Source organism: Curtobacterium sp. MCBD17_034 (assembly GCF_003234515.1).
Classification (GTDB): Bacteria; Actinomycetota; Actinomycetes; order Actinomycetales; family Microbacteriaceae; genus Curtobacterium.
This window is the reverse complement of sequence record NZ_QKTN01000015.1, coordinates 1-43,458: the sequence shown is the minus strand read 5'-3', so window position 1 is coordinate 43,458 and position 43,458 is coordinate 1. Positions and strand designations below refer to the sequence as shown.

General features: G+C 70.9%; 45 protein-coding genes and 1 pseudogene. 28 read left to right on the top strand and 18 right to left on the bottom strand.

Going from position 1 to position 43,458, the window contains the following annotated elements; translation table 11 throughout:
* From DEI92_RS15680 to DEI92_RS15660, 4 genes are all read left to right on the top strand, one after another.
* Positions 1–116 (top strand): integrase core domain-containing protein (locus tag DEI92_RS15680; protein WP_146246045.1); only part of this gene is annotated, 116 nt, incomplete at its 5' end.
* 431 nt (positions 117–547) lie between these two features.
* Positions 548–835, top strand: coding sequence for a transposase (locus DEI92_RS15670; protein ID WP_181434995.1), 288 nt, complete (start codon positions 548–550; stop codon positions 833–835).
* A 35-nt stretch (positions 836–870) separates the two neighbouring features.
* Complete coding sequence (locus DEI92_RS15665; RefSeq protein ID WP_181434994.1) at positions 871–1,707, top strand: IS3 family transposase; 837 nt, start codon at positions 871–873, stop codon at positions 1,705–1,707.
* A 71-nt stretch (positions 1,708–1,778) separates the two neighbouring features.
* Entirely contained in the window at positions 1,779–2,951 is a 1,173-nt protein-coding gene (locus DEI92_RS15660; protein WP_146249174.1) for a hypothetical protein, read from the top strand.
* Between the two features lie 790 nt (positions 2,952–3,741).
* On the opposite strand, the gene DEI92_RS15650 is transcribed toward DEI92_RS15660, so the two are convergent.
* Together DEI92_RS15650 and DEI92_RS15645 are read right to left on the bottom strand one after the other, a co-directional pair.
* Positions 3,742–3,996, bottom strand: coding sequence for a hypothetical protein (locus DEI92_RS15650; protein ID WP_111014186.1), 255 nt, complete (start codon positions 3,994–3,996; stop codon positions 3,742–3,744).
* A 581-nt stretch (positions 3,997–4,577) separates the two neighbouring features.
* On the bottom strand, positions 4,578–4,895 hold the full coding sequence (locus DEI92_RS15645; RefSeq protein WP_146249173.1) for a hypothetical protein: 318 nt from the start codon (positions 4,893–4,895) through the stop codon (positions 4,578–4,580).
* A 138-nt stretch (positions 4,896–5,033) separates the two neighbouring features.
* On the opposite strand from DEI92_RS15645, the gene DEI92_RS15640 reads away from it, so the two are divergent.
* Positions 5,034–5,519, top strand: a complete 486-nt coding sequence (locus tag DEI92_RS15640; protein ID WP_146249172.1) for a hypothetical protein — start codon at positions 5,034–5,036, stop codon at positions 5,517–5,519.
* A 201-nt stretch (positions 5,520–5,720) separates the two neighbouring features.
* Positions 5,721–6,074, top strand: a pseudogene (locus tag DEI92_RS15635) (helix-turn-helix domain-containing protein); the annotation flags it as partial.
* A 171-nt stretch (positions 6,075–6,245) separates the two neighbouring features.
* Here DEI92_RS15635 and DEI92_RS15630 read toward each other — a convergent pair.
* A complete protein-coding gene (locus tag DEI92_RS15630; RefSeq protein WP_220037515.1) occupies positions 6,246–6,689 on the bottom strand; it encodes a MarR family winged helix-turn-helix transcriptional regulator in 444 nt (147 codons plus the stop codon).
* A gap of 117 nt (positions 6,690–6,806) precedes the next feature.
* Here DEI92_RS15630 and DEI92_RS15625 point away from each other — a divergent pair, with 117 nt between their 5' ends.
* On the top strand, positions 6,807–7,181 hold the full coding sequence (locus DEI92_RS15625; protein WP_111014182.1) for an SDR family oxidoreductase: 375 nt from the start codon (positions 6,807–6,809) through the stop codon (positions 7,179–7,181).
* Entirely contained in the window at positions 7,178–8,053 is an 876-nt protein-coding gene (locus tag DEI92_RS15620; protein ID WP_111014181.1) for an alpha/beta fold hydrolase, read from the top strand. Before DEI92_RS15625 ends, DEI92_RS15620 begins: the two co-directional genes overlap by 4 nt.
* An 83-nt stretch (positions 8,054–8,136) precedes the next feature.
* Here DEI92_RS15620 and DEI92_RS15615 read toward each other — a convergent pair whose 3' ends face one another.
* Positions 8,137–8,817, bottom strand: a complete 681-nt coding sequence (locus tag DEI92_RS15615; RefSeq protein ID WP_111014180.1) for a TetR/AcrR family transcriptional regulator — start codon at positions 8,815–8,817, stop codon at positions 8,137–8,139.
* A gap of 92 nt (positions 8,818–8,909) precedes the next feature.
* Between DEI92_RS15615 and DEI92_RS15610 the strand changes: the two genes are divergently transcribed.
* Entirely contained in the window at positions 8,910–10,064 is a 1,155-nt protein-coding gene (locus tag DEI92_RS15610) for an NAD(P)/FAD-dependent oxidoreductase (protein ID WP_111014179.1), read from the top strand.
* 31 nt (positions 10,065–10,095) lie between these two features.
* Here the strand turns inward: DEI92_RS15610 and DEI92_RS15605 are convergent, their stop codons facing one another.
* The 3 genes from DEI92_RS15605 to DEI92_RS15595 are packed head-to-tail and all read right to left on the bottom strand — an operon-like array spanning position 10,096 to position 14,362.
* Entirely contained in the window at positions 10,096–11,178 is a 1,083-nt protein-coding gene (locus DEI92_RS15605; protein ID WP_111014178.1) for a class I mannose-6-phosphate isomerase, read from the bottom strand.
* The gene (locus DEI92_RS15600; protein ID WP_111014177.1) at positions 11,171–13,261 is read right to left on the bottom strand and encodes a hypothetical protein; all 2,091 of its coding nucleotides are present in this window, start codon (positions 13,259–13,261) and stop codon (positions 11,171–11,173) included. The genes DEI92_RS15605 and DEI92_RS15600 overlap by 8 nt, the downstream gene beginning before the upstream one ends.
* Before the next feature lie 54 nt (positions 13,262–13,315).
* On the bottom strand, positions 13,316–14,362 hold the full coding sequence (locus DEI92_RS15595; RefSeq protein ID WP_111011384.1) for a LacI family DNA-binding transcriptional regulator: 1,047 nt from the start codon (positions 14,360–14,362) through the stop codon (positions 13,316–13,318).
* A gap of 330 nt (positions 14,363–14,692) precedes the next feature.
* Between DEI92_RS15595 and DEI92_RS15590 the strand changes: the two genes are divergently transcribed.
* The 4 genes from DEI92_RS15590 (at position 14,693) to DEI92_RS15575 (ending at position 18,946) form a co-directional block, all read left to right on the top strand.
* Complete coding sequence (locus DEI92_RS15590; RefSeq protein WP_111014176.1) at positions 14,693–15,730, top strand: NAD(P)-dependent alcohol dehydrogenase; 1,038 nt, start codon at positions 14,693–14,695, stop codon at positions 15,728–15,730.
* An 86-nt stretch (positions 15,731–15,816) separates the two neighbouring features.
* On the top strand, positions 15,817–17,145 hold the full coding sequence (locus tag DEI92_RS15585) for an extracellular solute-binding protein (RefSeq protein WP_111014175.1): 1,329 nt from the start codon (positions 15,817–15,819) through the stop codon (positions 17,143–17,145).
* A 2-nt stretch (positions 17,146–17,147) separates the two neighbouring features.
* Complete coding sequence (locus DEI92_RS15580; protein ID WP_111014174.1) at positions 17,148–18,047, top strand: carbohydrate ABC transporter permease; 900 nt, start codon at positions 17,148–17,150, stop codon at positions 18,045–18,047.
* Complete coding sequence (locus DEI92_RS15575) at positions 18,047–18,946, top strand: carbohydrate ABC transporter permease (protein ID WP_111014173.1); 900 nt, start codon at positions 18,047–18,049, stop codon at positions 18,944–18,946. Before DEI92_RS15580 ends, DEI92_RS15575 begins: the two co-directional genes overlap by 1 nt.
* Before the next feature lie 47 nt (positions 18,947–18,993).
* On the opposite strand, the gene DEI92_RS15570 is transcribed toward DEI92_RS15575, so the two are convergent.
* Genes DEI92_RS15570 through DEI92_RS16360 form a run of 3 tightly spaced genes read right to left on the bottom strand, consistent with a single transcriptional unit; the run spans position 18,994 to position 22,822 of the window.
* Complete coding sequence (locus tag DEI92_RS15570) at positions 18,994–19,464, bottom strand: pyridoxamine 5'-phosphate oxidase family protein (protein WP_111014172.1); 471 nt, start codon at positions 19,462–19,464, stop codon at positions 18,994–18,996.
* A complete protein-coding gene (locus tag DEI92_RS15565; RefSeq protein WP_111014171.1) occupies positions 19,461–21,989 on the bottom strand; it encodes a phosphoketolase in 2,529 nt (842 codons plus the stop codon). Before DEI92_RS15565 ends, DEI92_RS15570 begins: the two co-directional genes overlap by 4 nt.
* Positions 21,986–22,822 carry a universal stress protein gene (locus DEI92_RS16360; RefSeq protein WP_181434992.1) on the bottom strand — a complete coding sequence of 279 codons (837 nt, stop codon included), beginning with the start codon at positions 22,820–22,822 and terminating at the stop codon, positions 21,986–21,988. The genes DEI92_RS15565 and DEI92_RS16360 overlap by 4 nt, the downstream gene beginning before the upstream one ends.
* A gap of 118 nt (positions 22,823–22,940) precedes the next feature.
* Between DEI92_RS16360 and DEI92_RS15555 the strand changes: the two genes are divergently transcribed.
* The 10 genes from DEI92_RS15555 (at position 22,941) to DEI92_RS15515 (ending at position 30,606) form a co-directional block, all read left to right on the top strand.
* Positions 22,941–24,632: a GAF domain-containing protein gene (locus tag DEI92_RS15555; protein WP_258370243.1), complete on the top strand. Its 1,692-nt coding sequence runs from the start codon at positions 22,941–22,943 to the stop codon at positions 24,630–24,632.
* On the top strand, positions 24,629–25,252 hold the full coding sequence (locus tag DEI92_RS15550) for a response regulator transcription factor (RefSeq protein WP_111014169.1): 624 nt from the start codon (positions 24,629–24,631) through the stop codon (positions 25,250–25,252). Before DEI92_RS15555 ends, DEI92_RS15550 begins: the two co-directional genes overlap by 4 nt.
* Before the next feature lie 84 nt (positions 25,253–25,336).
* Entirely contained in the window at positions 25,337–25,489 is a 153-nt protein-coding gene (locus tag DEI92_RS16625; RefSeq protein ID WP_181434991.1) for a hypothetical protein, read from the top strand.
* Positions 25,486–26,067, top strand: coding sequence for a hypothetical protein (locus tag DEI92_RS15545; protein ID WP_111014168.1), 582 nt, complete (start codon positions 25,486–25,488; stop codon positions 26,065–26,067). Before DEI92_RS16625 ends, DEI92_RS15545 begins: the two co-directional genes overlap by 4 nt.
* 107 nt (positions 26,068–26,174) lie before the next feature.
* Positions 26,175–26,480 (top strand): Dabb family protein, encoded by a 306-nt coding sequence (locus DEI92_RS15540; protein ID WP_111014167.1) that lies wholly within the window; start codon positions 26,175–26,177, stop codon positions 26,478–26,480.
* 147 nt (positions 26,481–26,627) lie between these two features.
* Positions 26,628–27,827 carry a Bcr/CflA family efflux MFS transporter gene (locus tag DEI92_RS15535; protein ID WP_111014166.1) on the top strand — a complete coding sequence of 400 codons (1,200 nt, stop codon included), beginning with the start codon at positions 26,628–26,630 and terminating at the stop codon, positions 27,825–27,827.
* 78 nt (positions 27,828–27,905) lie between these two features.
* Entirely contained in the window at positions 27,906–28,502 is a 597-nt protein-coding gene (locus tag DEI92_RS15530; RefSeq protein WP_111014165.1) for a transcriptional regulator, read from the top strand.
* A 2-nt stretch (positions 28,503–28,504) separates the two neighbouring features.
* Positions 28,505–28,759 (top strand): hypothetical protein, encoded by a 255-nt coding sequence (locus tag DEI92_RS15525; RefSeq protein ID WP_111014164.1) that lies wholly within the window; start codon positions 28,505–28,507, stop codon positions 28,757–28,759.
* Between the two features lie 134 nt (positions 28,760–28,893).
* Positions 28,894–29,439 carry a YbhB/YbcL family Raf kinase inhibitor-like protein gene (locus DEI92_RS15520; RefSeq protein WP_111014163.1) on the top strand — a complete coding sequence of 182 codons (546 nt, stop codon included), beginning with the start codon at positions 28,894–28,896 and terminating at the stop codon, positions 29,437–29,439.
* A gap of 75 nt (positions 29,440–29,514) precedes the next feature.
* A complete protein-coding gene (locus DEI92_RS15515; RefSeq protein WP_111014162.1) occupies positions 29,515–30,606 on the top strand; it encodes a sensor histidine kinase KdpD in 1,092 nt (363 codons plus the stop codon).
* Here DEI92_RS15515 and DEI92_RS15510 read toward each other — a convergent pair.
* Positions 30,585–32,144 carry a hypothetical protein gene (locus tag DEI92_RS15510; protein ID WP_146249170.1) on the bottom strand — a complete coding sequence of 520 codons (1,560 nt, stop codon included), beginning with the start codon at positions 32,142–32,144 and terminating at the stop codon, positions 30,585–30,587. The two genes, DEI92_RS15515 and DEI92_RS15510, sit on opposite strands and share 22 nt — an antisense overlap.
* Positions 32,145–32,268: 124 nt before the next feature.
* Between DEI92_RS15510 and DEI92_RS15505 the strand changes: the two genes are divergently transcribed.
* On the top strand, positions 32,269–32,841 hold the full coding sequence (locus tag DEI92_RS15505; protein ID WP_111014160.1) for a DUF2127 domain-containing protein: 573 nt from the start codon (positions 32,269–32,271) through the stop codon (positions 32,839–32,841).
* A gap of 248 nt (positions 32,842–33,089) precedes the next feature.
* Here DEI92_RS15505 and DEI92_RS15500 read toward each other — a convergent pair whose 3' ends face one another.
* A complete protein-coding gene (locus DEI92_RS15500) occupies positions 33,090–33,755 on the bottom strand; it encodes a response regulator transcription factor (RefSeq protein WP_111014193.1) in 666 nt (221 codons plus the stop codon).
* Between the two features lie 22 nt (positions 33,756–33,777).
* Positions 33,778–34,404: a DedA family protein gene (locus DEI92_RS15495; RefSeq protein ID WP_111014159.1), complete on the bottom strand. Its 627-nt coding sequence runs from the start codon at positions 34,402–34,404 to the stop codon at positions 33,778–33,780.
* Between the two features lie 89 nt (positions 34,405–34,493).
* Here DEI92_RS15495 and DEI92_RS15490 point away from each other — a divergent pair, with 89 nt between their 5' ends.
* Positions 34,494–35,267, top strand: a complete 774-nt coding sequence (locus tag DEI92_RS15490; protein ID WP_258368762.1) for a hypothetical protein — start codon at positions 34,494–34,496, stop codon at positions 35,265–35,267.
* Positions 35,268–35,304: 37 nt separating this feature from the next.
* Positions 35,305–36,054: an ABC transporter permease gene (locus DEI92_RS15485; RefSeq protein WP_111014158.1), complete on the top strand. Its 750-nt coding sequence runs from the start codon at positions 35,305–35,307 to the stop codon at positions 36,052–36,054.
* Positions 36,055–36,073: 19 nt separating this feature from the next.
* Here DEI92_RS15485 and DEI92_RS15480 read toward each other — a convergent pair whose 3' ends face one another.
* Entirely contained in the window at positions 36,074–37,216 is a 1,143-nt protein-coding gene (locus DEI92_RS15480; RefSeq protein WP_111048198.1) for a YncE family protein, read from the bottom strand.
* A gap of 201 nt (positions 37,217–37,417) precedes the next feature.
* Between DEI92_RS15480 and DEI92_RS15475 the strand changes: the two genes are divergently transcribed.
* Positions 37,418–38,068 carry a LysE/ArgO family amino acid transporter gene (locus DEI92_RS15475; RefSeq protein WP_181434989.1) on the top strand — a complete coding sequence of 217 codons (651 nt, stop codon included), beginning with the start codon at positions 37,418–37,420 and terminating at the stop codon, positions 38,066–38,068.
* Between the two features lie 27 nt (positions 38,069–38,095).
* On the opposite strand, the gene DEI92_RS15470 is transcribed toward DEI92_RS15475, so the two are convergent.
* Genes DEI92_RS15470 through DEI92_RS15455 form a run of 4 tightly spaced genes read right to left on the bottom strand, consistent with a single transcriptional unit; the run spans position 38,096 to position 41,782 of the window.
* Positions 38,096–38,722: a response regulator transcription factor gene (locus DEI92_RS15470; protein ID WP_111014192.1), complete on the bottom strand. Its 627-nt coding sequence runs from the start codon at positions 38,720–38,722 to the stop codon at positions 38,096–38,098.
* A gap of 38 nt (positions 38,723–38,760) precedes the next feature.
* On the bottom strand, positions 38,761–39,981 hold the full coding sequence (locus tag DEI92_RS15465; protein ID WP_111014156.1) for a sensor histidine kinase: 1,221 nt from the start codon (positions 39,979–39,981) through the stop codon (positions 38,761–38,763).
* Between the two features lie 20 nt (positions 39,982–40,001).
* On the bottom strand, positions 40,002–40,853 hold the full coding sequence (locus tag DEI92_RS15460; protein ID WP_258370242.1) for an ABC transporter permease: 852 nt from the start codon (positions 40,851–40,853) through the stop codon (positions 40,002–40,004).
* A complete protein-coding gene (locus tag DEI92_RS15455; RefSeq protein ID WP_111014155.1) occupies positions 40,850–41,782 on the bottom strand; it encodes an ABC transporter ATP-binding protein in 933 nt (310 codons plus the stop codon). The genes DEI92_RS15460 and DEI92_RS15455 overlap by 4 nt, the downstream gene beginning before the upstream one ends.
* 244 nt (positions 41,783–42,026) lie before the next feature.
* Between DEI92_RS15455 and DEI92_RS15450 the strand changes: the two genes are divergently transcribed.
* Positions 42,027–43,382 (top strand): cytosine permease, encoded by a 1,356-nt coding sequence (locus DEI92_RS15450; protein WP_111014154.1) that lies wholly within the window; start codon positions 42,027–42,029, stop codon positions 43,380–43,382.
* Positions 43,383–43,458 lie beyond the last annotated feature (76 nt).

The following is a 43,458-nucleotide window of genomic DNA, read 5'->3' as shown; positions in this document are numbered from 1 at the left end:
GCCGGAACGCCCTCCCGGCATGGCTGCATCACTACAATCACCACCGGCCCCACACCGCCATCGGGAACCGGTCACCGATCACTCGGTTGACCAACCTCCCTGGGCAGTACACCTAGCCATGACGTAGAAGAGCGCACGCGCCGATACTGCACGATGCCGGCCATAATCATCGGTCGATTCGTACGACAGCGCCGATCAGCGCTCCTTACGATGCGGTCCTCACTCCTCAGCTGGCGCCAGCACTTCGCGCAACCGGCGAATCGCGAAGTCGCGACGCTCATCGACCGTGAGGTTCGGTTCGGCGAGGTCGTCGTGGTCGTAATTCGGCCTTTCGGATACTGGATTCATTGAACCGGGAGACGGAGGACGTCGACCTTGACGCCGGTTTCCGCACGGTCTCACCGACGCGGACCACCCGCACGGATGCGTTGCCGCCGGCCAGTGGAACGTCGCTGTCAGCCATCAGTGGATCATCACACACTGACCTGTGCCGGGTTTCCCGGACACCTGAGTTGGGGCGATGATCGTCCCGGAGAAGGAGTCCGTGATGCCTGCTGCGAAGCCTGAGGAGTTCCGTCGCCGCGCTGTGGCGCTTGCCCGGCAGGGTGGGAAACCGGTCCGTGAGATCGCGAAGGATCTCGGGATCAGCGAGTCGGGCCTGCGCCGCTGGATGAGCGAAGCGGCCGTCGAAGAGGGCCGCGCCGAAGGGATGACCCGGGACGAACGGGCCGAGCTGGTTCGGTTGCGTCGGGAGAACCGGGTGCAAGCGATGGTGATCGAGATCCTGAAGCGGGCCAGCGCATACTTCGCGCGGGAGAACGTGCTCCCAATATAGGGTTCCGGCTCGTCCGCGAGCTCGCCGATGACGGGGTGCCCGTCGCGGTGACGTGCCGGGTCCTGCAAGTCTCCCCGTCGAGCTACTACGAGTGGCGATCCCGCCGTGCCTCGGACCGCGACATAGACGACGCGTACCTGATCGACCAGATTCGGGAGATACATGTTCGCTCTCGCGGCACCTACGGGGTCCGTCGGGTGCACGCGGAGCTGGTTCTCGGGCAGCGGCGCCGGATCGGGCACGGCCGGGTCGAAAAGCTGATGCGCCTCGCCGGATTGCAGGGCGTGCACCACCGGAAGTGGCGCACCGGCGGGACGGGTCGATTGCCGGCGGTGTTCCAGGACCGGGCGAAACGCGTGTTCGTCGCGGACGCTCCCGACAAGCTCTGGGTCACCGACATCACCCAGCACCGAACTGACGAAGGGTGGGTGTACTGCGCGGCCGTGATCGACGTGTTCTCCCGCCGCTGCGTGGGATGGTCGATCGCGGATCACCTCCGCACCGAGCTCGTCGTCGACGCGATCCAAATGGCCACCTGGTGCCGCCAGCCCACGGGAACCATCGTCCACTCGGATCGTGGAGCGCAATTCACGTCATGGTTATTCGGCAGCCGGCTCCGCGAAGCCGGGCTCCTCGGCTCAATGGGACAGGTCGCGTCCCCGTATGACAACGCGCTGATGGAATCGTTCTTCGGCTCGATGCAGATCGAGCTCCTGGACCGCTGCGACTGGCCCACCCGCGCGGAACTGGCGTCGGCGATGTTCGAGTGGATCGAAGCGTTCTACAACCCCACCCGACGCCACTCCGCGCTCGCCTACTACTCGCCCATCGAATTCGAAAACCTCTACGCCGCCGCCGAAACCGCGGCATGATCAACACAAAGAGAGCGTCCGGGAAACCCGGGACAGGTCACCTGACACGAATCAGCGGTTGGCAATTCACGATGCCCTCTCACGAAGCGTGGGTGAGCTGGAATGGTGCCACCACCTGGACAAACCTCTTCCACAGCACTGCCACCCACCTCTACTGCCTGCTTGCCGGCATTTACGACCTACCCATCGTGATTCTCAAGGGTGACCCGCCGAGCACCAACCCGACAGTGTGCGCGCAAGTCATCTCCGCCCAGGTGAATCGTTCTACGGACGAGTGGGTTACGGTCGCCGGCCAGTTCGGCCTCACCAAAAGCGGCAAGTTGTGGGGCTCGGGCAACGCATCACTCCTCGGGGCCTATGCGAACGGCAGCAGCTCCTGTACGGTCAACGATTTCGTGAACCCTTATAAGATCCACGGGGTGAATGACCCCGCGCTGCACGCACAGCAGACCGGGTACGTCCTGAACGGGGACGGTTCGTTGATCACCTGGACGAATGGCAACGGGCCCGAGACGATCCCGGGAACGTGGAGAAGTTTCGATCTTGATGGCAGTACCGCGGTCGGGATCGCCGGTAGCGGCGACATTCAGGTGTGGGGTCGCAATCCAGACTTCGTCAACAGATCGTATAGCGCCGACCCGTCCTACATTCAGAGCCCGACGCCGATCAGTTCCGGCATCAACTTCACGCAGGTCGCGATAGACCAAGGCGCCATCATCGGTCTGGACAGTGACGGCAACGTCTGGCGTCGGGTGAACGACCCCGATAATCCGCCGAACGACGGCCGCTACTACCACTACACCTGGCAGCAGTACGACACGGGCGGCGTGAAGTTTGACCAGGTCGCTCAGAGCGCGGGCTACGCCTGGGGACTCACCGGGGACACTATCTGGTCCTTCGACGACGACCTCTGGGACGCGGCCGACAACGATGCGAGCGCCGACACCACTCTCGACGGCATCACGAGCCTCAGCATGGATCGCAGCATCGGCACCATCACCGCCCATCAGGGGACCCTGATGACCGCCTGGGGGGCCCCCGAGGATCTCACGGACGGAAACTCGGGATCCCTCGCTGCGCCCGACATGGCGGGTACTCGGGTGGACTTCCTGGACTTTGTCGCGACGGACGGAGACTGGTATCAGATCGACGAGAATACCGGGGCATGGGTCAATCGCGGAGCGCCGCCGACGGTCTCGCTGTCACCGGAAGACGCGTCTTACACTTGTAGGTACGCCTCATAACTGCATGGAATAACATATTAGTGAGGGTGTGCACGGCATCAAAATGCCGGGCACACCCTCACTAATTGTTAGGCGTCACGGACCGGTCACTCCAAAGGAATGCAATCCGCTTGTGACGAGCATTCCAATCGGGAAAGATAGCACCATGACTAGACCGATGCATATTGCAAGCCCATTCGCCCACTCTAGCCGTAGCCCGCGGACATATAGAATGAGCAGGAGTAACGCCGCAATTGTTCCTACTGGGACTGCTATAGCTGAAATCAAAGCCCAGTTCGTGTCGCTCAGCGGCGAATAACCAATCGGGAGAACGGCGACATCGTTCAGCGCAAAGAGTGCGGAGACTGCGAGTGCCCAAGTTGCCTTGGTGGCAGCGTGAGGGACTGGGACCGACTGGTGCGCGGAAGACTCCGCCTGAAAGTCCGCCGGATACCTTGGTCTGCGACCCGCCCAGGCTGACCCGTCCCAGTACCGCACATACCACGGGTCCGGATCGTCGTACCAGCCCGGTTCCTGGTTCATGCACGTAGCATAGAGCCACTTGCTGTGGCGACCACTACGAGGCGCCAAAGCAGCGGCGGAGGCTCGGTTAGCGTATTTTGCGGTTCGATCCGAGCGCCCGACGATTCCGAAAGAGGCCTTGTAGATCCGACCAAAAGCTCCTACCTGCCGTTCCTGCAGGTCATTGTGCAACGCGCAGCCGCCGATGTCGGTCGGTGAGCACGGCTGGGGCCACAAGCGGGCCAGCGCGGCACCGTTTCGCACCATCTGAATGCCGTACGGCCCGGTGTCACCGCTCGCGGCCCTCATCGCCGCGATCGCGGCCACGGTCGTCCTGCTGCTGCTCGCGCTGCCCGGCTGCGCGCTCCTTCGCCTCAGGAGACACGCCGGCGTCCGGGTCGACACCGGCGGCGCGTATCGTGTCGCGCTCCCACTCGGCACGCGTCCGGCCGGCCGCCTTCGTGACCTCGTTGGTGGCCGCCTTCGCCACACGACCGATCGCCCGGCCGACGTGACCGAACGCCTCTTCCCCTGCGTCGCTCATCGCGGCTCCTCGCTGTGTGACCCGCGGGCTCGCGGCAGTCGTCATGCCCTGCTTTGCGGCGCGAACGTCAGCGGCTGCCTGCGAGGCCCGCTGGGCCTCGCGCTGCCGGTCCTCTACCGTGGCCGGTGGCCGCGTCGTCAGCTTCGCGGCCTTCCCCGTAGCCGTGACCCGGGCGGCGAGCTGCCGATCTTCTGCTCACGGATGGCTGCGGGGATCGCCTGGGTCTCGGCCGCGTCCACGCGGTACCGAGCCCGGAAGGTGTTCACCTCCGCAGCGAGACGGGTCCACTCGCCGCGGCGCTCGACGTCGGCGGGGGCGTCCCCGAGCTGCCGTGCGTCAGACAGCAACAAGGACGACCCAAGCTGGGTCGCCGCAACGTCACTCGAAGAGGAACGTCTCGTTCCTGACGAAGCGAGACATGCCGCTGATCGGATACGCATCGGCTCAGTTCACCATGCACCGCCTCGATCCGTTAGGCGTCCCGGTAGCCGATCGGCTAACGGACGTAGGAGCGACGCTTGCGGAGCGCGACCCAGCCGGTATCCGCTCGGCCGCTGCGCGTCGGGACCCCGTCAGAGACGTCACTTCATCAGCGACTGCACGGCGTTCCACAGATCAAACTGTTTGCCAGCGGCGAACAGCGCCCCGGCCTTTTTGAACTGGTAGTTCGTGGCACCGGGCATGCCCGCGCCGAGCAGACGAACATGACCGACCGTCCGGCCATCATCCGCGCTCGTCACGCTCCAATCGGATGGAGAGCCGACAGGTGGGCCCTTGCAGATGACGATGTACCGGTGACCCGTGTCAGTCTCGACTTCGAAGTGCTGCACGTGATCGAGGTCCGCGTCCCGGGATTGGGTCTGGCCCTGCACCGTCACTGTCCGGATGTTCGCTTGCACGCTCTCAAGCCTTCTCGTGCTAACCACCCCCTTGTCCGGCGGGGATCACTACCGGTCGCACTCTCGAGCGCGAGTTAGCGTCAGGCTGCTGCGCGGTAGTCGATACTTTGCCGTACGCCCTCGTACGCTGTCCCGGTGTTGAGCGCGATCATCCTCGTCATGGCCGAGTACATGGTCGACGATTCCCCCTTGTGGTACCGCGGATCGCGGTCGAGTGAACACTTCGGCGTCGCCCAGGCCACAGACCTCGGACTGAGCACGTCCCTCCGGCTCGACCTGCAGGCGTGGAACGCCGTCTTCGAGCAGGCGTCGAACGCCGTCTTCGATGACCGTGACGAGTCTCACCCCGTCCCGTCGCCTTCGGTGTCCCCTGGGGTGTTGGCCGCTCACAGGGTCGAGGCATTCACCCTCGCGAGCCGCGTCCAGCTCGAGCTCGGTGACGACATGCACGTCTGGTGCGGCGCAGGCGAAGGCATCGACATGGTGACCGAGTCGGGGACGGCCGTCGTATTGCCGAGCAGGCGAACAGGGACGGATGTCGAATTCTGGCGTAACGGGAAGCGCGACTTCAGATCGGCGCGTGCTGCAGGCGCCCGTGAGGGAACTGTTCCGCCCCGGGTCTGATGGAGGCTCTCAATCCACGGGAGGATGAGAGTCATGGGAGCACCGAGGAAGTACCCGGGGGAGCTTCGGGAGCGGGCGGTCCGGCTCGCGGTGGATGCTCGCCGCGACCCGAGCACCAGGGCTGGCGCGTTGCGTCGGATCGGTGAGCAGCTCGGGCCGTATTCAACCGGTCGTCGCAACACCAAACTTCGGAGGTGTTCGATGCGGGTTCGAGATCGACAACGGCAGGTTCAGGCGTATCGGGGACAGGTTCCCTCTCCTGGCCGTCCGACGGTGGCATGGCGGGAGGACAGGGTCGCGTTCTGGGCTGCGATCGCGCCGGGGGTGAAGACGCGAGAGGCCGGGGTCGTCGCGGGTGTGTCCGAGCCGGTCGCGCATCGGTGGTTCCGGCACGCTGGCGGCGTGAACCCGAGGCTCGCTCCAACGCTGTCCGGACGCTATCTGTCCTCGAGCGAGTGCGAGGACATCGCGCTCATGCGGGCCCGCGGCGACGGCGTGCGCGAGATCGCGGCCAGTCTGAACCGCAGCCCGTCAACGATTTCCAGAGAGCTGCGACCCGCAGGGCCGGCGGAGTGGTGCGCGTCGGTGTCGGACCCGAGGAGTCGTACGACCGCTCGAGGGCCGATGAGCTGTGGGACGCCAGCGTCGCACTGACGCAGGAGCCGTCGGTCCTGGGCTGAGCGGGAGCGTTCGGGGTGCGGAGGACCGACCGACGGGCGCGTCGTGCTACTCGTGGTCGACAGCGTTCGAGGCGGCAGCCCTCAGGCATTCCGCCACCTCGAGCACGACGCTCCTGACCGACTCGAGTTCCTCGTCGGAGCGACTCCCGAGCACCACGTTGAGTTGCGCGGCGAGCGGCTGGTGGAACTCCGCGGCTGCGGCATGCACGGTAGCGGTCGTTCGGAGGGTGACGATACGTCCGTCGTCGTGCTCACGAGTGCGGACGACGTGGCCGGCGCTCTCCAGGCGCTTCAGCAGGGTCGACGTCGCACCGGTCGTGAGCATCACCAGCTCGGCCAGCCGCGCGGGCGTGAGTGGTCGACCAGATTCTTCCGCTTGCAGGATCTCCACGATCGCCGCGGCGTCGGTGTGGTGCATCCGCTCGCGGGCGGCGAAGGCCCGACCGAATTCCGAGTTCGCTCGAGCGAACGATCGCAGTGCGTCCAGCACGAGCTGCCCGCGGTCGTCGTGCTGTCCCATCGCACCTCCGTCGGATGTCGCAACTCTATCCGAGCTGGAGTATCTTCGCCGCGTAACTACTTCGCGGTGTAACCGGTTGGAGAACGGATGACGTACCTGGTGATCGGTGCGCGCGGCAGCATCGGCGGAGCCGTGCTCCGGGCATTGATGGCGAGCGCAGCCCGTGTCCGCGCCTCCAGCCGCTCCCCCCGGCTGGGCGAGTTCCCGCCTGGCGTCGACGTCGTCCGAGCGGACCTGACCGACCCGTCGACGTTCCCCCGGTTGCTCGCGGGCGTCGAGAAGGTGTTCCTCGGTGCCGAACCCACCACGATCGCCGTGTTCGTCGAGCCGATCATCGCGTCAGTCGGCTCGGTGCCGCAGGGTCCCGTCGATCTCAGGGTCGACTCGGTCCAGGAGGTCGTCGGTCGTCCTCCCGTGTCGTTCGCGACCTGGGCCCACGAGGATCGGGACGATCTCCGATGAGGGCGGGGACCTCCCGCATCGGAACCGACGTCGTCACGCGGTCGGTCACGTCGGCCGACGGCACGGCGATCGGGTTCCTCTCGCAGGGCAGTGGCCCCGGGGTCATCCTCGTGCAGGGCGCCATGGCCGACGTGCAGGCCTACCGACGCTTCGCGGCAGCGCTGTCGACGGCGTACACGGTCCACTCGGTCGACCGGCGCGGGCGCGGCCTGAGCCCTCGCCCCTACGGCGCCGACCACGACATCGCCCGCGACGTCGAGGACGTCGACGCGGTCCTCGCCGCGACCGGCGCGACGGCCGTGTTCGGTCTGAGTTCCGGAGCCGTGATCACCCTCGAAGCGGCCCGCACCCTGCCCAGGGTCCGTGCGGCGGCGGTCTACGAGCCGCCCTTCTACCAGGACGGGATCGACCGCGCCGGGGTCCGCCGGCTCGCCGGGGAGATCGAGCGCGGCGACCTGGCCAGCGCACTCATCGACTCCCTCCTCGTCGCCGAGACCGCGCCGGCCGTCATCCGCCGGATGCCCCGCGTCATCGCCCGCGTCGTGGCGCGGCTCGTCATCGCGATCGACGCCGTCGTCCGGCGAGGCGGTCCGACGTTCCGGTCGCTGCTGCCCGGCGTCCGGTACGACTTCCACGACGTCGCGCAGGTGGACGGACGCCTCGACGAGTACGTGACGGTCCGGAAGCCCGTGCTGGTGGTCTCCGGGACCGCCAGCCCCGCGTTCTTGCGCGCGGCGGCCCGCAGGCTCGCCACGGTCCTCCCGGACGCACAGCACGTCGAGCTCGACGGGCTCGGCCACGACGGCCCGTGGAACCACGGCGGACCCGAGCGGGTCGCCGCTGTGGTGTCGACGTTCCTGATGTCCGTGTGAACGGCGACGCCCGCCGGCGCCATGCGCCGCGGCCAGGACGCCCTGAGGGTCGAGCGCGGACACCCGCGATGCGCCCGCGGGTGTCAGCCCTGGTCCGTGTGGGGGTTCGTCAGCGCGCGCACGCCCGCGAGGAAGATGTCCACACCGGCGAGGAACTGCTCCTGGTCGTCGTGATCTCCGAGACGCGCGGCGATGTCCTGAACGAGGGCGTCATCATCCTCGTCCGCCCATCGGGCTGCGAGTTCGTCGAGGTACCGCTGCCGCGCAGTCATGTCCTCCGCCTGCCCGGGCCCTGCTGCGTACTGGGCTGCGGCGCCGAGGACGTAGTTGACCAGCGCAGATCCGGCGTCCGAGAGCCGGCTCTCCGGAACCCCGAGTCGGAGGAGATGGTGCCCGATCGCCTTCCACATCCGGAGGACCGCTGGCTGCGACGGGTTCCGGGCGAGTTGTGTCCCCACCCAGGGGCGAGCGGCGATGGTCCGGAACACGCCGAGCGTGATCGACCGGATCGCGGACGCCGCGTCGGGGTCCTCCGCCGTGACGACCGGCCCGAGGACGTGGTCGGCTGCGGTCCCCACCACCTCGTCGATGCTCGAGACGTAGTGGTAGATGGCTCCGCGACCGGTCGCCAGCGACTCGGACAGCGCTCGCACCGTGAGCGCGGGCGTCCCTCCATCATCGAGTAGCTGCACCGCGGCGAGCACCACCTGATCGCGAGAGAGCGCGTTCGCGCGCCGTGGGGGGCGGTCTTCGGATGCGGACACAACTCCATCTTGACATGAGTTGGACCAACGGTCCACAGTGGCACTGATCGATGGACCGTTGGTCCAAAGTGCTTGCTCGAAAGGAACATCCCATGACCCCTCGCATCGCCATCGTCGGCGCCGGCCTCGGCGGCCTCATGCTGGCCCGAGTCCTCCACCTGCACGGCATCTCGTCCACGGTGTACGAAGGTGATCGGTCCGCTGACGCGCGAGGGCAGGGCGGACAACTCGACCTCCACGAGCACAACGGGCAGCTCGCTCTGCACATCGCCGGCCTCGACGAGCAGTTCCGGTCGATCGTGCACCACGGGGGTGCCGCGCAGCGGGTCATGGACCGACACGGCATCGTCCTGGGCGAGGTGCCTGACGACGGTTCGATGGCCAAGCCGGAAGCGCTCCGAGGTGACATCCGTCGGATCCTGCTGGAGTCCCTCCCGGGAGGAACGGTCCGGTGGGACAAGAAGGTGACCAGCGTGACGGCGCACGGCGACGGTCGCCACGAACTCGTCTTCGCCGACGGATCGAGCGCCGTCAGCGATCTCCTGGTCGGTGCCGACGGCACCTGGTCCAGAGTCCGGCACCTCGTCTCGGACCAGCGACCCACGTACGCGGGGATGAGCTACATCGACACGGCACTCCACGACGTCGACATCCGGCACCCCGGAACAGCCGCCGCGGTCGGGGCGGGCGCCCTCTACGCACTCGAGCCCGGAACGGGCTTCCTCGCACACCGGGAGGCCGGGAACGTCATCCACACCTACGTGATCTTGTCCCACCCGCTGGCATGGTTCGACTGCATCGACTTCGCCGACGCCGACGTCACTCGCGCCCGCATCGCTGCCGAGTTCGATGGATGGGCACCGGAACTCACCGCGCTCGTCACGGACAGCGACACGGCGCCCGTCCTCCGCAGCATCCACGAGCTCCCCGACCGGCACCGTTGGGTCCGGGTCCCGGGCGTGACACTCCTCGGTGACGCCGCGCACGTCACGGTGCCCGGTGGCGAGGGCGCGAACATCGCCATGCTCGACGGGGCGGAGCTCGGCGAGGCCATCGCCGCACAGCCGGACGATCTGGAGGCAGCGCTGGCCTCGTACGAGGCAGTCATGTTCGAGCGCAGCGAAGCCGAGGCTGTCGCCGCGCATGAGACGGTGGATCTGGTGTTCGGCACCGGGGCTCCCCACGCACTGGCATCGCTGTTCGCTGGCGGCGACCCGGTCGGTGACGACGTGACGCAGTCGCGGTGAAGCGTCACGGCGCCCCCATCGGCGCCCGGACTCACGGCCGCGGCGGGAGCGCCCGGATGACGTCGAGCCCGGGGGAGAGCTCGACCTCGCCCACGGCGAACGGCACGAGCACCGTGTCACCCGCGGCGAGCGGGAGCGTGCCCGACCCGGACGCCATCGTCCCGCTGCCGCCGACGACGACGACGACCGCGAACGCCGCCGACAGGCGCACGGGTTCCGTCGTGCGGATCCGTTCGGCGCGGAAGAACGGGTCCGCGGCGGGCGGGAACACGGAGGCGGTGGTGTCGTCCGGTGCGGCGGGGTCGCCGACCAGCCGGGCGACGTCCTCCGCGGTCCACGCGCGACGGTCGAGTGCCTGGAGCGATTCGTGCAGGTCGTTCCCCATGAGCGCCGTGGACGCGTCCAGTCCCGGGTAGCCGTCGTACTCGAGCAGGATCGACAGGTCCGCCGGCTGCTGCAGCTCCACGAGCGTGATGCCGGGGCCGATCGCGTGCGGCACCCCCGCGGGCACGAGCAACACGGACCCGGGCTGCAGCGGCACGCGGTGCATCGCGGCGAGCATCGCGCCGGCGTCCTGCTCCGCGAACCAGGCTGCGGCGTCGGCCTCGGAGACCTCGCGGGTGAACCCGAGGGACGCGTAGCCGTCGACGCCGTCCGCCACCGCGAGCACGATCCACGCCTCGGTCTTGCCGCGGGGCTCGCCGAGGTGGGTGCGGGCGTGGTCGTCGTCCGGGTGGAAGTGCACGAACAGGCGCTCCGCCGTGTCGAGCAGCTTGACGAGGAGCATGGTCTCGGCACCGAACCGGGCGACGTGCTCCGGGCCGAGGAACCCCTGGGGGTCGGCCCGGACGGCGTCGCGGAGCGTCAGTCCCGGCGCGAGTTCGGTGAGGCCCACATGATCGGACCCGTGCACGGTCGTGACCGAGGCCACGAAGTCCTCGGGTGTGTACGGGTCCACCTCGGACTCAGGCAGGCCGCGGAACCGCGCGATGCCGGCGCCGCCCCGGTACGGGCGAGCGGGCGGCTGGTTCGCGGCGAGGCGGATGGGGGCAGCGGACCAGTCGGCTCGTGCAGCGTCGTCCGCTGCGTCGTGCGGCTCGGGTCGGTCAGGCAAGGTGCACCACCGCGTAGAGGTCGAGGGTCGGGATGGTCACACGCGCGACGCCGTCGGCGAGGTCCACGGGCGCCGTCTCGGGGGCGAGGCCCGGCCGGTGGACGGTCGCGGTCGTGATCGCGCGATCCGTGCGGACGCCGATCTCGAAGTCGAGCCGGCGCTGGACGGCGTCGTCGGCCTCCTGGTAGTCGAAGTTCACGACGTGGACGGCAAGCGTGTCGTCGGGCAGCTGGTGGACGTTGACGGCCATCGCCTCATCGAACTCGCCGAGGACGTCCTGCGGTACCAGGTCGGGGATCGCGCGCACGTCGTCGAGGTGGGTCGTCCCGGCGTGGGTGAGCAGGGCCTCCCGGTCGGCGGCCGGCAACTCGGTGCCGTAGGCGCCGTTCACCACGACGCGTCCACCCTGGCCGAGATAGCCGAGGAGCGCCTCGTGCTGGCGGGCGCTCATGTTCCACGCGTCCGGTACGACGACGGTCGCGTACGGGGCGAAGGTCGCTGCCACCGTGTCGTCCTGGCGGAGACCCTCGTCCGGCAGGACGATCGCGTCGAAGGTGCGGCCGGACCGGCTGAGGCACTCGATGGTCTCCCAGTACGAGGAGGCGCGTGCGTCGACCGCCTCGACGGGCTCGAACCAGCGGCCGTCGTCGCTGAACATGTCCGAGTCCATCATCGCCCGCATGACGCTGGGGACGGAGTAGACGACGGCGGTGCTGTGCACGGATACGTTCGACGTGACGGCGTCGAGACCGACGAGCGCCTGACCGGTCTCGACCGCCAGGTCCTTCGGCACCCAGTAGGAGTCCTTCACCTCGGTTCCGAGCCACGAGCCGTACGGCAGGGACATGTTCGCGCCCATCGCGTTCGCCTCGAAGATCGACAGGCGGAACAGGTCGTGGGCTCGTCCTCGCTGGATGCGGCGGAGCAGGTCCTCGGTGATGCCGCCGTACGGGTTCTCGACCGCGACGAGCGGACGTCCGCGGCTCATCCCGACGCCGTGGCGGAAGTACCAGGGCTGCTGGTACTTCGTCTCGCGCATCTCGGTGACGAGCACGTCGACGTCGTCGACCATCGCCTCGTAGAACGGCGCGCAGTCGTAGAAGTTGCCGGCGACGCGGACCTGCTTCCCCTGCGACGCCGCGTACTCCTTCACGTACGAGGCGACCTCGTGGAACGTGTCCGTGATCGCGATCTGCAGGAAGCGGCAGTACTCGGCGTACAGCGGGTACGTCTGCGGGGCGGTGCCCGTCCGGTACCCCTGGTCGAGCAGCCACTGCCGGTAGTCGAACGTGGCGAGGTCGACCCCGGCGAGTTCCGTCGGGGGTGTGTCGAGGGTCTGCAGGTACGCCCGGAACCCCTTGACGCAGTCCTTGCAGAAGCAGCCGCCGTAGCGCAGGGCGAGCAGCGGCACGTCGGTCTCGTCGAGCTGGACCCCGGGCGCCCCGGCGTCGATCTGGATGCGGATGACCGCCTTGAGGTACTCGCGCCAGACCGGGTTGTTCCGGTCGGCGAGGTAGCAGGACTGGCCCGTGCCGTCGACCTCCACCCAGTGGGCGTGCAGGGGGCGGCCCTCGAGGTCGCGGGACACGACCTCCTCCCACAGGTCGGTGACCTGCTCGCCGTCGCTGTTCACGAGGCCGTCGGGGAAGTAGTGGCGGAACGGCTTCCAGTCGGCCGGTCCGGTGTCGGTCGAGAACTCGCGGAGGCCCATCGTCGTGCGCGTGCCGACGTCCCGCAGCTGGTTCTGGGCCAGCACGCGACCGTCCTCGACCTCGGCGGGGAACTCCCACGCCTGCGCCTCGAACACGATGCCGAACAGGTCGACGCCGCGCTCCTTCGTGTACGCGATGAACTCCGACTCGTTGACGTAGCCGTGCTGGCGGAACCGCTGCGGGATCGGCCCGAACGCCTCGTCCTCCAGGTACGGGAGGCTGATCACGCCGCCGCCGAGGCCGGCCCAGACGAGCATCGTCCCACCCATCTCGACGACGTCGTCCGCCATCGTGAGCCGCCGCGGGGGCATGCTCGGGTGGTAGCAGTGCTCGTTCGGGTACCAGCCGTCGAAGTAGATACCGCGTTCCATGTGTCGCTCTTCCTCCCACAGCGTCGTGGGCACGTGACGGGTCCGACCCGTCGGTCAGCTCCCGATGACGGGAGTGTCCATGAACCGGGCAGCGGCGCTGCGCCGGATGACCACGTCGACCGGGACCACCTGGGACCGCGTGTCGTCGTCGAGTGTGAGCACCATCCGCGCCGCCGACTGGCCCATGCCCCAGGCCGGCTGCGCCGCGACGGTGATCGCCGGGTCGACGAGGCGCGCCCACGGCACGTCGTCGAACATGACCAGCGAGAGGTCCTCGGGCACGCGGAGACCGCGGTCGCGGACCGCGGCCAGCACCGCCTCGCCGAGGATGTTGTTCGAGGCGAGGAGCGCGGTCGGCGGCACCGCCGAGTCGAGGAGGCGGATCGCGCTCGCGTAGGCGGTGTCCCGGGTGAACCGGGTGCGCACGACGAGCTCGTCGATCACGGGGACGCCCGCCTGCTCGTGGGCGAGCCGGTACCCCGCCTCGCGCTGGCTGCCCGTCGTGAGTTGGGAAGGCCCACCGAGGTACCCGATCCGCTCGTGCCCCAGGGCGAGGAGGTACTCCGTCAGTCGGCGGGCGCCCCCGAGGTTGTCCGCCAGGATGGACGGCACGTCGAGGTCGGCCATCGTCCGGTCGGCGAACAGCACGTTGATGCCGATCGCCCGCGCGGTCTCCCACGCGTCGAGGTTGCTCCCCGTGGGGAAGGCGATGATCCCGTCCACGCGTTGCTCGACGAGCAGGTCGATGTACTCCCGCTCGGTCGCCGGGTCCTCGCCGCTCGCGCAGAGGATCACGTGGCGTCCGAGCTCCTTGGCGCTCGCGAGGACCCCCTGGGCGAACTCCCCGTAGAAGTTGTTCGAGATGTCGGTGACGATGAGGCCGATGTTGTTCGTCGTCCGTCGTTTCAGGTCGCGACCGAGCGCGCTCGGACGGTAATGCAGGTCCTTGGCCGCCGCCTCCACCCGCTGGCGCGTCGCCGGGGCGACCGCTCCGACGTTCGAGAAGACCCGCGACACCGTGCCCATGCCGACGCCGGCCGCCTCGGCGACCTCGCGCATCGTGACCTGGCCCCGCTTGGGGCGTTGCGTGCTGTCGGTCATCCGTCGCTCCTCCCTGACGCGGCGCTCGCCGCGTGCCCTGCATAGCGCAGAGCGACAGGGACGACGTCCCGAGCGGGGGCAGCGGCGTTGCGTGGCATCGCGTCCCTCCTCGGGCAGGCAACAGAAAGTGGAACCGTTTCCACATCGAACAGTAGGAGGAACGCGCCGGCGCTGTCAATGGTGGGGGCTCGGAGGCCCATTTCCGCCATATTTCTTGGCAAGAGGAGTTGACAACCCTCGACGCGCGTGCGCATTGTTGGAACCGTTACCACTCAGCACCGATGCTGTGAGGGTCCGAGGAGCCGCGATGGCGCGGCCGGAGAGGTCCACATGACTGCACCATCCGCCTCCGTCGCGGAGCACATGCGGGCGAGCGTCCTGCACGCCCCGGGCGACGTCCGTGTCGACACCGTGCCGGTGCCCCGACTCGATCCCGACCAGGTCCTGGTCCGGATCGCCGCCGTCGGCGTCTGCGGCTCGGATGTCCACTACTTCCACGAGGGCCGCATCGGCTCGTTCGTCGTCGAGCAGCCGATGATCCTCGGCCACGAGTCGGCGGGCACGATCGTCGCTGTCGGGGCCGCGGTCTCGCCGGACCGCGTGGGTGAGCGCGTGTCGATCGAGCCGCAGCGCGCCTGCCGACACTGCGACCAGTGCAAGCACGGCCGCTACAACCTCTGCACCTCGATGGAGTTCTACGCGACGCCGCCGATCGACGGCGCGTTCGCGGAGTACGCCGCCATCCAGACCGATTACGCCCATCCGATCCCGGACACGATGTCGATCGAGGCCGCGGCGCTCTGCGAGCCGCTCAGCGTCGGCATCTGGGCCAACCAGAAGGCGCAGACCACGCCCGGGAGCTCGGTGTTCATCGCCGGGGCCGGGCCGATCGGTGTCATCGCCGGGCAGGTCGCCCGCGCGTTCGGCGCGACGCGGATCATCGTGAGCGACCCGGTGGCCGAACGCCGGGAGGTCGCACTCCGCTTCGGCGCGACGGAGGTCGTCGACCCGATGGTCGTCGACGTCGCCACCGCCGACTACGAGGTCGACGCCTTCATCGACGCGTCCGGCGCCGAACCCGCCGTCCGCGCCGGCATCCACGCCGTCGCTCCCGCGGGTCGTGTCGTCCTCGTCGGCATGGGCGCCGACGAGATCCGGCTCCCGGTGTCCCGCATCCAGAACCGCGAGCTCGTCGTCACCGGGGTGTTCCGGTACGCGAACACGTGGCCGATCGCCATCCGGCTCATCGCAGCCGGGCTCGTCGACGTGGACGCACTCGTCACCGGTCGGTTCGGCCTCGACGAGGTCGAGGCCGCGCTCGACGCGGCGACGCGCCCCGACACGCTCAAGGCCGTCGTCGTCCCCTGATCTCCCGTCGCCCGTTTCGTGGCCTCGGCCCGTCCATCCGGACGTCCCCGCAACACACCATCCCGAGACTCCTGAGGAGTACCCCCATGAAGATCCCCGCATCGTCGCGGCCGATCACCCGCGGACGACTGATCCGCCGGACCGCCGCCACCGTCGCCGCGGCAGCCGTCGCGATCTCCCTCGCCGCGTGCAGCGCCGGCGGCAGCGGCTCGTCCAGCAGCGCCATCACGGCCTGGAGCACCACCGCCGACAAGCCGAACATCCAGCCGTCCATCGCGACGTGGAACAAGGCGCACCCCGACCAGAAGATCACCGACTCGTACTTCGGCACGAACGACTTCAAGGACAAGATCCGCACCGCGATCAACTCGCCGCAGGCACCCACGCTCGTCTACAACTGGGGCGGCGGCACGCTCAAGTCGTACGTCAAGGCCGGGCTCGTCAAGGACCTCAGCAGCGACCTCAAGTCGGACACGTCCTTCACCGACAAGATCGTCCCCTCGATCGCGGACACCGGCAAGGTGAACGGCAAGACCTACGCGATCCCCGCGAGTTCCACCGCGCCCGTGGTCCTGTACATGAACAAGGACGTGCTGCAGAAGGCCGGCATCAGCGAGGCTCCGGCCACCTGGGACGACCTGCTCAAGGACGTCAAGAAGCTCCGCGCGGCCGGGGTGGCCCCGATCTCGCTCGGTGGTCAGAGCAAGTGGCCGTACCTCATGTACATCGAGTACCTCGTGGACCGGATCGGCGGCCCTGCTCCGTTCCAGGCGATCCTCGACAACAAGCCGAACGCCTGGTCCGACCCCGCCGTGATCCAGGCCACGACGATGATCCAGCAGCTCATCAAGGCCGGGGGCTTCGCGGACGGGTTCGCGTCGGTGTCCGCCGACACGAACGCCGACCTCGCGCTCATGGTGACGGGCCGCGCGGGCTTCCTCCTCCAGGGCACGTGGGCCTACTCGGGTATCTCGTCGATCGATCCGAACTTCGTCAAGAGCGGCAAGCTCGAGGTCGCGCCGTTCCCCGCGGTCTCCGGCGGCAAGGGCGACCCGGAGGACATCGCGGGCAACCCCTCGGTCTACTGGTCGGTGTCGTCCAAGGCGTCCGCCGCCCAGACGAAGGCCGCGCTGCAGTACGTGACCAAGAGCGTCTGGAACGACTCGTACGTGAACACGATGATCGGGCAGGGGCAGATCCCGCCGGTCACCGGGGTGTCGTCGAAGCTCAAGGGCGACTTCGCCAAGCAGGCGGAGCAGATGATCACGGACGCGCCGCACTTCCAGCAGTCCTGGGACCTCGCGCTCAGCCCCGCCGCCTCGACGGAGTTCTGGACCCAGCTCGACCTGCTCTTCAACCAGTCGGAGACGCCGAAGCAGTTCTCCGACCACATGAACACGACCATCGGCAAGTAGGCATGCGCACACGGAACGGTGGGGCCGTCATCGACGGATCGGCCCCGAGCAGTTGGTTCGTCATCCCCGCACTCGCGATGTTCCTGGCGTTCGCGATCATCCCGCTGGTGATCGCGCTGGGACTCAGCTTCACGAGTTGGGACGGCCTCACCGCTCCCGTGTTCAACGGGATCCGCAACTGGATCACCCAGCTCGGCGATCCACTGACCTACCACGCGCTGTGGCTCACGCTGCAGGTGATCGTGATCTCGTGGGTGATCCAGACGCCGATGAGCATCCTCGTCGGGGTCTTCGTGTCGGGCAAGCAGCGGTACCGCGCCGTCCTCGCCGCGCTGTACTTCCTGCCCCTGATCCTGTCGTCGGCCGCGATCGCGATCGCGTTCAAGGCGCTGCTCGACCCGAACTACGGCGTCGGTCACGCGTTCGGGTTGCCCGCGCTGTCGAAGGACTGGCTCGGCAGCCCCGCCACGGCGCTGTACGTGGTGATCTTCGTCATCGCGTGGCAGTTCATCCCGTTCCACTCGCTGCTGTACCAGGCCGGCGCGCGCCAGATCCCGGCGTCCCTCTACGAGGCGTCGCAGATCGACGGGGCCGGACGGGTCCGCCAGTTCTTCAGCATCACGCTGCCGCAGCTCCGGAACACGATCATCACGTCCTCGACGCTCATGATCGTCGGGTCCCTGACCTACTTCGACATCGTGTACGTCCTCACGCAGGGCGGCCCCGGGTACGCGACCCGGATCCTCCCACTCGACATGTACCTGACCGGCTTCTCCGCCAGCGACCTCGGCGACGCGAGCGTGCTCGCCGTCATCCTCGTCGTCATCGGATTGGTCATCGCGCTCGCACTCACCCGGTTCAGCGGGTTCAACCGCATGACCAGCGAGCAGGAAGGCGCCTGATGGCGATCGCAAGCGTCCGGGACACCGCCGTGGGCGGATCCACCACGACCCGCACGAACGGCGCCGGCCGGCCACGGCGCACACGGGCCAACCGGAACGTCGTCGGCGCGGTCGCGGCCTGGGTCTGGCTCGCCGTCGTGCTCCTGCCGATCTACTACGTCGTGATCACGAGCATCACCGCGCAGGGCTCGTACTACACGCGGAACCCCCTCACGCCGCCGACGCACCCGACCCTGGCGAGCTACGCGCTCGTGCTGCAGTCCGGCTTCGGCGTCTACTTCGCGAACAGCGTGATCGTCTCGCTCGTCACCGTCGTCGTGACGACCGCCGTCTGCCTGCTCGCGGCCTACGCGATCGTGCGGTCGCGGCGGTGGATCGTCCGGAGCACCTACTCGCTGTTCCTCCTGGGCCTCGCGATCCCGCTGCAGGCGACCGTCATCCCGCTGTTCTTCGTGCTCGGCCGCGTCGGCCTGTACGACACGCTCGCCGCGGTGATCCTGCCGTCGATCGCCTTCGCGATCCCGATCACGGTCCTCATCCTCGTCAACTTCATCCGCGACATCCCGGGGGAGCTGTTCGAGGCGATGCGGGTCGACGGTGCGGGGCAGTGGGCCATCCTGTGGCGCCTCGTGCTCCCGCTCTCGCGGTCCTCCATCGCGACGGTCGCGATCTACGACGCGCTCCAGGTCTGGAACGGGTTCCTGCTGCCCCTCGTGCTGACGCAGAGCGACGACAAGCGCGTCCTGCCGCTCGCGCTGTGGAACTTCCAGGGGCAGTTCAGCATCAACGTGCCGGCGACGCTCGCGGCGGTCGTGCTCTCGGCGCTGCCGATCCTGGTGCTGTACCTGCTCGCGCGGCGACAGCTCGTCGCCGGGCTCACCATGGGCGCGGGCAAATGAGCGCGCGCTGACCGCAGTGGCCGCGCGCGCTGACCGCAGCGTCCGCGTCAGGGCGCGGCCTGGTCGAACAGGCGCCCGGTGACGGTCGTCGGTTCGATGACCACCGTCGCGATCTTCGGCGTGGGCAGCATCGACCGGAGTCGCCCCGCCGTGCCGTCGTTCGCCTGGGTCGTGTGGGCTGGCCCGCGGACGACGACGCTCCAGGCGGTCCACCCGTCGTGGTGGTCGACCTCGAAGACGAGTTCACGTCGGTCGGCCACGGCGGCGAGGATCGCGTGGCTCGAGGTCGCGAAGACGATCTGGCGGTCGTCGGAGAGGTGGTTGACGGGCAGGATCTCGATGCTCTCGTCGGTACGGAACGCCACCCGCCCGGTGCTCGCGTCGCGCAGTCGGGTCCAGCACTGGTCCGGATCGAGGACCAGGACGAGCTCCTCGACCGGTGCGGTCGACGCGTGGGCGCCGGGCCGGTCGGAGGTGCGGGTCGGGACGGGCTCGGGGTCGTTCCGGTGCTCGCTCACTCGTTGTCACCACCCGTGGCAGCAGTGGCCGAGGCGGTGTCGACACCGACGTTCGCCGAACGGACCGCGGCGGCGTCGTGGTGCGCGTCACCGTCGTCGGTCCAGGTCCAGTCGGCGACCTCGGGGATGTCCTCCCCGTGCTCCCGGGTCCAGGCGCGGGCAGCCATGCGGGCGTCCTGCATGCGCTGACGGAGTCCGGCTGAGCGGGACGCGAGCCCGGGAACGCGGTCGAGCACGTCGATGACGAGGTGGTACCGGTCCATGTCGTTGAGCATGACCATGTCGAAGGGCGTCGTCGTCGTGCCCTCCTCCGTGTAGCCGCGGACGTGCAGGTTGCCGCTGCCATGTCGGCGGTACGTCAGTCGGTGGATGAGCCACGGGTACCCGTGGTAGGCGAAGACGACCGGCTTGTCGGGGGTGAACACGGCGTCGAACTCGGCGTCGGACAACCCGTGCGGGTGCTCGCCCTCGCTCACCAACCGCATGAGGTCGACGACGTTGACGACCCGGACCCGGAGCGACGGGACCTCGCGGCGGAGGATCGACGCGGCCGCCAGGGTCTCGAGCGTCGGGACGTCGCCGGCGCACGCGAGGACCACGTCGGGCTCCTCGCCGTCGACCTCGGTGCCGGCCCAGTCGAAGATGCCGAGGCCGCGGGTCATGTGCGCGATCGCCTCGTCCATGGGGAGCCAGTTGAACGTCGGCTGCTTGCCCGCCACGACGACGTTGACGTAGTCGACGCTCCGGAGGCAGTGGTCGTACGTCGAGAGCAACGTGTTGGCGTCGAACGGCAGGTACACCCGAACGATGTCTGGCTTCTTGTTGACGACGTGGTCGATGAAACCCGGGTCCTGGTGCGACAGCCCGTTGTGGTCCTGGCGCCACACGTGCGACGACAGCAGATAGTTGAGCGACGCGATCGGCCGCCGCCACGGGATGGTCTTGCTCACCTTGAGCCACTTCGCGTGCTGGTTGAGCATCGAGTCGACGATGTGGATGAAGGCCTCGTAGCTGGTGAACAGTCCGTGCCGTCCGGTCAGCAGGTAGCCCTCGAGCCACCCCTGGCACTGGTGCTCGCTCAGCATCTCCATGACGCGGCCCGCGCGCGCCAGGTGCTCGTCCGACGGCACCACCTCGGCGTCCCACTGCTTGTCGGTCACGTCGAGCACGGCGTTCAGGCGGTTCGACGCGGTCTCGTCGGGGCCGAAGATCCGGAACGTGTCCGGATTCGCGAGGACGACGTCGGCGAGCCACCGACCGAGGACCCGGGTGGACTCGTCGATGGAGCCGCCGTGCGTGGGGACGTCGACCGCGTAGTCGCGGAAGTCGGGCAACACGAGGTCCCGCTTGAGCAGCCCGCCGTTCGCGACGGGGTTGGCGCTCATCCGCCGGTCGCCGGTCGGGGCGAGCGCCGTCGCGAGTGCGACGGGCCGGCCCTCGTCGTCGAACAGCTCCTCGGGTCGGTAGGAGCGGAGCCAGCCCTCGAGCACCTGCAGGTGTTCCTCGGTGTCCCGGGCGCTCGCGAGCGGCACCTGGTGGGCACGCCAGCTGCCCTCGGCGGGCTTGCCGTCGATCTCGGCGGGGCACGTCCAGCCCTTCGGTGTGCGCAGGACGATCATCGGCCAGGCGGGGCGGCCCTCCAGGGTGCCCGCGGCGGCTGCGGCCTTGATCTCGGCGACGTGGTCGAGGACCCGGTCGAGGGTCTCCGCCATCCGGCGGTGGACCGCCCGCGGGTCCTCGCCGTCGAACCCGCCGGACACGACGTAGGGGGTGTGGCCGTACCCGCGCATGAGCGACAGCAGCTCCTCCTCGGGGATCCGGGCGAGCACGGTCGGATTCGCGATCTTGTACCCGTTGAGGTGCAGGATCGGGAGCACGACGCCGTCGTGGAGCGGGTCGATGAACTTGTTGGAGTGCCAGCTGGTCGCCAGGGGGCCGGTCTCGGCCTCGCCGTCGCCGACGACCGCGGCGACGAGGAGGTCCGGGTTGTCGAAGGCGGCGCCGTACGCGTGTGACAGGGCGTAGCCGAGTTCCCCGCCCTCGTGGATCGAGCCCGGGGTCTCGGGTGCCGCGTGGCTCGGGATGCCGCCGGGGAAGGAGAACTGACGGAACAGGCGCCGGACGCCGTCCTCGTCCTGCCCGATCCGTGGGTAGACCTCGGTGTAGGTGCCGTCGAGGTAGGCGTTCGCCACCATGCCCGGGCCGCCGTGCCCCGGCCCCGTGACGTACAGCGTGTCGAGATCGCGTTCCTGGATGGCCCGGTTCAGGTGGGCGTAGACGAAGTTGAGTCCGGGGGTCGTTCCCCAGTGACCGAGGAGGCGCGGTTTGACGTCGTCACGGGTGAGCGGCCGTCGGAGCAGCGGGTTGTCGAGCAGGTAGATCTGCCCGACGGAGAGGTAGTTGGCGGTCCGCCACCACGCGTCGAGGCGGTCGATCGTGGGCTCGTCCACCTCCGCTCCGTTGCCGCGCCGGAAGGCGACCTCGGTCGCCGTGGTGTCGGTCCTGCTGATGGTCGTGTCGGTCATGCGTTCTCCTCGATGGGGTCCGGTCGAGTGGCCGCACCACTCGCTGCCGCGGTCGCGACGAGGTCGCGGTGGCGGGTCACGAGCACGGGTGCGGTCAGGTTGATGAGCACGTCGTGGAGCACCGCGCCGACGTACCCGGCCCGCGCCTGGGCCGGATGGCGCGCGCCGATGACGAGGAGCGCGTGCCCCAGCGCGACATCGAGCAGCATGGGCGCCGCTGGACGGGAAGCGGTGCGCGCGGACACCTCGAGGAGCGGGTGGGCGTCCTGGACGCGTCCGCCGGTGGTGCCGAGCGGGGTGCCGTCGTCGCCGGACCCGTCGGGTTCGAGCGCCCGGACGAGCACGAGTTCCTCCTCACGGTGTTCGGCCTCCCTGGCCGCGGTCTCGCACACGTGCGCCGCCCCTGCACCGCCGCCGACGCCCGCGACGACACCGCGACGGAACCGCAGGTCCGTGTCCGGGACGACGACGACCGAACAGCGCGCGCCAGCCGCGAGGGCGAGTGCCCGCGTGCCGAGCGCCCGGCCGTGCAGGTGACCCGTCTTGTGCGTGCCCACCACGAGGAGGTCCTCGTCCTCGGCTACCCCGAGCAGGGCGGCCACGACGTCGTCCCCGTCGATCCGCAGCAGCGACACCCCGACATCGCGACGGCGGGTGCGAGCACGGGTGACCGCGGCCTCCAGGTCCGGGTCGGAGGGTGGGCCGTCCGGAACCGTGCGGACGTGGGCGAGCACGACGGACCCGTGGTCTCGCGCGGCGCGGTCGAGCGCCCAGTCCAGTGCGCGTCGACTCGGCCGCGAGTCGTCGAACCCGACGATGTACCGCTCACCCATGTGCCGCCTCCTCCTCGATGGTCCGTGCTGCGGCAGACCGGACCCAGAGACCAAGGTCCCGGCTCCCGCGGCTGCGCCGCCCCATAGGGTGAAGGGGGGGGCGAGCGAGAGGACCGGCGTGGGGCAGGAGCAGGACCGACTCGAGTTCCCGAACGCGCCGCGGACGGCACTCGAGCGCACCATCGGCGACCTCGTCGATCGCGCGAACGAGGTCCTCGCGACCCAGGGGCGTCTCCGGCAGCTCCTCCGCGCGAACCGGCTCGTGGTCGAGGAGCTCGACCTGCCCGTCGTGCTCCGGCGCATCGTCGAGGCCGCGGTCGAACTCGCCGGCGCCCGCTACGGCGCGCTCGGGGTGATCGCCCCCGACGGCACCCTCGAGCAGTTCGTCCACGTCGGGATGTCCGACGCGGAGGTCGCCGCGATCGGGGACCTCCCCCGCGGCCGGGGGCTGCTCGGCGCGATCCTGACCACCACGACCCCGACCCGGCTCGAGCACCTCGCAGCGGATCCCCGAGCAGCCGGGTTCCCCGAGCACCACCCGCCGATGGAGGCGTTCCTCGGGGTGCCGATCCGCGTGCGGGACGAGCTGTTCGGCAACCTGTACCTGACGCGGGAGTCCGGCGTGTTCAGCGAGGAGGACGAGGAACTCGTGGCCTCCCTGGCCGCCACCGCCGGCGCGGCCATCGACCACGCGCGCCTCTTCGACGAGTCCCGACGCCGCCAGCGGTGGTCGGTGGCGCTCGCCGACGTGACGACCGCGCTGCTGTCGTCCGATGCCGTCGACGGCCTCGGCGTCGTCGTGGACCGCGTCGCCCCGCTGGTCGACGCCGATCTCGCCTGCGTGCTGGTCCCGGACAACACGGGCTTCCGCGTCGACGGCGCCCGCGGGGTCGACGCACACGATCTCGGAGCGGTGATCGAGGACGCCGACGACACGATCGCCGGCCGGTCCATCGAGAGCGGGCACGTCACCACGGGCGACCTCCGCGAGGACTCCGTCGACTGGCCGGACGGACTCCGATGGGCCGCCGCGGTGCCGTTCGCCGCGACGGCCGCCCCGCACGGAACGCTCCTGCTCGCGCGTCGAGCAGGACGCCCGCCGTTCGCCAGCTCCGAACTCGACCTGGCGTCGGAGTTCGCGGCACAGGCCAGCGTGGCGCTCGAGCTCGCCCGCGGACGGCTCGACCGGCAGGAGCTCCAGCGCATCGAGGACCGGAGTCGGATCGCGCGTGACCTCCACGACCACGTCATCCAGCGGCTGTTCGCGGCGGGCCTGACGCTCCAGAGCCTCGAGCCCGCGGTCCCCGCGACCGTCCGTCAGGAGTTCGCGGACCAGATCGACGCCATCGACACCGCGATCGCCGAGATCCGCACGGCGGTGTTCGCGCTGAAGACACCGCCCCGCACGGCCCCGACCACCATCCGGCACCGCGTCCTCGACACGATCGCCGAGGTCACGCCCATGCTCGCCGGGCCGCCGAGCGTCACCTTCGGTGGGCCGGTGGACGCGCTCGTCCCGGACGAACTCGCCGACGACGTCGTCGCGGTCGTCCGGGAATCGCTGACGAACGTCGGGCGCCACGCGCGCGCCTCCACGACTGACGTCCGCGTGCTGCTCGAGGACGACCACCTGACCGTGCTCGTCGAGGACGACGGCCGCGGGCTCGGCCGCCCGGGCCGGGCGAGCGGCACCGCGAACCTCGCCGCACGGGCTGCCGCCCGCGGCGGCCACTACGCGCTCGACGGCCGCGACGGAGGCGGCACCACGATGACCTGGCGGGTCCCGGTGACCGAGGGGGAGGCAGCATGACGATCCGCGTGTTCCTCGTCGACGACCACGAACTCGTCCGGCAGGGCGTGGCGCGGATCATCGACGCGCAGCCCGACCTCGAGGTGGTGGGCGAGGCCGAGACCATCGGCCGGGCCGTCCCGCGTATCGCCGCGACCCGGCCGGACATCGCCGTGCTCGACGTCCGCCTGCCGGACGGCAGCGGCATCGACCTGTGCCGGACGGTGCGCTCGGCCAATCCGGACCTCCCGTGCCTCATGCTCACCGCCTACGACGACGACGAGGCGACGACGGCCGCGGTCCTCGCCGGAGCGAGCGGGTCCGTTCTCAAGGACATCCGTGGCAACAAACTCGTCGAGGCGATCCGCCGTGCCGCCTCGGGTGAGACCCTCTTCCCGGCCGACGCGGGACGGCGCGTGCGCTCCGCGGTCGTCCCCGCGAGCCCCGGCTCCGACGCGGGACTCACCCGGCGTGAGCAGCAGATCCTCGACCTCATCGTCGAGGGCCTGACGAACCGGCAGATCGGCGAACGACTCCACATCGCCGAGAAGACCGTGAAGAACAACGTGACCGTCCTGCTCGGCAAACTGCATCTCGAGAGTCGGACGCAAGCGGCCGTCTACGGCGTCCGGCGCGGCTGACCGTCCCGGGCCTCCCGGTCGTCCCGACGCGGTCGGGACCAAGTGCCCTCCTGCACCAGCCGGTCCTGGCGGGACCCTGGTTCCATGCCCGAGCGCGACGAGGTCCGACGACTCCCCACCGATGAGTGGGAGCGCCTGAAGCGCGACGCGCGCGAGCGCGCGGAGCACCGGCTGGCGGCCCAGCGTCGCGGCGGCAGTGACAGCGGGCAGCACACCGACGGAAGGCAGGAACCGTGAACCGCACCGTACTCGACCGACTCCTCTCCGCGAGCGGCGCGGTCATCGCCCTCGTCCTGCTCCTTGCGGGTGTCCTCATGACCTGGGCGCACGTGTACGTGCACGACCAGGTGCGGGACCAGCTCGTCGCCGAGAAGATCCAGTTCCCGGCGAAGGGCAGCGACGCGCTGAAGAGCAAGGACATCGGTCCGTACCTCAACCGCTACGCCGGACAGCAGCTCGAGACCGGCGCACAGGCGAAGGCCTGGGCCGACCACTACATCGCAGTCCACCTGCGGGAGATGACCGGCGGGAAGACGTACTCCGAACTGTCCGCCGAGGCGCAGGCGCACCCGAAGGACGCCGCACTCGCCGCCGAGGTCGACACCGTGTTCCGCGGCGAGACCCTCCGCGGCCTGCTCCTCAACGCGTACGCGTTCGACACCATGGCCACGCTCGCGCTCATCGGCGCGGTCGTCGCGTACTCCGGCGCCGTCGTGATGGCGGTGCTGGCACTGCTCGGACTCCGTCACGCCCGCCGGTACGCCGACGCCGCGGCGAGGCGCCCATCGGCCGAGAGCCGGGCGGCGGCCGTCTGAGCGGTTGCTGGCTCCGCTGCGTGCCGCATCGAACACCCCTGTCCGCACACAACAGGACGCTGCGGTGCCGGCCGGGCGTCGGAGCCCCGACGCCGTAGCCTCGACCCATGTCTGAGATCGTCCACGTCGTCCTCGTCCAGTGGAGCGGGGACCACGCGTCATCCGAACAGCGCGCCGCGGAGCTCGTCCGGCAGCACCTCCCCGGCATCGACGGGGTGACGTCGGTCGATGCCGGACCCAGCGTGAGCAGCGAAGGGCTCGAGGGGCGGTTCGACTGGATGCTCGTCGTCGGGTTCCGGGACCGCGCCGCGCTCGACGGCTACCTGCCGCACCCCGACCACCAGCCGGTCGCCGCGTTCCTCGGCGGGGCGAGCGCCGACCTGGTCGTGTTCGACATCGAAGCGGGGTCCTGACCCCGGCCGGAGCACCGCACCCGCCGCACACCGGGACCGCGCCGCATCCGCCGCGCACCGGGACCGCACCGCACCCGCCGCGGACCCGGTCCCCATCGCGCCGCGCTCGTCCGGACCGCACCCCACCGACGGAATACCATCCGCCGTATGGTTTCCCGTCCCCTCCCGCCGATCGTGCCCCTGGCCGTCATCGTCGGCATCTCGCCGTTCGCGACGGACATGTACATCCCCGCGCTGCCTGCGCTCGCGAGGGACTTCGGGACCTCCACGAGTGCCGTGCAGGTGTCGCTCACGGCGTTCCTGGTCGCGTTCGCGGTCGGTCAGATCCTCGTGGGACCGCTCAGCGACTCGGTGGGGCGCCGGTCCATCCTCCTGGGCGGGACCGCCCTGTTCGCGGTGGCGTCGTTCGCCTGCGCCGTCGCCCCGGACAACGCCGTGTTCGTGATCGCGCGCGTGGTCGAGGGCCTGGGTGGTGCCGCCGGTGCGGTCGCGGGGCGCGCGGTGGTCACCGACGCCGCGCCTCCTGCCGACCGTCCACGCATCTACGCGGCGCTCGCCGCGATCAACGCCGTCGGACCGGTCGTCGCGCCCCTGGCCGGTGGCGCACTCCTGCTCGTCGGTGACTGGCGGATCATGTTCGTCGCGCTCGGGGTGCTCGGCCTCGTCCTCTTCGCGATCGTGCTCGTCCGCATCCCCGAGACCCTCGCGCCGCAGGACCGGTCGTCGGGAATCGGTCTCGGCGCGAACCTCCGCCGGATGGGCACGTTGCTGGCCATCCCGCGCTTCGACTGGTACCTCGTGTCCTCGTGCGTCGCGACGATCGGCTTCTTCGCCTACATCTCCACGAGCTCGTTCGTGTTCCAGTCCGAGTTCGGGTTCAGCGAGACCGGGTACACCGTCGTCTTCGCCGTCGACGCCAGCTGCATGATCCTCACCACCCTGGCGTTCCGGCGGCTCGTCCGACGCTGCAGCGAGGACGCGCTCCTGACGACGGGACTCGTGGTCGGTGCCCTCGGCGCGGTCGGTGTGCTCGTCAGTGCACTCGCAGGCCTCGGGCCGATCGCGGTCTGGGTCTGCCTGGCGGTGGTGACGGGTGCCTGGGGCTTCGTGATCACCGGGTCCACGACGCGGACGCAGGCCCTCGGTGCGGCCTTGCCCGGTACCGCCGCGGCGCTGCAGGGTGGCATCAGCTTCGGGCTCGGCGGCCTCGGCACACCGCTGGCCGGGTGGTTCGGGGGGACGGCGGTCGCGATGGGGGCCGTGATGGCGACGGGGATCGTCATCGCCGCGGTCGTGCAGGTGGCTGCATCGGCCCGTGCCGGAGCGTCCGGGACCCGACTGGGCTGACCGCAACGACACCACCGCAGAGGAACCACCGCAAAGAAACCATTGCAAAGAGCACTTTGCAAAGGTATCTTCGGAGTCATGGCGACGAACACCCCCGAGCCCCGCGTCCTGCGGGTCGAGGCCCTCAAGGCCCTCGCGCACCCCGTGCGGACCCGGCTGCTCAACGAGCTCGCCTCGCACGGCCCGGCCACGGCCACCGCGCTCGGTGCCCGGATCGGCGAGTCCTCCGGGTCCACGAGCTACCACCTGCGCCAGCTCGCCAAGCACGGCATCGTCGAGGAGGCTCCCGAACTCGGCAGCGGCCGTGACCGCTGGTGGCGGCGCTACGCCGGCCCGCTCGAGTTCGGCGACCACGGAACCGACCAGAGCCGGGCGGAGCGCACGGCCACCGTGCTCGCGAGCATGAGCTTCCAGGACACGACGGCCGAGTTCATCCGCGACGCCCTCGCCTCGTCGGACGACCTGCCCGAGGCCTGGCGCGACGTCAGTGACTTCTCGACCGCCTGGCTCCTCATGACCCCGGACGAACTCGCCGAGCTCGACCGGGGGATCAACGACCTCATCGGTCGGTACCTCCGCGCCAACGACCCGGCCTCGCGCCACCCCGACCCGGCTGCGCGTCGGGTGTTCGTCAACTACAACCTGTTCCCCGTCCTCGACGTCCCCAAGGAGTGACCATGAACGCGACCGTGCCCGTCACGTCCGTCCACCCGGTCGAACGAGCCGCCCACCGCATCGGGCTCGGGCTCGTCCACTGGAGCACCGCCCGCGCGGATCGCCGCGCACGCCGTCTCGCACGCGTCGCCGTGACGACCCCCGCACCTCGGGTCCTCCACGAACGCGCCGCCGTCCTGCACCACGCGTCGCTCGACCGGGAGGCCCGGGAGCGGTCCTGGGAGCGGCTCGCGTCGGCGCTGCCCCGGATGCGCTGAGCCCGGACGCGGTCGTGACCGCAACCGCGTCCGCGTCCGCGTCCGTGACCGCGACCGCGACCGCGAACGCGGCCGAGGCCCGCGCGGCATGATCGATCACGGGGCGGGCCGACCGCCCACCGAGGAGGACGAGCATGACCGACAACCACCCGTTCCGACGCCTGCCCGAGGTGCCCGCGTTCACCGTCACGAGTGACGACGTGCAGGACGGCCAGGAGTTCCGGCCCCCGCAGTGGTCGGGGATGATGGGCGTCCCCGGCGGCGAGGACGTCTCGCCCCAGCTCACGTGGAGTGGCGCTCCCGAGGGCACGAAGAGCTTCGCGGTGACCATGTACGACCCGGACGCCCCGACCATGTCCGGCTTCTGGCACTGGGCCGTGGCGAACATCCCGGCCGACGTGACCACGCTGCCGACCGGAGCGGGGGCTGCGGGCGGGGCGGGCCTCCCGGACGGCGCGATCCAACTGCAGAACGACGCCCGGGCGCCCCGGTTCGTCGGGGCGGCGCCGCCCGCGGGCCACGGTCCGCACCGGTACTTCATCGTCGTGCACGCGCTCGACGTCGCGGACATCGGAGTGCCGGCCGACGCCACGCCCGCCTACCTCGGGTTCACCATGTCGTCGCACATCCTCGGCCGGGCGACGCTCGTGGCGAGCGCGGAGACGCCGGGCGAGGCGTAGGCGCGACCCCGCCGCCGTCTTGGTGGATCCTGGGGGCGGCGGGTCGACCGTCGAGGTGACGGAAGGAGCGGTCCCGTGGGCGTGTGGTGGTCGTCGGTGCACGAGGTGCTGGTCGATCGGCTCACGCTCGGCACCGACGGGGTCCGGGGCCGGGTGTCCGGCCGATGCGACCAGGACCCGGATCGCCTCGCCTCGCGGCGGTCCGCCGTCCGCATCGGGCTCCAGGTCGCCGTCGTGTCGGCGGCGCTCGTGGCGTCCATCATCCTGCTCGTCGTCGTGTACGTGGTCTGGCAGCTGACCCCGCAGCAGCAGCACGAGTACCACGGCCCCGAGGACGTGCACGTCTACCTCGACACGATCGACCTGACGATCGCGGTGGTCGGCGTCGGCGGGTTCGCGGTCGTGCTCGCCGGGATCGCGACGTGGATCATCGCCCGGCGGGCGGTCCGTCCCATCACGGAGGCGTCGCGGATGCAGCGCACGTTCGTCGCCGACGCGAGCCACGAGCTCCGAACGCCGTTGACCGTGCTCAACGCGCGTGTGCAGCAGCTCGAGCTCCGCATGGACGCGGACGATCCGCGTCACGGGATCGTCGAGGAGCTCCAGGCGGACACCCGCGTGCTCATCGACATCGTCAACGACCTGCTCGAGGTCGCGGCCGGGAGGCCCGGGGAACACCCGATGACACCGCTCGGACCCGAGTTGGCCGGTGCCGCGAACGACATGGGTGTGCTCGCCGACGCGCGGGGTGTGCGCCTCGACGTCGGCGACAGCGACGCGGTCGTGTCCCTGCCGTCGACGCAGCTCCGGCGCTGCATCGTCGCGCTCGTCGACAACGCGATCGGGCACACGCCGACGGGCGGGACCGTGACCGTCACGACGGAGCGTGCCGAGCGCTGGGTCGCCATCCGGGTCCGCGACGAGGGTCCGGGGATCACGGGGATAGCCCCGCGGCGGGTCTTCGACCGGTTCGCCCACGGCAACGCGGCCCGTGCGGCCGGCTCGCGGCCGACCGGTACGACCCGGTCGGGCTACGGCATCGGCCTCGCGCTCGTGCGGGACATCGCGGTCCGGGCGGGCGGCGAGGTGCGGGTGGAGCACACGGGCGCGGACGGCACGGTGTTCCTCCTGCGGTTGCCGCTGGCTCAGCGCACGGCGCGGACGTAGCGGACGACCTCGGTGCTCGCCCGGACCCAGGTGCCGTCGACGCGGTAGCCCTCGGGGGCCAGGGCAGCCGAGACGGTGCTCCGCTCGTCGTGGGCCGTGCCCGTCAGCAACCAGACGACCCGTGCGCCGTCCGCGGTCCGGCCGATGTCGGCGATCGGACGCTGCGTCTCCCACAGCCCCGCCGATGCGGAGGCCGGGCGGACGAGCAACGGGTCCCGGAGGCCGCGGAACGCCCTCGGGTACGTCTCGGCGATGATCCGCGACGTCGCGAGGGGGTGTCGATCGACCGGCCCGTAGACGACGGCGTCGACCTGCCCGGCCGGTTCGTGGGCCCGCTCCGAGCGGACGAGCCGGGCGACCTGGTTCCACGCCGAGTCGTCCTTCGCGGTGACCGTCCGCTGCTGGACCCACGTCGGGGCGGTCAGCGCGACCGCGAGGAGGAGGACGCCCGCGGTGACCCGGGCGAAGAACCGGTCCGGGAGCGCGGCGACCGGGAGCGCCATGCACAGCGCCACCGCCGGAGCGCCGAAGGACACGTAGCGCGGGGAGTACAGCGGGTTCGTCACGAGCGACGCGGCGATGAGCCCGACCGTCGGCACCGCCGCCCACGGCAGCGCGACCGCGAGCAGGGATCGGCCGCGCGCGGAGGTCAGCCCGACCGCGACGCCGGCCACCGCCAGCAGCCAGCCGAACACCGTGAACGCGGGGTTGAGTGTGAACCACTGGGTGACCACGACCTCCTCGACCGTGTGGCGGCTGATGTGCTGGATCCAGTCGATCTGCGCCGACTGCGTCGCGGAGGCCCGGGCCAGCGGCACGAGGGCCACGACCGTCACCGCAGCGGCGAGGAGCCAGCAGCGCAGCGCGCGCTGCGCCCCGCGGGTCCGGGCGGTCCGGCGGGCCAGCGGGACCGCCGCCGTGACGCCGTGCCCGACGGTCACGAGCACGAGGTAGAGGAACACCGCCCCGCCGAGCAGCGACACCGCGACGTACCCGACCCACCACGGCCAGGAACGGAGGCCCGTGACGCTCCGCCGGTGCGCGGCGAGGAACAGGATGGTCGCCGCCACCGCGAGCAGCGTGCCGAGGGCGAACGAGCGCCCCTCGGTGCCCATCCACGTGACCCGCGGGAGCAGTGCGAAGAGAGCGCCCGCAACCACGCCGGTCCTGAGGTCGACGAGCATCCGGCCGAGCACGACGAGGAGGGCCGCCGCCGCACCGACCGCGACCGCGGACGGCAGCCGGAGCGTGAACGGAGCGTATCCCGCGACGACGAACCACAGGTGCATGAGGCCGTAGAAGGTGGCGTGCACGACGTCGACGTGCTGGACCTCGCGCGCGAGCGCCGGCCAGGGACGGGTCGCGGACACCACGGTCGCGGCTTCGTCGTACCAGACGGACGGGACCCAGTCGAACGCGACGGCGATCACCGTGGCGGTGAGCCCGACCACGACCGGCGGCAGCCAGGCGCGGTGGCGAGGGTCGAGTCGGATCGTGTGGGCGTCGATGGACCCGCCACGGAGCGGCACTGTGGACATGAAGACCTCCGGACGTCAGGCTGCGCCGCGCCCTCCAAGGAAGGACCCAGCAAGCCGGACGCCTGCTGGGAGTTCCCTGAGCCCTCTTGGCGCTTTCTGGGCAGCGGGTCTCGATGCTGGAGTCATGGACAGCACGCGAACGGGACGAGGCCGGATCCTCGATGTGGTGTTCCTCGTCGGGATCGCCCTGAAGGGCATCGACGGAGCGGCCGAGCTGCTCCTGGGCCTGCCGCTGCTGTTCCTCCGCCCGGCACAGATCAGTGCCGTCGCCCACCTGCTCACCGCGCGCGAGCTCGCACAGGACCCGCACGACCTCATCGCGCACCTGATCCTGCACGGTGCCGCGGCACTCGGCGCCGACGCTGCCCTCTACGCCGCCGTCTACCTCGTCGTGCACGGCCTCGTGAAGGTGGTCGTCGTCATCGCGCTGGTCCGCGGCTCCGAGCGCGTGCACCCCTGGGCGATCGCTGCGCTCGCCGCGTTCCTGGTCGCCCAGCTCGTCGAGATGGTCGTGCACCCGTCACTCGGGGTCGGGGTGCTCTCGGCGTTCGACGCGGCGATCATCGTGCTCACCTGGCGCGAGTGGCGGCAGCACCGGACCCTCCGCGACGCCCTGTACGGAGCCGTGCCCGCACTCGCACGCCGTCGCACCCGTCGTCGTGCAAGCGGGATGGAACCCGTGGTGCGGGCGCGCTAGCGTCGCTCCATCGGGTGTTCACCCCCCGGCGGAGGTCTGGGCCTGGGCGCCCGACCTCGACGCCCGGCCGACCGGGTTCGCGAACGTCGCGCGCGTGGCGCAGGAGGACGGGCACGCCGGTGTCGTCATCAACCCCGCCGGCGACCCCGCGCCGCTCCGGCTGCAGGCCTTCGCTGATCGCTTCCCCCTGTCCTGAGGTCCGCCCTCGGACCGGCCGGGCTGTCGGTCCCGGCTCCGCCCGGTGACGCTCAGGGTGTGCCGATGCGGTACCCCACCCCACGAACGGTGGCGATGAGGTCCCGGTCGGTCTTCCGGCGCACGTAGTGGACGTACGTGTCGACCGTGCCGAGCTGCTCGCCCTTGTCGAACACGGCCGTCAGGATGTGCGCCCGCGAGAACGTGCGCGTCGGCTCCCGGGCCAGCAGGCGGACGAGCGCGGTCTCGCGTTCGGTGAGCCCGATCCTCCCGGCGTACGGCGAGGTGATGGTGCCGGTCTCCGGGTGGAGGGTCCACCCGCCGATCGCGATCGCCTCGCCCTCGGGCGCGTAGTCGCGCGTGAGGGCGCGGAGCCGGGCTCCGAGTTCCGCGAACTCGAACGGCTTGACGAGGTAGTCGTTCGCCCCGGCGTCGAGGCCGGACACGCGGTCGTCGAGCGAACCGAGCGCGGTGAGCATGAGGATCGGCGTGCTGATGCGGCGTCGGCGGATCTCCTCGACCACGGCCACGCCGTCCATGCCCGGCAACCTGCGGTCCACGACCATGACGTCGAAGTACCGCTCGACGGCGGCCGTGACCGCCTGCTCGCCGTCGGTCACGAGGGTGACGTCCCAGTCCGCACCGAGCACGTCGGCGACGATCGGACCGAGGCGCGCGTCGTCCTCCACGAGCAGGAGGCGCGGTGCCGGCTCCGTCATGCCCCGATCCTGGCCGTCGGCGTCACCGGCGCACCGCACGCCGCGCCGCACTCCGCTTCCGGAGCACCCCGATGACGACGGGGAGGACCGAGACGACCACCACCACGACCATGAGCGCGTCGATGTTGTGCGCCACGAACGGGATGCCGCCGAGGAGCACCCCGACGACCGTCAACACCGCCACCCAGCCCACGCCGCCGATGGTGTTCCAGACGATGAACCGTCGGTAGTGCATGGCCGCGGCGCCGGCGGCGAGCGGCACGTACGTCCGGACCACGGGGACGAATCGCCCGAGCACGAGCGACAGGCCGCCGTACCGGACGAAGAACGCCTCGGCCTCGCGCAGGCGCGCACGTTTGAGCACTCGCGCGTCCTCGCGGAACAGCCGACGCCCGAACCGACGCCCGAGGACGTAGCCGACCTGGTCGCCCGCGATCGCGGCGAGGGACCCGACGACCGCGACCTGCCACGGGGTGATGCCGAGCGCCGAGGCCAGGATGGTCGCGGTCAGGATGAGCGAGTCGCCGGGGAGGAACGGGAACAGCACCCCCGACTCCACGAACACGAGCACCGCGAGGCCGACGAGCACCCACGGCCCGAACGCGTGCAGGATGGAGGCGGCGTCGAACAGGTGGATCGCGAGGGGCACCGGCCCATCCTCCGGATGCGGCTCCCAGGAACGGCCAAGACCGACGCTCCCTTGGTGGCTTCTTGGACCGGGCGTGTGATCGTCACGGCATGCTGCGGAACAAGGTGCCCGAGATCACCCTGCTGTTCTGGGTGACGAAGATCCTGACGACCGGCATGGGGGAGACCCTGTCGGACTTCCTCGTCGGACACGTCGACCCCGTCGGCGCCGTGCTCGCGACCGCCGTCCTGTTCGCCGCCGCGATCGTGGCCCAGTTCACCGTCCGCCGGTACGTGCCGTGGCTGTACTGGCTCGTCGTCGTGCTCGTCGGCGTGCTCGGGACGATGATCGCCGACTTCACCCACGTCGTCGCCGGCGTCCCGTACCTGGTGTCGACGTCGGTGTTCCTCGTGCTCCTCGTCGCCGTGTTCGTCACGTGGCGGGTCGTCGAGGGCACCGTCGACGTCCACGCGATCGACACCCGCCGCCGCGAGGCCTTCTACTGGGCGGCGGTCGTCGCCACGTTCGCCCTCGGGACCGCCGCTGGCGACCTCGTCGCGTCGCGGTTCCACCTCGGGTACCTGCTCGGCGGGGCGGTGTTCGTCGCGGCGATGTGCGTGCCGATCGCGCTGTACCTCGGGCGGGCGCTCGCCGCCGTGCCCGCCTTCTGGGTCGCGTACGTCCTGACCCGGCCCGTCGGGGCGTCCTTCGCCGACTGGGGCGCCGTGTCGTCCGCGCGCGGCGGTCTCGGGTTCGGCACCGGACCCATCAGCGCGGTGCTCGCCGTGCTCATCGTCGTGTGCGTCGCGGTGCTCAGCGTGCGTCAGAGCCGACGGGCCGACCTCGACACCCGGGAGTGGCCGGCCGACAGCCTCGCGCCGTGACCCACGTCGGCAGCCACGCACGCTACGGTCCCAGGTCATGACCTGGTCCTCGGACATCGGCCCGAGTCTCCTCGGCGTCGGGGTGCTCGTGGTTGTCGCGACCGTCGTGCTGCTCCTCGTCCGGGCCCCGAGTCCCGTCGCGCCGGCGCTCGCCGTCCTGCGTGGCGCGCTCCAGCTCGCCGTCATCAGCGTCGTCCTGAGCGGGGTCATCCACGACGTCCGGTGGGTCGCGGCCGCCCTGGTCGTGATGTTCACGGTCGCCGTGAGCACGGCCTCCCGACGGCTCGGCCCGCTGCGACGGACGGCGCCGATGGTGGCGTCCGCGATGGGCGCCGGGATCCTGCTGTCCCTCGCCGTCGTGTTCGTGACGGGCGCGATCGCGTTCGACGCGCGGTACGCCCTGGCGATCGGCGGGATCGTGGTCGGCAACGCGATGACCGTTGCCACGCTCGCCGGACGCCGGTTCCTCGAGCTCGTCGACGACCGGTGGGAGGAGGTCGAGGGCTGGCTCGCGCTCGGTGCACCGCCCCGGACGGCCACCCGGGACCTCGCCCGTCGGGCGGTGCACGCGGCGCTCATACCCTCCACCGACCAGACGCGGACGACCGGACTCGTGACGCTGCCCGGCGCGTTCGTCGGGGCCATCTTCGGCGGGGTCTCGCCGGTCGAGGCCGGGCGGTTCCAGATCGTCGTCCTCGCGGCGATCATCGCGACCGGGGCCGTGACCGCGGCGATCGTCGTGCGGTGGCTCGGGCCCGTGCGGACGCGCCCGGCGGCGCCGCGCTGACGCGGTCGCCCGGCGTGGGTCAGCGGAACGCCGACGCGGGGATGACCTGCAGCTGCGAGTCCGCGTACCCGCCGACGTACAGGTCGCCGGTCGCCGGGTCCCGATCGAACGACACCGGCTGGCGGACCGTCGGCACCGTCCGCACGAGCTGCGGTGCGCCGTCGGCACGGACGCGGAGCTGCGCGATCTCGTCGGTGTTCGCGAGCGCGGTGTAGATCGTCCCCGTCGCGGCGTCGGCGCGGATCCAGAAGGCGCGGCCGGGGACGGCCGCGCGACCGAGCGCCCGGGGTGTCCCACCGATGTCGTACGTGAGCACCGCGTTGCCGCGCACGTCGCAGACGGCCACCCGGTCCCCGCCGACCGGCACGACGTGGCTCGGGCCCGCGCCGGCGGGCAGGGCGGCGACGAGCCGCAGCGTCGTCGCGTCGTAGACGAACAGCAGGTTCGCCGCGACGTCGACCACCGCGACCCGGTTCCCGACGGCTGTGATGCCACCGGGTTGGACGGGCTGCGTGAAGTGCGCGACCGTCCGTCCGTTCCGCAGGGCCCGGACGCCATGCCCGAACTCCTCGGTGACGAACGTGGTGCTGTTCACCCGCACCGCCTGGTGCGGGTGCCGGCCCGTCGACGCCGAGCTGACGAGGTGGAGTGACGGCAGCGCCAGCGTGTAGAGACGATCGCGGTCCTCCGCGGGGAGCAACAGGGGACCGTCGGGATCGGCGAGGTCGATCATCCGAGCGGAGCCGGGCACGGCCTTGGTCGTGACCGCGCCGGTGTCCATGTCGTAGCGGACGAGGCGGTCCTGCTTCCGCTCGGCCAGGTACACGGTGTGCACGGAGTCGGCCACCGCGACGCCCCAGGGATGGGCGGTGGCGGGAAGTCGGACGACCCGACCGGCCGGCGTGACGGGCGGTGGCGGCGCGTCCCCCGGTTCCGCCGCCTTCGTGACCGCGTGGCCCCGGTAGCCGGTGCGGGCGTGCGTGGCGGACGCGGACGGAGCGGTCGACCCGGAACAGGCGGCGAGCACGGCCACGAGTCCGCACGAGACGAGCACCGCCAGCGCGGCGCCGGGTCGACGACCACGGCGTCGCGGACGCCGGTCGCGCGAGGGCCCCGGTGTTCGCCCGGACGGTCGGCTCGAGGCGGCGCTCGCGGTGTCCATCGCTCCACCCTGCCCGCCTCGGCCGCACGTCCGCCGAACGAGGGCGGCGGGCCACCGCCGTCCCACGCCGGCCGCACGACCGCTCGTCGACCCCGCCCACGTCTGACCACGCGGCCCACGCCGGGAGCCCGACGGGGCCAGACGCACCCGGGCACCGGAGCGCGCTGTACTCGGGGCGGTCCCGCTCCTACCGTGAGGGGCATGACGATCGCGACCACGGTCCTCCCGGCGCTGAACGGGTTGGGCACCGGACTCGCGCTCATCGTCGCCATCGGCGCGCAGAACGCGTTCCTGCTCCGCCTGGCCGTGACCGCACCCCGACGCGTCGTCGCAGCAGCCGTGGGGATCTGCGCGGGGTCCGACGCCGTCCTCATCCTGGCGGGGGTGCTCGGCGTCGGCGCGGTCGTCGAGCGGGCGCCGGTCGCTCTCGTCGTGGTGCGGTTCGTCGGCGCGGCGTTCCTCCTGACCTACGGGGTGCTGGCGGCACGCCGGGCGATCCGGCCGGCGGGGGACGCCCTCGACGTCCGCGCGGTCGGCACCGACGACGGGACCACCGCGGGGACCGCTCGGCGCGCGGTCCTGACGATGCTGGCGTTCACGTGGCTCAACCCCCACGTGTACCTCGACACACTCGTGTTCCTCGGGTCCGTCGCGAACGAGCAGGGCGTCGACGAACGGTGGTGGTGGGTCGGCGGCGCGGTGGCCGCGAGCTGCTGCTGGTTCTCGGCGCTCGGGTTCGGGTCCCGGATGCTCCGCCCGGTGTTCGCCCGACCGGGGGCGTGGCGCGTGTTCGACGCGTGCATCGCGGTCGTGATGGTCGCGTTCGGGGTGCGGTTGCTGCTCGGGGCGTGATCCGGCGCGCGGGCGTCGGACGACGGCTCAGCCGAGCAGCCACCCGTTGTCCGCCGCGATCCGCAGCGCCTCGGTGGCGTTCCGCGCCGCGGTCTTGCCGATCGCAGCGCTGAGGTGGTTCCGCACCGTGCCCTCGGACAGGTGCAGCTCCGCGGCCACGCCCGCGACGGTCGGCGCCGTGCGGAAGGCGATGAGGACCTCCGTCTCGCGTGCGGTCAACGGCGAGGGGCCGGCGGCGAGCGACTCCGCCGCGAGCACCGGATCGACGACGCGGAACCCGGCGGCCACCCGGCGGACGGCGTCGGCGAGCTGTTCCGCGGGCGTGTCCTTGACGACGAACCCCGACGCGCCGGCCTCGAGCGCGCGGCGCAGGTAGCCCGGTCGGCCGAACGTGGTGACGATGAGCGAGCGGCAGGACGGGAGGGCCGTGGCCAGGTCGCGTGCCGCCCGCAGCCCGTCGGCCCCCGGCATCTCGACGTCGAGCAGGGCGACGTCCGCGCCCGACGCCCGCGCCGCATCGACGACCTCGTCCCCACGGCCGACCTGGGCGACGACGCTGATGTCCGACTCGAGCGACAGCAGGGACGCGAGCGCGCCGCGGACCAGGGCCTGGTCGTCGGCGAGGAGGACCCGGATCGTCGACGAGCCGGGCATCGCCGCCGACGCCGTCACGCCGGGCGTCTCCGCGGCGCTCACCGACGCCCCCGCCCGACGCGGAGGAGGAACCCGCCGAGGTCGCTCGTCCCGGTCGTCATGGTCGCACCGACCGCGTCCGCACGCTCGCGGAGTCCACGAAGCCCGTTGCCGCCGAGCGGTGCGCCGACGGGCGCGATCCCGTCGGCCAGGTCGTCCGACGCACCGGCGCCGTCGTCCTCGACGGTGATCGCGCTGCGGGTCAGGGTGACCCGAGCGCGCGTGGCGGCGGCGTGCCGGACGACGTTCGTCACGCCCTCGCGGAGCACCCACGCGAAGAGCGACCTGCTGTCGGCCACGACGGCGTGGGCGTTCGCGGGGAGGTCGGCGTCGATCCCGGCGGCCTGGAGCGCTGCCCGGGCGGACACGAGCTCGGCGTCGAGGTCGGCCTCGCGGTACCCGCTCACCGCCTGCCGGAGACCCTGCAGGGCCTCGCGGGCGAGCCGTTCGACGTCGGCCATCTCACTGCGCGCGGCGGCGGGGTCGCGGTCCACGAGCCGCCCGGCCAGCTCCGACTTGATCGCGACCACGGTCAGGGAGTGGCCGAGCACGTCGTGGAGGTCCCGCGAGAACCGGGCGCGTTCCTCCACGACGGCGAGGCGCGTGATCTCGTCCTGCGCGACGCCGAGTTCCTGCTCGGCGGCCCGCTGGCGCCCGAAGAAGGTCATCGACGCGCCGATGGACACGGTCACGAGCGGCGCGAACAGCAGGCCGTCGTTCGAGCTCACGTCCCATCCGGCGATGCCGCAGATCACGACCTGCGCGGCAGCGATCGCCAGGATGGCCACCGCGGCCACCCACATCCGCACCGCGACGAACCCGACCAGTGACGCGAGCAGGAACCACGTCCACATGGCGACGGCGCCGAGCGGCACGAGGGGCAGGACGCTCAGCAGGGCGAACGTGCTGAGGACGACGATGCGGCCGGGCAGCCGTCGTCGCCACATGAGCTCCGGCGCGACGAGGTACGCCACGTAGACCACGGCGAGCACGACGCTGTCGACCACGTGCTTGCGGACCGAGCCGCCGTCCGTGAACACCGCGAGGACGAGGAGCGCCTGCCACGCCAGCCCGAAGAACGCCCCCGGGTACCAGCGTCGACGGGCCGTCCGGAGGTCGCCCTCCGCCATGCCCGGCGCGCCGGACCACGGGAACGACCGGGAGGTGCGGCGTACGTCCTCCGTGCGCCGCACCTGGGTCGTCTGGGTCGCGTCCGTCACGCGATCCAGCGTAGGTCCGGTCACTGCCGTGCGGCGTCGCGGCGGTAGCGCCAGACGACGACCGCGGCGAGACCGAACGCCCAGGCCGCCAGCACCAGGGCGGGTTCGAGCATGCTCCCGTCCGCGCCGGCGCCCATCTGGCCCATCCGGTCGAGCCAGTACGACGGGACCCCGTGCGCGAGGGTGCTCATCCACGACGGCATGATCGACAGCGGGACCCACAGGCCGCCGAGGATCGCGAGCCCCATGAACACGACCATGAACAGCGGCTGTGCGAACGAGGGGCGGGCGAACTGCCCGATGAGGATCGCGATGAGGGCGAACGGCACCACCCCGGCCCACACGCCGACGCCGGCGACGAGCCAGCGGCCGGGTGCGAGGTCGGCGTGCAGCGCGAACACGGACACGAGCGTCACGACGACGATGCCGAGCGCGGCGACCGCCATCGCGGCGATGACCTTCGACACGAGGAACCCGACCCCGGACAGCGGGGTGATCCGCAGCTGCCGGTTCCATCCGATGGACCGTTCCGTGACGATCGTGAACGCCTGCCCGAGTGCCGCCATCATGGCGCCGTACGACGCCATCTGCAGCGTGGTGACGACGAGCCACGGCAGCTTCGTCGCGGGGTCGACCTGACCGCTCGACCCGTAGGCGGACCCGAACGCCAGGAGCATCACCACGGGCACCGCGATCGTGAACACGAGCGACCGGACGTTGCGGAGCTGCCGCTTGGCCTCGAGGGCGACGTACCGGATCGGCAGGCGACCCCGGGTCCGGAGCGGGACGGGAGCGGTCAGGGCGTCGTCGGTGGGCGAGGTCGCCGCGGTGTCGGTGACCCGAACCGGCGTGGAGGGGATGGACGTGCTCATGATCGGGCTCCGGTCGTCTCGGCGGACGACGGCTCGTCCGTGGTGCGGGTGAGGGCGAGGAAGGCGTCGTCCATCGTGGACGGCACCACCTCGATGTCGTGCGCGGCGGGGAACGCCGCGAGCAGGGCGCGCAGGGTCGTGTCGGATCGGTCGGTGACGAGCGTGACGGTGCCGTGCCGTTCCTCCAGATCGCTGACGCCGGGCAGACCGCGGAGCGCGTCGTGGTCCGCGGGGCCGACCCCGGTGAACCGGATCGTCCGGGCGGCGGCGATCGCCTTGATCTCGGCGGGGGTGCCGTCGGCGACGATCCGTCCGTCGCGCATGATCACGATCCGGTCGGCGAACGTGTCGGCCTCGTCGAGGTAGTGCGTCGCGAACACGACGGTGCGGCCGGTGTCCGTGAACTCGCGCATCGAGGACCAGAAGGTGTGCCGGGCCTCGACGTCCATCGCCGCGGTCGGCTCGTCGAGCACGAGCAGGTCCGGGTCGGACACGACGGCCACCGCGAACCGCGCGCGCTGGAGCTGCCCGCCGGACAGCTTGTTCACGCGGCGGCCCGCGATCTCGGTGCAGCGCGCGCGGCGGAGTGCCTCGTCGACGGACATCGGGGCCCGGTGGGCGCTCGCGACCAGGGCGACGGAGTCCCGGACGGTGAGGTCGGGCAGGAGCGCACCGCCCTGGAGCATCGCACCGACGCGGCCGTCGACGATCGCGTCACGCGCCGCGCCGCCGAAGAGCCGCACACTGCCCGCCGTCGGGGTGGCGAGCCCGAGCGCGAGGTCGACCGTGGTCGTCTTGCCGGCCCCGTTCGGGCCGAGGAGGGCGACGACCTCGCCCCGGTGGATCGTCAGGTCGACACCGTCGACCGCGGTCACCGCACCGAACCGCTTGTGCAGTCCGGCCAGCTGGATGATCGGCGTTTCGTTCATGCGGCCAGCGTGGCGGAACCGCGGGCGCGGGACGTCTGCGGTCCGTCATGGATCCGGCGTGACATTCGTCATGGTGCGGAGGCGGTCGGGTCGAGGCCGGGGCGGTGTGCATCTTGCACCGGTTCACACCCCGGTAACGACATGTTGCACATGGTCGGCCGGTGTCCGGACTCCTAGCGTTGGCGCAACCCCGCGCCGGCGACGCACTCCGCGTTCCGGGCCCGTCCGACCCGAGGAGCCACAGATGGCCAGCGACACCGCAGCTTCGGCACCACCCGTCTCGTCATCGTCGGCGACGGTCGCCGTCGACGACTACTCCCTCCGCCGTGTGCCGCAGTCCGCCCGCTACGGGTGGTTCCAGGTGGCGGTGCAGCGGTTCGGGCAGATCTCGGCCCTGTCGCAGTTCCTGCTCGGGGCGACGCTCGGCTTCGGCATGAGCTTCTGGGCCGCGTTCTGGGCGATCACGCTCGGCGCGGTGATCCTCGAGATCGTGTCGGTCTTCGTCGGCGTGATCGGGGTCCGCGAAGGCCTCAACACCTCCGTGATCGCGCGGTGGACCGGGTTCGGCAAGGGCGGCTCCGCGCTCGTCGGGCTCGCGATCGGCATGAGCCTCATCGGGTGGTTCGGGATCCAGTCGGGCGTCTCGGCGTCCGGGCTCGTCGCGATCCTGCCGATCCTGCCGGCGTGGGCGTGGGCGCTCGTGTTCGGCCTGCTCGTCACGGCGATCGTGCTCCGCGGGTTCCACTCGATGCAGTGGCTGGCGAACATCACCGTGCCGCTGTTCCTGGTCCTCGTCGGGTGGGCGATCACCGTCGAGCTGAGCAAGCACTCGATCGCGGAGCTCGCCGCCAAGGCCCCGGCCGGTCCGCACATGGGCTTCGTGGCGGGCACGACGCTCGTCGCCGGCGGGTTCATCGTCGGGGCCGTGATCACCCCCGACATGACCCGGTTCAACAAGAGCACCGGCGACGTCGTCAAGCAGACGCTCCTCGGCGTGACGCTCGGCGAGTACGTGATCGGCCTGGCGGGCGTCCTGCTCGCCCACGCGGTCGGGTCCTCGGACATCACGCGCGTGATCACGTCGTCGGTCGGCTGGGTCGGCGTGCTCGTGATCCTGCTCGGCACGTTCAAGATCAACGACTGGAACATCTACAGCTCGAGCCTCGGCGTCACGAACTTCATCGACGCCGTGTTCGGTCGACAGGTGAACCGGGGCGTGGTCACGCTCGTCATGGGCGTCGTCGGCTCGGTGCTCGCGGCGGTCGGGTTCCTGGGCGCGTTCACGCCGTTCCTCACCGTCCTCGGCGTCGTGTTCCCGCCGATCGCCGGGATCATGGTCGCCGAGTACTTCGTCGTGAAGACCTGGCGCCGCGAGCTGAGCGCCGCCGCGGACGTCCCGGCGACCTCACCGACGTGGGTGCCGATGACGCTCGTCGTGTGGGCCATCGCGGCCCTGATCGGGTACTTCGTCACGATCGGCATCCCCTCGATCAACTCGGTCGTCATCGCGTTCGTCCTCTACGTGATCGCCGGCAAGGCCGGCCTGGTCCGCGGCGTCGGGGTCAGCCACACGGAGACCGCACCGGTCCCGGCCCGCTGAGCCCGGGCCTCCCGGCCGGGAGGCCCGCCCCCGGCGCCGCGGACCAGGCCGGCCTTGCCGGCGATCACGTAGAGGA

Bases quoted from the DNA above. Each gene is read 5' to 3' on its own strand.
- DEI92_RS15670 (WP_181434995.1), top strand. From the start codon at position 548: ATGCCTGCTGCGAAGCCTGAGGAGTTCCGTCGCCGCGCTGTGGCGCTT.
- DEI92_RS15660 (WP_146249174.1), top strand. From the start codon at position 1,779: ATGCCCTCTCACGAAGCGTGGGTGAGCTGGAATGGTGCCACCACCTGG.
- DEI92_RS15650 (WP_111014186.1), bottom strand. From the start codon at position 3,996: ATGAGCGACGCAGGGGAAGAGGCGTTCGGTCACGTCGGCCGGGCGATC.
- DEI92_RS15625 (WP_111014182.1), top strand. From the start codon at position 6,807: ATGACGTACCTGGTGATCGGTGCGCGCGGCAGCATCGGCGGAGCCGTG.
- DEI92_RS15620 (WP_111014181.1), top strand. From the start codon at position 7,178: ATGAGGGCGGGGACCTCCCGCATCGGAACCGACGTCGTCACGCGGTCG.
- DEI92_RS15610 (WP_111014179.1), top strand. From the start codon at position 8,910: ATGACCCCTCGCATCGCCATCGTCGGCGCCGGCCTCGGCGGCCTCATG.
- DEI92_RS15600 (WP_111014177.1), bottom strand. From the start codon at position 13,261: ATGGAACGCGGTATCTACTTCGACGGCTGGTACCCGAACGAGCACTGC.
- DEI92_RS15595 (WP_111011384.1), bottom strand. From the start codon at position 14,362: ATGACCGACAGCACGCAACGCCCCAAGCGGGGCCAGGTCACGATGCGC.
- DEI92_RS15590 (WP_111014176.1), top strand. From the start codon at position 14,693: ATGACTGCACCATCCGCCTCCGTCGCGGAGCACATGCGGGCGAGCGTC.
- DEI92_RS15585 (WP_111014175.1), top strand. From the start codon at position 15,817: ATGAAGATCCCCGCATCGTCGCGGCCGATCACCCGCGGACGACTGATC.
- DEI92_RS15580 (WP_111014174.1), top strand. From the start codon at position 17,148: ATGCGCACACGGAACGGTGGGGCCGTCATCGACGGATCGGCCCCGAGC.
- DEI92_RS15575 (WP_111014173.1), top strand. From the start codon at position 18,047: ATGGCGATCGCAAGCGTCCGGGACACCGCCGTGGGCGGATCCACCACG.
- DEI92_RS15565 (WP_111014171.1), bottom strand. From the start codon at position 21,989: ATGACCGACACGACCATCAGCAGGACCGACACCACGGCGACCGAGGTC.
- DEI92_RS16360 (WP_181434992.1), bottom strand. From the start codon at position 22,822: ATGGGTGAGCGGTACATCGTCGGGTTCGACGACTCGCGGCCGAGTCGA.
- DEI92_RS15550 (WP_111014169.1), top strand. From the start codon at position 24,629: ATGACGATCCGCGTGTTCCTCGTCGACGACCACGAACTCGTCCGGCAG.
- DEI92_RS16625 (WP_181434991.1), top strand. From the start codon at position 25,337: ATGCCCGAGCGCGACGAGGTCCGACGACTCCCCACCGATGAGTGGGAG.
- DEI92_RS15540 (WP_111014167.1), top strand. From the start codon at position 26,175: ATGTCTGAGATCGTCCACGTCGTCCTCGTCCAGTGGAGCGGGGACCAC.
- DEI92_RS15535 (WP_111014166.1), top strand. From the start codon at position 26,628: ATGGTTTCCCGTCCCCTCCCGCCGATCGTGCCCCTGGCCGTCATCGTC.
- DEI92_RS15530 (WP_111014165.1), top strand. From the start codon at position 27,906: ATGGCGACGAACACCCCCGAGCCCCGCGTCCTGCGGGTCGAGGCCCTC.
- DEI92_RS15525 (WP_111014164.1), top strand. From the start codon at position 28,505: ATGAACGCGACCGTGCCCGTCACGTCCGTCCACCCGGTCGAACGAGCC.
- DEI92_RS15520 (WP_111014163.1), top strand. From the start codon at position 28,894: ATGACCGACAACCACCCGTTCCGACGCCTGCCCGAGGTGCCCGCGTTC.
- DEI92_RS15510 (WP_146249170.1), bottom strand. From the start codon at position 32,144: ATGTCCACAGTGCCGCTCCGTGGCGGGTCCATCGACGCCCACACGATC.
- DEI92_RS15505 (WP_111014160.1), top strand. From the start codon at position 32,269: ATGGACAGCACGCGAACGGGACGAGGCCGGATCCTCGATGTGGTGTTC.
- DEI92_RS15500 (WP_111014193.1), bottom strand. From the start codon at position 33,755: ATGACGGAGCCGGCACCGCGCCTCCTGCTCGTGGAGGACGACGCGCGC.
- DEI92_RS15490 (WP_258368762.1), top strand. From the start codon at position 34,494: ATGCTGCGGAACAAGGTGCCCGAGATCACCCTGCTGTTCTGGGTGACG.
- DEI92_RS15485 (WP_111014158.1), top strand. From the start codon at position 35,305: ATGACCTGGTCCTCGGACATCGGCCCGAGTCTCCTCGGCGTCGGGGTG.
- DEI92_RS15480 (WP_111048198.1), bottom strand. From the start codon at position 37,216: ATGGACACCGCGAGCGCCGCCTCGAGCCGACCGTCCGGGCGAACACCG.
- DEI92_RS15475 (WP_181434989.1), top strand. From the start codon at position 37,418: ATGACGATCGCGACCACGGTCCTCCCGGCGCTGAACGGGTTGGGCACC.
- DEI92_RS15470 (WP_111014192.1), bottom strand. From the start codon at position 38,722: ATGCCCGGCTCGTCGACGATCCGGGTCCTCCTCGCCGACGACCAGGCC.
- DEI92_RS15460 (WP_258370242.1), bottom strand. From the start codon at position 40,853: ATGAGCACGTCCATCCCCTCCACGCCGGTTCGGGTCACCGACACCGCG.
- DEI92_RS15455 (WP_111014155.1), bottom strand. From the start codon at position 41,782: ATGAACGAAACGCCGATCATCCAGCTGGCCGGACTGCACAAGCGGTTC.
- DEI92_RS15450 (WP_111014154.1), top strand. From the start codon at position 42,027: ATGGCCAGCGACACCGCAGCTTCGGCACCACCCGTCTCGTCATCGTCG.